The organism is Vibrio ostreae (assembly GCF_019226825.1).
GTDB lineage: Bacteria > Pseudomonadota > Gammaproteobacteria > Enterobacterales > Vibrionaceae > Vibrio > Vibrio ostreae.
Genome location: NZ_CP076643.1, coordinates 1,441,523 through 1,499,193 on the forward strand (window position 1 = coordinate 1,441,523; position 57,671 = coordinate 1,499,193).

Genomic DNA, 57,671 nt, shown 5'->3' on the forward strand with positions numbered 1-57,671 from the left:
GCTCCTCAGCATTCGTAACCACTCTGAATGAAACTCGCCTTGAACGTTTTTCATCTTCTGTACCATCTTCCTTTAAAACGGTCTTTGAAGATGAGTAACCAACGGCTGCAACATTACTTTTTACCCAGCTGTAATGTTCATCACGAACCTCGTTTAAGCTCATCAAATAACTTAATACCGTCCTGGTTCGCGCCTGAGACAAACTCATATTGTTAAAATACGCCTCATAGTTAGATGAATCATGGTTCCACCGACTGGACGTATGCCCCTCTATTTTTATTTCTTGAAGAGATGGTTTGAATTGATCGAGAACACCGAGATATCTGGGGAAAAAATCATTCAATATTGATTTGAACTGCTCCGTTAAACTTGCTTTGCCATTAGCAAAAAGAACATCGGGTGCAGTGAAGTTTAAACTTAGAGTACTTCTATCGATTTCAGCCCCCCACTTTTCTAAATCAGCAGAGAACTCATCCAACAAAGCGATATATATAGCTTGCTGTGTTTTCTCATAAGTCACAGCAACTTCTTTAATCTTATCTCGTTCATTCATCGCATCTCTCATCAATGCTACTGATATAAACAGAAACACCATCATGAGACCAGCCATGAGATCAGAGACAGACATCCAATGCTCACCACCTTCGCCTGTACGGTGGCTTCTACCAAATATCTTTTCCATGATTAAACCGCCATGCGAGCTGAAACAACGTTATTCATCTCACGTACAAGTTTCTGGTAGTCTTTTGTGAATTGTTGAGTAACCGTCGCAAGGGCTTCACCCATCTCGCTGACTACACGGTTAATTTCTTGCTGCATCTGATAGTCAAGTACTTCAACTTGCTTTTCGACCCCGTTACCTGTTTTGCGTACGGCTTCAGTAATCTGGTCTTCCAAACTATCAAACGTTCTTTGAACCGCTTTAGCTTGCACTTGGAATACTTCTTCTAGAGTAGTCTCTAATCGGTCATGCAAACGAGTAATCGCAGTGATTGTTTCAGTTTGAATATCTTTAGTACTGCTTAACAATTCACTATTCGCTGCTTTCAGAACATTGCCGGTTTCTTTTGCATCATCCTTAATATCTGCAACCAAAACTCGCAACTGTGCATTAAGCTCAGAAATAGAATCTTCTAGATGCTGTCGAATACTTTCGGTTGTTGATGTCAGGTGATTTGTGACATTGCTCAAACCACCGGTAGCAGTACCGACTTGATCCTGAATCTCTGAAGAGGCTTCAGCGAGCTTTCCACTTAAAGAATGTGAGCTTTCAATAAGCTGATTTGATACTCTTTCTGCTCCACCTTCGATATTAGTTCTTAATTTTTCTACGCTTTGATTCGCTGTATCGCTAAAGTGTTCAATGACTTTCTGTGATTCTGCCAACATTGAATCATAATGATTTGAAGCAGCCTTTACTGATTCGCTTATAACGCTTATCGTATTATCAACATGCTCACGAATTTGAGGCATAGCCTCCACAGCTTTATCTCTCAGATCCTTGAACGCTTCCAGTCGGTGTTCGAGTTCCGTAACTTGACCATGCCCTAACTCCATAACTTGATGAAGTTTTTCCATAGTGACAGGAATAGATTCAGCTCTTTCATTTATACTGGCTAAAGACTTTTCTGTAGAGGAAATAGCGTCAACACCGAGCTGGTATTTTATAGCCATATCTTCCAACTGATAACGGTAATTTTCTTGCCAATCAACAAGCTTTTTCACCGACTCATCAAGACGTTTAAAGTTCTCGCCAAATTGCTCAGTCAACTTGTCATTGAACTCTACAATTACTTCTTTCAGTGCATTTATAACCTGCTCAGTAGCAGATTTAGACAAAAGATTACCAAATTCATCCATCTTTTCCCACAAGTGACTTTGGAATTTTTCTCGCTGATTGGATGCCGCATCCCAATGATTATTAAAAGATTTATTGCCATCATTAATATCAATTCTTAAATTCTTAATTTGTGATGTCAAAGAGGAATCTTCATCACCTTTTATCGCCGCTAGCAATTCATTAGATGATTTCAATTGAGCAGACATCACAGAGTAAATTTCATCTGGCCCGACACCTTGAGCTATCTGCTCGTCCGGTTTCGGCAATAAACCCAGAATAGCCTTATAACAAATAGACCCAGCCATCCCGACTAAACTCGTGAGGAAAGCTGTTTTCAATCCAGCAAGAAGAGACTCAATACTTCCATCAATATCGGAAGGATTAAAGTTCATCAATCCAACCACAATGCCAGCAAACGTCCCCAAAATCCCCAGTGATGTAAGTAAGTTAGTAGTACTCGCTGTGAATCCTTTTGCTTTGCCTTGATAAGCAAAAAAAACAGAAGCGATTAGAAGAAAAAGTATTAGGTATATAAATGCATTGGAAATACTTTCTGCAGTGAAAGTTGCAATTAATGATGCTAGAAAACTTGTCATATAGCCAACCGAGATAGGTTTATATTCTTATATGTCAAGTATTATAACGAGATATTGGAAGCAGGCCAAAGATTTATAAACCTATAAAACCTGAAAATACATGAACTCTTAGAAAGAACAAAAGAATCATTACTCAAAATCACGCTCATTAAATATGATAAAATTCCAAAATTAATACCATAACACAAATAACTTACTTAAATTATCGAAAAATGCAGAATAAAAAAACACTAAACAATGACACTAAACTTTGAACAAACTTCTCGCCTATACACCCTACGTAACCAGCTTATCCATGGCGGAGCTACTTACTTGAGTTCGGCAAATAGGCAGCAGCTCAAAGACTGCTGCTGTATTCTAGAAAAACTGGTTCCGAGTATTATTGAAATCATGATGGATTCAGCAGACCAGGTTTGGGGAGAAGCTGTTTATCCGCTTATCAACCAGAAATAGCTCTGAAGGCCGTTAAAGGCCTTATTAATCACTACAGTTACATAGTGATGAAAGAGACTAACTCGTAACGGACTCATCAACCTGTGGGATAAACCCTGCGTTGATGATTTCAACCATACATTTGGGAGTTAGAACCGTAACATTCAAATCACCGCATATCTCTGTTCGAGCTCTATAACCATCTGGGCGCCATTCGTGCAGCTCATTTTCCCAAACGAGCCAAGGCTTTCCTTCTAGCTCTATAAACACTCCATCAGGTAAATTCGCAAGCTTATCGGTATACGTAACTTTTTTACCTCCTCTTACAGCTCTATCTTGATGAAGGATTTTATCTATTTCATCCACTTTCAACTCACTTAGCTGAGCTGCATTCCACGCTTGTTTAAACTCATCAAATCTTTGCCTTCTGCACGTGGTGCAAGGTCTATGCCCTGCCGACAACCCGGTGGCCTCATCAAGAAAAAACAGTTCGGAGTAGCTATTTGGGCTAAAAACCTCACGCCTACACTCTTTATAACTCAGTTCACAAAGCACCCAATTCTTATGCTTCCAAGGGCGTATAATTTCTTTCTTTTCATTATGAAGAATCCCTCTATTCCCAAGCCACGAACCTCGAGCATTATCAGTCAGTAGTTCACCACTTGGACTTACTCTATTTTGCAATGGCATCATCGGCTCCTTAACTAAATTTGTTTAATTCGCTAGGTATTATCGATGCTACTTATCGTCTTCCGGTATAAATAGCTCATTGATAATAGAAATATAACGCTCAGCCACAGTGCCAACCTCACGGTATGCCATCTCAAGAATCATAGACACTTGCTCATTGTTCTCTAGAGGTACGTAGTTTTTCTCGTCCATATAAGCTTCAATTGCCGCAATCTTGTCATCACTCCCCTCTAGGAATTCACGAAAGTCTTTGCTTGCCTTTGCGCTGTTGCATTCTTTGCAGCTCGGGACCAAGTTACCAAGCCGATGCTCTCCTAGATAAACCTTATTGATGGGAATTGCATGTTCTATAACCAGTTCCTTCACCTCACCACAATACGCACACTGATGATTAAAGTAAGCTTTGGTTGCAAACCAGTCTTCTTCAGAAAACTGCTCTGTTCCAAGGTTACTAAGGATATTTCGCACTAATAGGTTTTGAGCATTGCCTATCGCATTACCGCGGTAACGGCTATTGGCTCTTGGGGTAGCTGATAAGGGTCTACGAGAGGGTATTGTTCTAAATTCAAGTAACTCATTCTCCAACTGAGGTTGATCATAGTCGATACCGATTCGCTGTAAATACTTAGCAAAGTAAACAGCGTCTTTTTCAAACCACTGGCTACATGCGCGAACAGTTTGACCACGCACCAAATAGACTTTTGTCCAGTATCGTTTAGATAAGTCCGAAGGAAGATTGCTGACTGGAACCAAAAGAGGAAAGTTGAGGTTAAAGGTACGCTTTGTGTAATCAGCATCACAAAGACACTCGAACTCGTTGTGACTTTTTTGCTCGCAATACTCCAGTATCTTGGGTAGAAGTGTCTGTACTAACTTTCCAATTTTCATAGTTGGTCCACTTATTCTCAAACTGACGATATCAATAAGTATATGCACGGGCTACTTAGTAAAGAGCAGCCTGTGTTGAGAAAATTGAATCTCATAACCACTTAGTGGAAGGGTATCAGAGAGACCAAATTCGTGAATACTACCGTCAGTGTCACGGGTGAGCTTGAGGACGTCCCTATAGGCCCCTGTAGCGTCTAAATCGGCCTTAACGTGCTCATACCATCGCTCAGCGATAATCGCACATTCGATAGCATTCAGCTCGATATCAGACGAGCCTAACACCTTCAGCTTAGCTAACTCAATCTGCTTTTGAGCTTCTTCAAGATAAGCGGGAAACAGACGCTTGGCATCTTTGAGGTTTTTGGTGCGTAGTGATGTTTTGAACTCGGTCTTACCTATGGTGTCCCGTAACTCTTTCGGAACGCCCCTTCTGAAGAAGTGGACCCCAGTTCTAGGATGTTTGTGAGGTGATGATGCCCATTTGTACCTACCCTTTGTACCACTAGGTAGCCACGCCAGAAACGAGAAAACCCCAGCATTTCTGCTGGGGTTTTGAATGTGGCGGTGAGTGAGAGATTCGAACTCTCGATACGTTGCCGTATACACACTTTCCAGGCGTGCTCCTTCAGCCACTCGGACAACTCACCGGTGCGTTAACCTCATCGGCTAACGAGGCGCTAATTTAATGATTATGCTGGGAATGGTCAAGTGCAAAACCAAAAAAAATCGCCCCTAGTGGTTTGTTTGTCTACTAATTGTCTGATTCGTGCAATTAAACGACGATTACACACTCTGATAGTAGCCAGGCACGCGAAACCAGCGGCGGCACAGATCGAGGAAGTGTCCGTACAACACACCCATACCGCATGAAATGGCCGCGTTACTCGCCACCGCCGTGATGATTTGGTCAGTCGATGCGCCCACTGTATAAAGAATCGCGGCATATACCGGGGACTGAAACAGCACGTAAGCCACCAGGTCCGCGATATTCTTCATAACGCTACCCTCAGACAGCCTTCTCCCCTGACGCAGGAAAAAGTCGCGAAACACACCATAGGGCCATGCAATCGCGATATTGACCGGAATGGATAAGGTGCGTGAAGCCAGGGATTGCTCAAAACTCATCCCGGAAACAAAAATTTCGATGATCATGCCGGCTACAAAGCAAAACACCACCATAGCGAAAGTGTCCGCCGCCGCGTGCCTGATACAAAAAGGACCACGTGCTTTCATTTACATCCTCAAATAAAACATAAAACTATAAAATTGCGACTTTTGTAAAACATATTACTGGATATTGTTTTCATCCCAGTTTATGGCGCTATTAAATCACAACAATAATAGTTTTAGGTTCCGTTTTTAAATTCGAATGGTAAATAAACTACCAAAAAGAAAGCACGAAGTAGCATCTAACGCTGATTTTACAAGCGTTTAACAAGCAATCGTTTATCTAAATGCCGGTTATGTAATTTAATTACAAAAATCCGTCAGCAGTACGGTCAGAACGTCCAGTTCTTTGGCTGGAGGCAGGCGTTTCCGACACAGGTGAGAAAGCAAAGACTGTATACTCTGCGACAGAGAATGATTGTCAGGCAGTCCCAGTGACTGCTGCAAGTTGTGCAGTATGCTGACGGCTTCTTCGGTCGAACGGTTATCCAGCGCGATATAGAGCTGAACCAGCAGCTCTTCAGTGTTCCCAGAGAAGGTCGGTAAACTGGCACCAGAGCGGAACTGATACAGTTTGTTGGTGAATCGGTACAGCGCATCATCCAGCTCGTTCTCATCGATAGGCTTAGCGATAATGGCATCCGCACCGGCATTAAGCATCTGCTCACGGGTTTCACGAAACACATCAGCGGTGCAACCAAAGATGAGCACACCAGACTGCCGGACATTAAGACGCCGGATACCATCAATGGCGGAAATGCCATCTTTGACCGGCATATGGTTATCCATTAACACCAAATCGAAGCAGCGCTCCTGCACCGCTTTGATCGCCAGAGCGCCATTATCCACACAGGTGCAGTCGAAACCTTTGTTCTTCATAAAGGCTTCGAGAATGATGCTGTTGGTGCGGTTGTCTTCAACGATCAGCACGCTCAACCCGGTGCAGTGAATATGGCGTGAGGGCTTATCTGCCGAGACTTGAGGCTCTGCCTTATCCACGGCGACCCGGACGATAAAATTACTGCCGATACCGACTTCGCTGATAACGCTGACGCTGCCTCCCAATACCTCGGCGATTTGTTTAACGATGGCCAGACCAAGTCCGGTGCCGCCAAAGCGCCGGGTGGTGGAAGACTCTTCCTGTTCAAACGGCTTGAAGATTTTGTCCTGCGCCTCTTTGGCAATCCCGATCCCGGTGTCACGAATTTGCATACTCAGATAGAGCTGTTCATGCTGCTGCTCTTCAGTAAACGTCACTTCGACCAGGCCGCGATGGGTAAATTTCACGGCATTGTTGAGGAGGTTAAACAGAATCTGGCGCAGGCGGGCTTTATCCGAGTAATACCAGCGATTGTCTTCTATATGGTTATAGACTTTGAACTGTAGCCCTTTTTCGTTACACAGGGTCGAATAAACACTGGTGATACTGCCTATGATCGATTCCAGTGAAAAGGCGCTGTAATCGAGCTCGAGGCGCCCCTGCTCGATTTTTTGAGAAATCCAGAATTTCGTTCAGCAGCGTCATCATGTGCTCGCCTGATTCATACAAGCTTTTCATTTGCTGGCGCTGGCGAGGTTGCAGATCGCCTTTTAGCAGGATCTGTGCGGTGCCCAGTACTCCGTTCATTGGCGTACGGATTTCATGAGAGAGCGTGGCGAGAAAGGCACTTTTCGCCTGCGTTGAAGCCTGGGCCTTGATTCGCTCTGCCTCGAGATACACGGTTTTCTGGTTAAATGTATCGATCAGATAGCGAATCTCGTCCTGACTGTTGTAGTTCACCTCTATGATTCCCCCCTCGCGGGATTCATCGACCTGGCGCGCAATCACCACCACCGGGTTAATCAGGTAGCGATTGATCAGGTAATAGCCCAGCATGACGCACAACAACAACAACGGGATCAGCCCCTGCTCTACCCGGGTGACCAGTTCAAACACTTGATCCTTAATTAATCTATCGGCATTGACCACATCGAGATGCCAATCATATTCACTGAATGGGTAGTGGGTGATATAAGCATCTTCACGTAAGCGAAAATTATGCTCGGTGATAATCGAGCCCATCGCATCGCGCAGCCTGACTCCCAGACCATACTCTTCTGTCTGCGCTTTGATGAAATCCGTAAAGCCTTCCAGGGAAATATCAACCGTTGCGACTCCGGCAGATTCGCCCTGTACGTAATAAGGCATGGAAGCGGTGATCATCGGCACCTGGGTGTAAGCGTCGACATAGACTGGTGACCAAACAACCTTGCCGGGACGTTTATCGACTGCGGACAAATACCAGTCTTCCCCGCTATAACCGCCAGCGGCGGGGTTATTCCAGGAAATGAGCTGATCGACCTGGCCGTCCACCGCTTTGTTAAAAAACAGGCTGGCAAATTCCTTATTGGTAGAAACAGTGCCCGCTTTTGGCCAGATTCCACCGCTAATCACAACCCCGTCCAGCACTTCAAACAGAGAGCGCAGCATACGTCCCTGCTCACTTTGATCCCGCCCGCTCTGGCCAATACTGACAATACTCTGCAGTACACCGAGCGAGCTCTCGAGTGGCTGGCGAATCTCCGTCGCCAGCATCTGGGTTCGTAAATCAAAATTTTGTTGCGCCTGTTGGCGCAGCGGCGCTTCCACAACCCAATACGTTACCGAGCCGGCGGTGACCAGAAAGAGAAACAGGTACACCGCCAGCGCTATCATACTTTTGCGTTTGAGTGAGGAGTGAATTTGCATAACTGTTTGAATTATTTCCGTTTGAGGCTGGCATCCTGCAACCAGTATAGTGAAAAACTGCCTCAGTTATACCAGGCTGGATCTGAATTCGTGACTAAAGCAGTGCTTACTTGTCCTGCCGTTCGTCGCCGCAAGGCCAAACTCACTCGCGTTAAGCGGTGGTTTAAGGTTAATATGGGCGCTTTATTTCCACCAGATAAGCATGGAACTCTATTTTGACCCTAAACGACATTCTTTCCTTACCTGAACTTGAAGGCCGCCTGCTGGGCGAAGCGAAAACCCGTGGTTTTGTCACCGCAATGGCCTCCGCGCCGAATATTCTGCCACCGGAAGAGTGGTTGCCATTTTTGTGGGGCGGCGAAGAGGTCGCACCGTTCAAAGATGCTGAACTGATGGAAAGCTATTTTCAAACTATCATCGATATGTGGAATCTGTATCGCGCGGCACTGCTGGAAGGCAGCTGGGCCTGGCCGGAAGGCTGTGAGCTGGACGAAGCTGAGATTGTAAATCAGGCTGCACGTGATTTGTGTGAAGGCGTTCTGCAAGGCTGGCAATTAACCCGTGACGACTGGGAAGTGCTGATGCCACAAGAGAGCCAGGACAACGCGCTGCTGGGTGGTGTCCTGCTGTCACTGAGCATGCTGTTCGATCCGGAAACCTCGCTGGCGACCTTGTCTGAGCAAGGTCTGGAAGGTCTCGACCAATTCGAAGAAATTTACCACGCCATTCCGGTCATGCTGTGCGGCCTGACCCAGCGTGGCGTGGCGCTGGCAGAACAAATGTAAGCTCCGGCCTAGCAGGCTATTTTGCGTTTTTGCTTTAAGACTGCGCATCATAGAAAAAGCCCGCTTCAACAAAAGCGGGCTTTATAATGTTTGCTGTCTAGATAATGTTTGCTGTCTGGCAGTCAGATGCCGCGCCAGATTGTGTCACGGCGATAACAAATCAAATCAGGCGTTGCCTTTGACTTGCATGTTGAGCTGCTCAGCAAAATCGAGCATGCGGTTCAGCGGGATCAGCGATTTCACTCGCAGCGCTTCATCAACAAAGATTTCGTGCTCTTCGCCGCCATCACGCAGTGCTTTCTCAATCGCTTTCAGGCCGTTCATCGCCATCCAGGGGCAATGAGCACAGCTGCGGCACGTCGCGCCGGCACCGGCGGTTGGGGCTTCAATCAGCTCTTTTTCCGGCACCATTTGCTGCATCTTGAAGAAGATGCCTTTATCGGTAGCAACGATCATTTTTTGCTGTGGCAGTGATTTGGCCGCCTTGATCAACTGGCTGGTTGAACCAACCGCGTCCGCCAGTTCGACCACACTGGATGGTGATTCAGGGTGAACCAGAATTGCCGCATCCGGATAGAGCGCTTTCATTTTTTTCAGCGCGTCAGCGGAGAACTCATCGTGCACCACGCACTCACCCTGCCACAACAGCATGTCAGCACCGGTTTTATCAGCGATGTAAGAACCCAGGTGACGATCCGGGCCCCAGATAATTTTTTTATCTTCGCCATCAAGATGCTCAACGATTTCCAGGGCGATGCTCGAGGTAACAACCCAGTCCGCACGCGCTTTCACTGCGGCTGAGGTGTTGGCATAAACCACAACGGTATGGTCAGGGTGCGCATCACAGAACTCGGTAAACTTGTCCGCCGGGCAACCCAGATCCAGTGAACACTCGGCATCAAGCGTCGGCATCAGGATCCGTTTTTCCGGAGTCAGGATTTTTGCCGACTCACCCATAAAACGCACACCGGCAATAATCAGTGTGCTGGCCGGGTGGCGGTTACCGAACTTAGCCATTTCCAGAGAATCACCGACGAAGCCGCCAGTCTCTTCCGCCAGAGCCTGAATTTCAGGGTCCGTGTAATAGTGGGCAATCAGCACAGCGTCTTTTTCTTGCAGCAGCTGTTTGATGCTCGCGATATAGGTCTGTTTTTCTTGATCTGTTAACGGGATCGGTTTTGGTGGGAACGGGTAAACCGTATCAATCTTATCCAGTATATGACTCATTGCTCTGCTCTACGCAACTTCCTTTAATCCGCGCATTGTACACTGTAACCTCAGCGATAGGCAAAAGTGATTCCGGCCTGGGTTGGCAATTCAGGCAATCAATAATTCACAAAATTCAGATAACAAAAAGGCCGCATACGCGGCCTTCGCAGAATCAACAAATCAGCATCACTTAAGATTTTCTTTGGCCAGGCTGGCCGAAGCGCTGTCGGGATATTCATCCACAACTTGCTGGTAATATTTGTTTGCCTGCTCTGCATTATTATTACGTTTGGCGATATCGCCCAGCTTCACCATCGCATCCGCACGTTTGTTTGAGTCTTTATAGGCTAGCACAGCGCCAAAGCTCTTCGCGGCGTCGGTGTCTTGCTTCTTGGCAAAGTAAAGTTGTCCCAACCAATAGTGCGTATTAGGCGCAAATGAGGAGTCAGGGTAGTCGCTCTGAAATTTTTTAAACGCGGCAATTGCGCCAGCATAATCACGCTTTTTCAAAATCAAATCGACGGCGTTCTGATAAGCGGCCTGTTCATCCGCATCGCTGCTGAACGTACCATCCACAAGTTCCTGTTGCGCGCTGTTAGCGGCGGCAGCAGGCGCTGGTCGGGATTTGATTTCACTACGAACTTTGTCGAGCTCAACAAACAGTTCACGCTGGCGCTGTTGCATCTGCTGCATATCGTAGTTATTACGTTCGATTTGACCGCGTAAATTGTTCATTTCCAGGGACATATCGTCCAATTGCTTTTGCATTTGCAACTGAACACGATTGCGGTTATCCAGCAGGCGCTCTAACCGTTGCACATCGCTTTCGGACGAAGCCGAACGAGTGGAGGAAAGTTGGCTACTGTTACTAAGGTCCGATACTGGAGCTGGTGCAGCGAACGAAGCGCTCGCTGCACTTGCCAGTAACGTAAGCGTGAATACGCGCTTTAAGTTACTGAACATGAGGTTCATCCTCGATTATTAGTACACTAGAACTGCACGGCGGTTCTTAGAGTATACTTCTTCGCTCTGGCCAAGAAGTAGTGGCTTCTCTTCACCGTAGCTTACGATAGAGATTTGCTCAGCCTGAACACCCAGCGCCTGCAGGTATTTAGATACAGCTTGTGCACGACGCTCGCCCAGTGCGATGTTGTACTCTGGCGTACCACGTTCATCAGCGTGACCTTCGATAGTCACCTTCATGCCTGGGTTTTTGCTCAGGTATGCTGCGTGTGCAGCCAGCATGTCTTCGTAGTCGCTCGCGATAGTTGCGTTGTCGAATGCGAAGTAAATAGTTTGAGTTTCACGCAGAGCCTGTTCTTTCAGCTCTTGCTCAGAAAGTTGTGCATTCTCATCCATTGGCGAAACAACCGTGGTGTCCATGTTGTTTGCTGAACCTGATGTAGTTTGGTTGGTTTCAGAACCAGCGGCGCCTGTTGCTTCGTCGCTTGAACTACATGCAGTCACTGCTAGAACAGGTAGCGCAATCAGTAGCCCTTTAAGAACTTTGTTAAGTTGCATCTTATTTTCCTTACTATGTAATAGTTAGTTGCTATAAAAACGGAGACCAAGCAGGAGCTCTTACGCGCCCGTTTGTTGCCGGTAATCTAGCTTTAAATCGTCCATCTATTGAAACCATCGACAATACGTTTGTTTTGTTATAGATAGAACTGTAAACGACCATGCCACCATTCGGTGCAATGCTTGGCGATTCATCCAACAGCGTCTTGGTCAGAATTTGTACCGAACCGGTCTCAAGATCTTGTTTTGCCAAATTGAAACCGGAATTGCTGCGATTCACCATAACCAGGAATCGACCATCCGGTGTAATTTGACCACCCAAGTTTTGACTACCTTGCCAAGTCAGACGTTTTGTCGAACCATCAGCCAAATTTACTTGATAAATCTGTGGTTTACCACCCCGATCCGAAGTAAATATCAATGACTGACCATTCGGATTCCAAAATGGTTCGGTATTGTTCGAACGACCATGCGTGACCTGAGTCAGCTTACGGGTCGCCAGATCCAGAGTATACACTTGCAGAGTTCCGGTTTTCGACAACACCAATGCCATGGTTTTACCATCCGGTGAGAATTTTGGTGCACCATTGTGACGTGGGTATGAAGTCAGTTTCTCACGCTTACCGGTATAGATGTTCATCATGAAGATTTCGGCCTGGCCGTTCTGGAAACTCACGTACGCCAGCGTCTTGCCGTCCGGTGACCAGGAAGGTGACATCAGCGGCTGTTTAGAACGCAGTACCAGGCGTTCGTTGTAGCCGTCGTAGTCTGCCACACGCAGCTGGTACGGGTAGTCATCCTTATCGTTGACAACCACGTAAGCAATACGGGTCAGAAACGCTCCACGCTCTCCGGTTAGCTCTTCGTAGACCAGATCAGAGATGCGGTGTGCGTATTCACGCATGCGCTGCGCCGGAACGGTCGCGACCTTGTTCAGCAGAACATGATCTTTAGACTCCACCAGGTTACCGTCTGCGCTTAAAGCGCGGCTCTGACCTTGGGTCAACTGGCCACGCACCACATCGACCAGCTGGTAGCGAATCACATAGTTACCTTCCGCATTTTGGCTGATGCTGCCGGTCAGCAGTGCGTCCACACCCAGACCACTCCAGGCATCAAATTTTACATCGCTCTCGGTGTATGGGGTTTGCGGCATTTTGTTGGTCGGAATCGGACTGAACTTACCACTGCGCTGTAAGTCAGAGGCAATCACACCCGAGACATCCTGAGGTAATCGATTGGCGCCTTCCCATTTGAACGGGACAATCGCGATTGGACGTGCTGAGTTGATACCATCGGTGATCACCAGCTCCAGTGCCGCATTGGCAAATTGTACGCTGCTCGTGACCACGAGCAGGCATCCTAATATTAGTCGCTTAAACACAAGCTTTTCCTTTTACTCTGGTACTACAGTTAAGTTAATGTTTTTCAGCTTTTCGATGATGTCAGCTTCATCTTTCTTCGGTAGCGGGAAAGTCCCTACCTGAGCGACAGCACGCTTGGTTGCAGAGCACAACCGACTATCGCCATCCAGAATTTTGAGTTCACCCACAATCGCGCCGGTCCCGGTCGGAATCAGACGCAGATTCACCTTACACTGCTTGCCCTTAAAGCTATCTTCCAACAACAAGTTCTGCTGGATAAGTTGAGTGTAGATGGCTCCCCAACGCTGTGCTTCACTGGTCACGTATTGTGAGCGAGCTGCAGAGTTACTTTGTGCTTCAGATTCCAGGCCGGAGAAAATATCATTCAAAGCCGCTTCCTGCTCTTTACGCTCACGTTCGGCACGCGCCGCCCGCTCTTTCTCCAGACGAGCCTTTTCAGCCGCTTCTTTCGCAGCCTTCTCTTTCGCGGCTTTCTCTTTCGCTAATCGTTCCTGCTCAGCTTTGGCGGCAGCAGCTTCACGCTCACGACGCGCTTTTTCTTCCGCTTCTTTTGCGGCTTTCTCACGCGCGATGCGCTCTTGTTCTGCTTTCGCTTCGGCGGCGGCTTTTGCTTCAGCAGCGGCTTTCGCTTTAGCGGCACGCTCTGCTTCGGCTTTGGCCGCAGCTTGTTCTTTGGCTTTGCGCTCAGCTTCTGCTTTTGCAGCACGTTCCTGCTCAGCTCGGGCTTTTTCGGCCGCTACTTTGCGTTCCTGTTCTTTCTGCTGGCGCTCTTTTTCAGCCTCACGGGCCGCTTTCGCTTCGTTGGCTTGCTGCTCTTTCAGTTGGCGAATTCGTTCTTCTTCCGCTTTGCGGCTTTTTTCCAGTTGTTCGCTTTCACGGCGCAATTTGTCCAGGCGCTCCTGCTCCTGTTTTGCTGCCGCTTCACGCTGGTTGCGGATCTGCTGCGCCTGCTGTTTGACCAGATTTGGGTCAATCACCACAGCTTCAACCATGTTGCCACTCGGCTCAGGTTTGGACATATTGAAATCAGTGCCCCACAGCAGCGCCGCGACTAATGCCGCATGTAATGCAACCGAAACAACCAGCGGTTTCTTGAAATCGTTGTTTTTCGATTTGTTCTCTTTCATGGGCAGTCTGTGGCCTATTCCTTGATATCCGTCAGCAAGCCCACTTTCGGGATACCTGCCTGACTCAATTCATCCAGCACCAGGACCACATCCGCGTACGGCGTCGCCCGATCACCACCGACCGCAACCGGTGAATTCGGATTGATGGAGCGTTCCGCCTTGATGCGCACAATGACATCCTGCAGCGACAAACCACGTTGCACATCTTCATCGTTCACGCTCAGGCCAAGATTGCCGTCTTTATCAATTTCAACAATGATAAAGCTGGCATCGCTGTCACCAGCGAGTTCCGAGGCCGGCTTGGCGGTGGAAGTTTTTGGCAGTTCAACGTCGACACCCTGGGTAATAAAAGGCGATGTGACCATAAAAATGATTAACAGTACCAACATCACATCGATATAGGGCACGACGTTAATCTCAGCCGTCATCTTCCGTTTTTTCGGTTGATAACCTGCCATCGCTTATTCCTTACCTGCCATCGCCTGACGGTGCAAGATGCTGTGAAACTCTTCCGAGAACGTGGCGTAACCGTGTTCCAGTTTGCCGACTTTGTTACTCAGGCGGTTGTAGGCCATCACCGCGGGAATCGCAGCAAACAGTCCCATTGCCGTCGCGATCAACGCCTCAGCAATACCCGGTGCAACCATCGCCAGCGTCGCCTGCTTCACTTCGCCCAGTGCGATAAACGCATGCATGATGCCCCATACAGTACCGAACAGGCCGATATACGGGCTGATCGAGCCAACCGTCGCCAGAAACGGCAAGCTGGTTTCCAGTTCGTCCACTTCACGCGCAACGGCAACACGCATCGCGCGGCCGGTGCCTTCCATAACATAATCAGGGTGAGCTGCGTTGGTTTTACGCAGGCGGGCAAATTCGGTGAAACCTGAATAGAAAATCTCTTCGGTTCCGAACAGTTCATCACGACGCTTTTTGACATCCTGGTACAGTACCGACAAATCACTGCCAGACCAGAATTTATCTTCAAATGCTTCCGCGCTGCGGGTAGCCTGTGCAAGCACCTTACTGCGTTTGATGATCATGGCCCATGACACAATCGACATTCCCAAAAGGATAAGCATCACCACTTTCACCAGGAAACTGGCCTGCAAAAATAGGTCGAGGATTGAAATATCAGCAGTCACTATGGGTTAACTCCAAAATAATTGATTGAGGCATCGCCTTGGGTTTCATCTTCTCATTGTCGATACATGCTACCTTAACTATTGCTTTACACAATAGTTGCCCTTCAGGATTGACCAGCTCTTGACAGAAGGTCAGAGAGGCCTTTTTTAAGTCAGCAATTGAGGTTACGACGGTCAGTTGATCGTCAAGACGTGCGCCTTGCTTAAAGTCGATCTCAGCATGTCGGACAACAAAACCTACCCTTTGTTCCAGCAAAACCTGCTGTGACACGCCGATGGCGCGCAGCATTTCGGTTCGGGCACGTTCAAAAAATTTGAGGTAATTGGAATGGTACACCACGCCGCCGGCGTCGGTATCTTCATAATAAATGGTAATGGGCCAGTGAAATACTTGCATAATGGGCGTATACCGAGTCACTCGATGTTTGATCAATAGGTTACTATAACGCATCTGATCGCGGTTAGTACAAGGGCCTGAACCAGATTTAGCGGCTCAGGACTAAAATTTCACGGACAATTGCTAAAAAAATAAGCGCTGACTCAGAGAGAAAGCGCTTATTCAGATAAATCATCAACAATATGCCTGTATCAGCTGAGACGTAAACCCAGCAGATACAGCAAAATCGGCAGTGAAATGTAAGGGCTGAACACTAACTGCCAAATCCAGCTGCGCGGTTTAAAGCCAACACCGAACACCATGCTGGAGCACACGGCCCATATCAGCAACGGGGCGACAAAAGCGTTAAAACCACCAATACTGCTGCTGTACGCCGCCGGATCCCACATCACCATAGCAACGTGATAGAAACCCAGTACCAGGGACAAAACCTTAATTAACGTCTTGTCCACCGGGGCGTGCAGATTGGCCAGTTGTGTCGACCAGTTACTCACTGTCTTTGTCCATCATCTCTGAATGCTCTAACCAAAGAGCGTTGATGATGCCGAACGCGCAGGCAAGCAATACACCCAGAATCCACGCAAAATACCACATAAGTCAGGCTCCTTAGTACAGTGAGTTTTTGTTTTCTTCGATGAATTTGTCATCCAGGCGACCGAACATCTTGTAGTAACACCAAGTGGTGTAACCCAAAATGATAGGTACCATGACAAACGCAACACCAGTCATCAGGTTCAGCGTCATCTCACTTGAAGTCGCATCCCACATGGTCAGGCTATGGCTTGGCTCCAGGCTGGAAGGCATCACAAACGGGAACATCGCCAGGCCGGCCGTGAAGATCACGCCAGCGTTACCCAGGCTGGACGCCAGGAATGCAAGGCCGCCTTTCTCAACTCGGGAAGCAATCACGGCCAGCAGCGGCATCACTACGCCCAGCACCGGAGCCGCCCACAGCAGTGGGTACTGCTCAAAGTTATGCATCCAGGCACCAGCTTCCCGCACCACTTCTTTGCTGAGTGGATTCGACGGGCCAGCCGTATCGATCACGCTGGTGATCACATAGCCTTCAATGCCCTGCACCCAGAAACCGGCCGCAACAAACAGAATCACCGTCAGCAGACCCATCGCCTGTGCCACATTGCGGGCACGGACATGCACGGCGTCAGTGGTTTTCATCTGTAGCCAGGTCGCGCCCTGCATCAGGATCATCGCCAGGCTGACCAGACCACACAACAGTGCAAACGGATTCAGCAAGCCAAAGAATGAACCATGGTACGACGGCATAGAGAACTCATTGAGCTGGAACGGTACGCCTTGCAGCAAGTTACCAAAGGCCACACCAAAAATGATTGGCGGTACAAAGCCACTGATCGAGATACAAATATCCCACACCTGACGCCATTTAGCGTCTTCCAGTTTAGAACGGTAGTCCAGACCAATCGGGCGCAGCCAAAGCGCAGCCAGAGTCACGATCATCGCCAGGTAAAAACCTGAGAATGACGTCGCATATACCAGCGGCCATGCAGCAAACAGCGCACCACCGGCGGTGATAAGCCATACCTGGTTGCCGTCCCAGTGCGGTGCGATTGAGTTGATCATCACACGGCGTTCATTGTCGTTTTTACCGATCACAGGGAGCAGTGCGCCGACACCCATGTCAAAACCATCGGTAATGGCGAAGCCAACCAGTAACACACCAATCAGCACCCACCAGATAAATCGTAGGATTTCGTAATCAAACATAATCTTATCTCCCTGCCTTACGCTTCGACTTGACGGCTAACTTTGTCTTCGACACTGTTACCAGCCTGCTCGAAGTGGTAGCGACCTGTTTTCAGGCTGCTTGGACCTTTACGCGCAAATTTCACCATCAGGTACACTTCTGCAATCAGGAACACAGTGTACAGTGCCACAATCGCAATCAGTGATGTCCACAGCTCTGCCGCACTTAATGCAGAAGCAGCAACATGAACCGGCAAAATTTCACCCACCGCCCAAGGCTGGCGACCAAACTCAGCCACAAACCAACCCGTCTCGATTGCGATCCATGGTAGTGGAATACTGAATAGCGCCGCTTTGAGGACCCAGCTCTTCTGTGTGATCTTCTGACGACAGGTCTGTACGAACGCAGCGCCAAACACCAACAGCATAATAAAGCCACAGGCAACCATGATACGGAATGACCAGAATAGCGGCCATACTGTAGGAATCGAGTCGTCAGCAGCAGCCTGAATTTGCTCTTCTGAAGCATCGGTCACCTTGTCGGTGTAACGTTTCAGCAGCAGACCGTAGCCCAGATCTTCTTTCACTTCATCGAATGCCGCGACGTTTTCTGGTGTTTTATTACCAGCGCGCAGTTGCTCAAGTAGTTCGTAAGCGTACATACCGTTACGAATACGATCGACGTGCTCTTCACGCAGGTCACGCAGTCCCGTCACCGGTGTATCAATAGAGCGTGTGGCAATAATCCCCATCAGGTAAGGAATTTTGATTGCATAATCAGTGTGCATATCTTCCTGATTCGGCAAACCAAACAGGGTAAATGCCGCCGGAGCTGGCTCGGTGTGCCATTCGGCTTCAATCGCAGCCAGTTTCACTTTCTGAACTTCACCGACTTCGTATCCGGATTCATCACCCAGTACGATAACCGACAGCACTGAAGCCATACCGAATGACGCGGCAATAGCAAATGAACGACGGGCGAAGGCAATGTCACGGCCTTTCAACAGGTAGTATGCGCTGATGCCTAAAATGAACATAGCACCTGTTGTGTAGCCGGCTGCAACGGTGTGAACGAATTTAACCTGGGCAACCGGGTTAAACACCACTTCCGCAAAGCTGACCATTTCCATACGCATGGTTTCAAAGTTGAAGTTCGCACCCACCGGGTTTTGCATCCAGCCGTTGGCGATAAGGATCCATAGCGCAGAGAAGTTAGAGCCGAGAGCCACCAGCCAGGTCACGGCTAAGTGCTGGCGTTTTGACAGGCGATCCCAACCAAAGAAGAACAAACCAACAAATGTCGATTCAAGGAAGAATGCAACCAAAGCTTCGATCGCCAGAGGAGCACCGAAGATGTCGCCTACATAGTGAGAATAGTATGACCAGTTGGTACCAAACTGAAACTCCATGGTCAGGCCGGTAGCCACACCCAGAGCAAAGTTAATACCGAACAGCTTACCCCAGAACTTGGTCATGTCCTTATAGATTTGCTTATCGGTCATTACATACAAAGACTCCATGATGGCCAGCAGGAACGCCATGCCAAGAGTCAGTGGAACGAACAAGAAGTGATACATCGCGGTCATTGCGAACTGCAATCGCGACAGATCAACTACGTCAATCATGGTAACTCCTTTGTGTCGGCTGAGTGACACTTTCGACATAATACAAACGTAAGTTCGCCTGATTAACCCACACGATGATTGGTTAATACCTCGTCATGTTTGTTGGTTAATCAGCGCAACTTGTTGCAATTATGTACCATTGTGGTTAGTTAATTGTTTAAGCATCAGCTAATATAGCTGCAGTGATACTACTGCCAAAAACGTCTTGTTTCAAAAGGTTTATGGGCGGAAATCGCCTTGATATAAATCAATTTTTACTTCTCAAAACTGTACATAAATCACACAAAATGATGCAGATCAATGAAAGGCAAAATATCTTGTTAGGAATAGGTAAAATACGCCCTTGGTTCCACGAATCTGAAAACAAAGGGTTAACAACTACCCCCAAATAACTAACCCCTACTCATTAAGGGAAAATACCAAAATGTGATCTAGATCCACACATTGACGTTCTTAGTCTTTAGTAAACTTAATTGTAACCTTATTTTTCCAAGCCGAAATGCAGGTAAGCCCGGTCTGTCGCAATCCGTCCGCGCGGCGTACGCTGCAGATAACCCTGCTGGATCAAAAACGGCTCCAACACATCTTCAATGGTATCTTTTTCTTCACCGATGGCCGCTGCCAGGTTATCCAGCCCGACCGGTCCACCGCTGAACTTTTCCATGATCGCCAAAAGCAGTTTACGGTCCATATAGTCAAAGCCCTGATGGTCTACATCCAGCATATTCAACGCTTTATCGGCGATGTCGGCACTAATGTGACCATCACTTTTCACTTCCGCGTAATCTCGCACCCGGCGCAGCAAACGGTTAGCAATTCGCGGCGTACCACGCGCACGGCGTGCTACCTCAAGCGCGCCTTCGGCGTCCATGGATAAACCCAGGCAATCGGCACTGCGCTGCACAATGTGCTGCAAATCTTCGATCTTGTAGTACTCAAGGCGCTGGACAATACCAAAGCGGTCACGCAGCGGTGAGGTCAGCGAACCGGCTCGCGTGGTGGCGCCGATCAAGGTAAACGGCGGCAAATCAATTTTAATCGAACGTGCCGCGGGTCCCTCACCGATCATAATATCCAGTTGATAGTCTTCCATCGCCGGATACAACACTTCTTCCACCATCGGGCTAAGACGATGAATCTCGTCGATGAACAGCACATCGTTCTCTTCCAGGTTGGTCAGCAGCGCTGCCAGATCACCGGCCTTTTCCAGCACCGGACCGGATGTGGTGCGAATATTGACTTCCATCTCGTTGGCGACAATGTTGGCCAGCGTGGTCTTCCCCAGTCCGGGAGGACCAAATATCAGCAAATGGTCGAGCGCTTCACTACGACGCTGCGCAGCCTGGATAAAAATATCCATCTGATCACGCACGTGATCCTGACCTCGGTAGTCAGCCAGTTTCTTAGGGCGAATCGCGCGGTCGATAACTTCTTCATCTTTAAATGAAGGGTTGCTCGGAGCAATTAGGCGATCGGCTTCAATCATTACAGAGTTCCTGTCGGCACACAGATGATGACTTTGACCATCATCTCAGTAAAAGTTAACAGACGTCGAAACAGAAAGCGGCCCTTCCAGCCGCTTTCTGTTTCACTCAGTCTTCTGGCTACACCATAGATTTTAGTGCTTCTCTGATCAGCTGTTCACTGCTCATCTCTGGTTTCGCTACCTGAGAGACCGCCTTCGAGGCTTGTGCCGGTTTGTAACCCAACGCCAGCAGCGCGCTCACCGCTTCTTCCTCGGCGCTCTGGTCTGCAATACCAGACACAGAATCTAACGGTGCGGCATCGGTTGCCGGAGTAAACAGGTCACCCGCGCCCCATCCTTTAAGGCGATCTTTCATTTCGACCACCAAACGTTCGGCGGTCTTTTTACCTACGCCAGGCAGTTTGACCAAGGTTGAAATATCTTCCCGTTCAACACAGGCGACAAACTGACTGGCTGTCATGCCAGACAGGATCGCCAGCCCCATTTTCGGGCCGACGCCATTCGCTTTTATCACTTCACGAAACAGTGCTCGTTCATTGACAGTATTGAATCCATACAGAAGTTGTGCATCTTCCCGAACGACAAAATGGGTATAAATCACGACCTCGGTTCCAACATTGTCGAGCTCGTAAAAGCAGCTCATTGGCATTTGAACTTCATAACCGATGCCACCGACATCAATCAATACTTGAGGAGGTTGTTTTTCTATCAGGGTGCCACGAAGACGTCCAATCACAGGGAAAATCCTTGGTTTTTTATCAGTACGAATGGCAAAGATGATAATCAATAACTGGATGGATAGCCAGTGAAAGATAGGTAACCGGCGCTGGGGACGCCGGCTTTATCAAGGCTGGAAACGAGAGTTAACGGTATCGGCCGCGTCGGGCACTGGTCGCATGTCCGGCCAGTGCCACCAGGGTTTTATTGGTGTTGGCATGACAAATTGCCACCCCAAGCGCATCCGCGGCATCGGCCTGCGGCTTAGCCGGCAACTTGAGCATCTGCTGCACCATGTGCTGGACCTGCGCTTTGTCGGCGCCACCAGTTCCCACCACCGCCTGTTTAATCAGACGGGCTGCGTATTCAAACACCGGCAATTCGGCATTCACGGCAGCCACAATCGCACTGCCGCGCGCCTGGCCGAGTTTGAGCGCTGAATCGGCGTTCTTGGCCATAAACACCTGTTCAATGGCAAATACATCCGGCTGAAACTGAGTGATGATCTCGCTTACGCCAGCATAAATCTGCTTGAGACGCAGCGGCAGCTCTTTTTCCGACATTCGAATACAACCACTGCCGAGATAGTGCAGATGCCGTCCTTGCTGACGAATCACACCGTAACCCGTGATGCGTGAACCCGGGTCAATGCCCAGAATAATCGACATATTGTCTTCCTGTCCTAAAGCGATAGCGTTGCGGCAATCTCATCAGAGATATCACCGTTATGATAGACTTCCTGCACGTCATCGAGATCTTCCAGCGCATCAATAAGGCGCAGCAATTTAGGGGCTGTGTTCTCATCGAGTTCAGATTTGGTTGCAGGAACCAGGGCCACTTCAGCATTGTCGGCGGCAAAACCGGCCTCATCCAGTGCGTCTTTCACCGCGCCAAACTCGTCCGGTGTGGTATACACATCAATCGCACCGTCTGCTGCGGTGTCGATGTCTTCTGCACCGCTCTCCAGCGCCACTTCCATCACCTCATCTTCTTCCAGACCCGGTTGATAAGAGATGACGCCTTTCTTGTTGAACAGGTAATTGACGCTCCCGTCAGTCCCCAGGTTTCCGCCCGCTTTAGAAAAAGCATGCCGAACACCAGACACGGTGCGGTTGCGGTTGTCGGTCAGACATTCGACCATTACCGCCGTGCCGCCCGGACCATAACCTTCATAAATGACGGTTTCCATTCCTTCATCACCTTCACCGCCAGCGCCACGCGCGACCGCTCGGTTGATAGTGTCACGGGTCATGTTGTTGGAGAGCGCTTTGTCTATCGCTGCACGCAAGCGCGGGTTATTTTCGACCTCTGCACCGCCCTCTTTGGCTGATACCACAATTTCGCGGATCAGCTTAGTGAAAATTTTACCGCGTTTGGCGTCTTGCGCCGCTTTGCGATGTCGGATGTTTGCCCACTTACTGTGACCTGCCATAGGATTTCCTTACTGCTTGGTGTCATGACTGGTGACGTTTGTGCGTGCTCGCAATCGTTGTCACAATGTTGTTGGTTGAGAGTTGTACGGATGAGTGCCATTGCACTGCCCCGCACAAGCTTGAAGACTTTACCGGCTGCAACCAGAGAGCCCGGTAAATACGATGATTGATGACTGAATCGTTATGATAATCACTGTATCGTTTTAGTGATAGCGGAAGCGTTCTAATGATAACCAATCGGCTGACTGTAATTCACCCGGCACTATTCACCTGGAACTATTCGCCCGGAACTAAAAGCAAAAGTGGGCGATAACGCCCACTTTATACAGCTGTTACTTACGACGCCAGGTCGTACCGTCCGGACCATCTTCAAGGACGATGCCCAGCTCGTTGAGTTTATCTCGTGCCATATCCGCGTTCGCCCAATCTTTGGCAGCGCGCGAATCGTTACGCAACTTGATCAGAGCTTCAATTTCAGCCACTTCATCATCACTGCCTGCATCACCCTGCAGGAAGGCTTCAGGATCCTGATACAGAATGCCGATAACATCAGCCAGTTCACGCATCAGTGCACCCAGAGCGCTGGCTTTATCCATATCTTCGGTTTTAAGGCGGTTAACTTCACGCGCCATATCAAACAGCACTGAGTACGCTTCCGGAGTATTGAAATCATCGTTCATAGCGCTGGTAAAGCGGCTGAGGTATTCCTCACCACCGGCCGCCGCAACCGTCATGTCCAGACCACGCAGCGCTGTGTACAGGCGTTCCAGTGAAGCACGAGACTGATTGAGGTTCTCTTCACTGTAGTTAAGCTGACTGCGGTAGTGACCGGACATCAGGAAGTAACGTACCGTTTCAGCATCGTAATGTTTCAGAACATCACGGATGGTGAAGAAGTTGCCCAGTGATTTAGACATCTTCTCACGGTCCACCATTACCATGCCGCTGTGCATCCAGGTATTAACATACTGAGTGCCGTGCGCGCAGCAAGACTGGGCGATTTCGTTCTCATGGTGCGGGAACTGCAGATCAGAACCGCCGCCGTGGATATCAAAGTGATTACCCAGAATCGACGAGTTCATCGCTGAACATTCGATATGCCATCCCGGACGACCCGGGCCCCAAGGCGATTCCCAGGTTGGCTCACCCGGTTTGGACATTTTCCACAGTACGAAATCCAGCGGGCTGCGCTTCGCGGTTTCGATGTCAACACGGGCACCGGCTTGCAGCTGATCCAGATCCTGTTTTGACAGTTTACCGTACTGATCAAACTTGTTGACTTCAAACATCACGTCGCCGTTGTCGGCAACATAAGCGAAACCACGTTCAATCAAACGTTCAACCAGAGCAATGATCTCTTCGATGTAAGCCGTTGCGCGCGGCTCAACATCCGGGCGTTTGATGTTCAGTGCATCAAAGTCTGCGTACATTTCCTCGATCAGGCGCTCTGTGAGCGAATCACAGGATTCCTGATTTTCCGCCGCACGCTTGATGATTTTGTCGTCGATGTCGGTAATGTTACGCACGAAGGTCAGGTCGTAACCCAGGTAACGCAGGTAACGGGACACCACGTCGAATGAGACGAAGGTACGGCCGTGCCCGATATGACAGAGATCGTATATTGTGACTCCACACACGTACATGCCAACTTTACCGGCAGTGATGGGTTTGAATTCCTCTTTCTGTCTCGTGAGTGTGTTATAAATCTTCAACATGATCGCTATCTAATTACCGTTAAAACCAAAATAGTGCCACAGTATAACAACTCTGTTATCGTCTGGTCATCCATTTGATGTTTTGAATGGACAAAAAGTTAGGCTAAAATCGCCTATTCACACAAAACAAGCAAAGGTAATGCACATGATCACCCTTCACACAAACTTTGGTGACATTAAAATTCAACTGAACGAGGAAAAAGCGCCGGAAACCAGCGCAAACTTTCTGCAATACTGCCGTGACGGTTTCTACGACAACACTCTGTTCCACCGTGTTATCGATGGCTTTATGGTTCAGGGCGGCGGCATGACGTCTGGTCTGCGTGAAAAGCCAACTCGTGCACCGATTCGCAACGAAGCGAATAACGGCCTGAGCAACAAAGTTGGTACGCTGGCAATGGCGCGTACCATGGAACCGCACTCTGCAAGTTCTCAGTTCTTCATCAACGTAAACAACAACACTTTCCTGGATTTCCGCTCAGAAAGCCTGGATGGCTGGGGTTACTGTGTATTTGGTGAAGTGGTTGAAGGCATGGACGTGGTTAACCAAATCAAAGGTGTAAGCACCGGTTCTTACGGCATGCACCAGGACGTACCACTGGATGAAGTGGTCATTACTGGCACCACCATCGAAGAATAATCGACACAGGAGCGCCGCCAGCGGCGCTCCGAATCAAACTCTATGCATACTTTATTTATTTCAGATCTCCACCTGACCCCCCATCGCCCGGACATTACCGGTTGTTTCTTTCAGTTTATGCGTAACGAAGCCGTCAATGCCGATGCGCTTTACGTGCTGGGAGACCTGTTTGATTTTTGGATTGGTGATGATGACCCGACCGACTTTGCCAACCAAATCAGGCAGGAATTCAAACGTCTGACTCAACATGGCGTACCCTGTTATTTTATCCACGGTAATCGTGATTTTCTGGTCGGCCGTCGCTTCGCCAGACAAACAGGCGTCACCTTACTTGACGAAGAAGCCACCATCGATCTTTATGGTACCAAAGCCGTTATTCTGCATGGCGACACGTTATGTACTCACGATGTGCGCTATTTGGCATTTCGGGAAAAAGTCCATCAGCCCTGGCTACAGTGGCTGTTTAACCGCTTACCTTATTGGGTTAAAAAGCGTATTGTGGCGAAAATTCAGACAGACATCCGCAGTGATAAAAGTCAGAAAGCGATGGAGATTATGGATGTGACTCCAGACGAGGTTATCCGCGTGATGGAGCGCCATCAGGTAAACCTGATGATTCATGGTCATACTCACCGTCCGGCCATTCATCAGTTAAGTGATGACCCGCAAAAAACCAGGATCGTTTTAGGCGACTGGTACACACAGGGCTCAGTATTGGTCTATTCTGACAGTGGTTATTCACTGGGAAATCGGTTATTCACTCAGCAATCGTCGCTCTAATCGCCAGCGCCTCAACATCGTTTCTGGCCTCAATCGTTTCTGGCCTCAATCGTTTCTGAAGTTTGTCGCCGCTGGCACGATTTTATTGCATGATATTATTGCAGTAGTAGCACGTTATTATATTCTGCCTGGATTAAGTTCAACCTAGTTTCGACAACGTCAATTTTTGGGGTAAATGCTGCCTTGGCCAATTCATATATCGCACGTCAGCCTATTCTGGATAGCAACAGAAAAACCATTGGTTACGAACTGCTGTTTCGTGATGGGCCTAAGAATACGTTTCCGGAGATCGATCCGGATTTAGCCACCAGCCGACTGCTGTCAGATCACTTTCTTTCCACCCATTACAGTACCCTGGGTAAGCATCTCGGCTTTGTTAATTTTCCTTATCAAAGCCTGATCAACTTAGTGCCGACGCTGTTCCCAACCAATAGCCTGGTGGTCGAAGTGCTGGAAGATTGCCTTCCGACTCCAGAGCTTTTAGAAGCGGTGCGCAAGATGGCACGCATGGGCTACAAAATTGCCTTGGATGATTTTGTCCCCAGCGTGGAATGGAAAGCCTTTTTGCCCTACGTTTCTATCATCAAGTTCGATATCCGGATTGTTCCGATCGAAAAGGCCAGACAATTCATCTATAAACTGCGTGAGTCCAAGATTGTGTTTCTGGCAGAGAAAGTTGAAACTTATCAGGAATTTGAGCAAGCAAAAGCGGCAGGGTTCAGCTACTTCCAAGGCTATTTTTTCAGTAAACCCGAAGTGTTACAGCGCAAAGCATTAGAACCTGCGTTCTGGACCATGGTTCAGTTGTGTAAAGAAGTCGCCAGTGAGGAGATTGACTACAAGAAGCTTGAGTCGTTGATCGTTCAGGACGTCACCCTGTCTTATAAACTGCTTGCTCTGGTGAACTCCTCATCCGTGGTCAGCTCTAAAATTCAGTCTTTTAAACAGGCACTGGTTTATCTGGGTGAAGAGCGACTACGCAAGTTTGTCTCACTGGTGGCTATCGCATCCACTCAATCAGACAAACCGGATTATCTGTATGGCTTGTCCATTCAGCGCGCTCGTTACTGCGAGCAGCTCTACGCCACGCTTAACAAGAATGGCGAAACCGGTAACGCTTTTCTGACCGGAATGTTCTCCCTACTCGACAGCCTGCTGGATCAAACCCTCGAGTCAATCGTCAGCGAGATCCCGCTCGAAGCTCAAGTCAAAGAGGCGCTATTGGAAGAGAAAGGCGTGTTAGGCACGATACTGGCACTGACCAAAGCGTATGAACAGGCACAATGGCAGAAGGTGTCGGAACTTGCCAGCCAACTCGGCATCGCCGATGCAGAACTGAGTGCCTGTTACGACGATGCCGTAAAATGGACTGCGGACTTGCTCAATATCAGTCCAGAATAACCCCTACGACTGATGACCAAACACCAATTCTCGACATGCGCACAGGTAGCTCATACACTGTGCGTCATTATTTTGTTACGTCAGAGAGTAGAACATGACTCAATGTTACTGCGGCAGTCACAGCAGTTACGCTGATTGTTGCCAGCCGATCCATCAGGATCACAGTCAGGCAAACACGCCGGAGCAGTTAATGCGATCCCGTTATAGCGCCCATGTCCTCGGCCTGGTCGATTTTGTTGTCGCCACTTACCACCCAAGTTGTGAAGCCGAGTCAGAACGTGAGGCTATCGCCCGGTCGATTGATAGTGACTGGCAGAAACTGGAAGTGATCAGTGCCGATCCGGGTAGCCATACCGATGAGGGGTTTGTTCACTTCAAAGCCTATTTTAGCGATGACAGCCAAAGCTATTGCCTGGAGGAGCGTTCGCGCTTTATCCGTGAAAACGGCCTGTGGTTTTATATCGACGGCGAATTTCCGCAACAAAAGCCAAACATAAAAGCAGGCCGTAATGATCCTTGCCCGTGTGGCAGCGGTAAAAAATTTAAAAAGTGCTGCGGCTAACCTCAGACGATAATAAAGACTGCACCAGAACAACAAAGGGCCGGATAATCCGGCCCTTTGTCTATCAATCTTATCAGTCTTATTCCTGATCGATCATCCACTTGCGGAATGCTTTACGCTCTTCTTTAGATGCCTGCAGGTAAAGTCGCTGCAGACCGCCCAGCACACTACCTTGTGGTGCAGGCTGCGTATCTACGATCTGGGTGCTTATTGCCGCTGCAGGACGCGCAGAAGCCGCTTGCGGAGCTGCCGCCATGTTGGCTGCAGGATTCGCGATGGTGACGTAAGTCAGGCCTACGGCCGCTTTACCACCTTTTTTGTTGTAGCTCTCGACTTCATCGCTGAAGTTCTGGCCTAACACAAACCCTTTAGGCGAGATTTTATCACTAACAGTCTTGATCGCTTGATTTGTTTCGATATCAACAAGCGCCCAGTTGAAGTCATTGATGCCTTCTTCAGCCTCTCGCGCGTTACGATAGTCTGGTACCCGAAATGTAAGTTTCTTATCTGACGCCTCAAACTTGAAAATGATTAACTCGCTGTAAACTTTCTTCGCTTTATCTCGTTTAACAAAGTTCTGCGAATAACGAAACGCGATCTGATTGAGGCCATCCGGTAATTCAACACTACGGTTCGCATCGAAAATGCTACCCTGAATTTCCGGTTTTTCCATGTTAACCACGTGCAAGTCTATTTCTTCCGGAATATTGACCGTAACCGCAGCATGCGCTACACCCGACAACATCAAACTTACTACGAATGCACTACCTATATTTTTCAAAGAAGAAATAGCCACGTTTTTGTCTCCTACTAAAAAGCCCAGCTTTGCTGGGCTTTATATTAACAGTAACCGATTGAATTACCAGTATACGCGAGCACCTAGTGCTAGCTTGTTCGCATCATCTTTGCCTTCTTGAGACTTGAAGTTGTACTCAGCGTAAACACGAGCCCATTTAGCAAAAATGTGGTCAACACCTAAAATAATGTTTTGGGTTTCATCAGTATCACCATCGAAATCCCAGTACTGGTAGTTACCGTATACAGACGTTTTCTCTACAACTTCAAATTTTGCACCCAGGTGGAAGCTGTTAGATTCAACTTTAAAATCCTGATCGTTTGCGTCTGCTTTGTTGTATGCGTAAGTCAGACCGATAACACCTGAACCAATGTAGTACTCAGCGGTTGCTTCAACATACGTTGCGTCGTAATCATTAGAAACATTCTTGATACCTGAAAGGTCAGGATCTGTCTCTGCGCCAGTTTTATCAGACATGAATGCACCACCAACGTGCACTGCCAAGTCGCCAAACGCAGTACCTACGTATGCTTCACCCATTTCTGGATTGCTGTCGTTTTCTGGCAGATTGTATTGCGCTTTTAACCACGCAGCGTCAGAGCTGATCTGATAATTGATTGAACTACTTTGATAGAAGTTATCACCAAAACCTTCACTTGCGTATGGACCCATGTCGTAGTTGTAGGCATAGATCGCACCATAAATATCATCATATAGAGGATTATGCTGACCAAAAGTCACTGTGCCGTATGAATCGTTTGAGAAACCGATGTAGTGAGTACGCAGGTCGCCACCTTCAACGGCCATCTCGACGTTGCCTAAAACAGCTAGATCTTGAGCCGCTTGATAAGACAGGTTTACCCCCCAACGAGAACTGCTTTTGTCAATTTTAGCATCGTCGTCACCGTCTACGTCAGAGAACTCAACGTATTCACGTAGCTGACCGTAGAAGTCAACAGTTGCGTCGTCAGTTTTGTATACTTCAGCTGCATTCGCTGAACCGGCTGCTGCCATAACAGCAAGCGCTAGTAGCGTCTTTTTCATATTAATCCACTGCCTTTTCTTAGATGGGAAGTCCGTTTCGATTCCCTATTGTTTTTATTGATGATGGTTGCATGACTCTGCGTTCACTTACCATCGCCACTAAGTTCGAGGTTTAGATTGCAAAAGATAATGCTGGCTGTCAAATGGCTTATAAAAATTTTATAAAAATCAAAAAAATAAATACAAATCAATAATTTAAAGATAAAGCACATCTAAAAAAGGCCAATTTATAAGCAAAAAACTAAGAAAGTCTAAATGTTAAATGCTTTAACATTGCAGAATTTAAAACCAAGAGGTGCGGATTATAGAGCCTTACACAGAATAATATACATGCAACTATCCTTTTTTGGGGTTTTATATTTTTCATATTTCAAATTAAATTTAAGTGTATGAAGGTTCAGTTTTTTTTTGTGAACGGGATCTAGATTTAATGTAAAAGCATTCAATTTCGTGAACTACTTATCGCTTAGCAAAGTGTGCTAACATCCCGCTCCCGATATGCAGGTCCCGTTATGCTCACAACAAAAATTCAAAAATCGATCAAAACCAGCTACCAAAACCTCCAAAGTCAGCTGGACAATTTCGTCCCGCGACGCGCTCAAAATTTTCTGGTGGCGGAAATTGCCAAAACATTATGTGGCAATTATCACAAATCGACCCGAATGCTGGTTGCTGAAGCCGGGACCGGGATTGGCAAATCGCTCTCGTATCTGATGGGCGTGATTCCTGTCGCGGTGAACAACAACCGCAAAGTGGTGATTTCCACCGCGACAGTGGCACTGCAAGAACAGCTGATAAACAAAGATTTGCCTCTGTTTCGCCGCATCACAGACCAAAATTTCTGTTTTATTCTGGCCAAAGGTCGTCAACGTTACTGCTGTGCGGAAAAACTGGCCGTGGCGAGCGGAGCCGATGGCGGTCAGATGGCGATGTTTGAATCCAAGCCATCGCAAAACGACATCGAAACGCTGCAGGAGCTCTACAGCCAGCTTTCACAAGGCAAATGGGACGGTGACCGGGATTCATGGCCAGATACCCTGTCTGACGCGATTTGGAGCACTATTGTCAGTGACAAGCACAGCTGCAACGGCAGCTTTAGTGCCCACCGTCAGTGTCCGTTCCAGAAAGCGCGCTCAGAACTGGATAAAACCGATGTCATTATTGCCAACCATAGCCTGGTAATGGCTGATGCCGATCTCGGCGGCGGAGTGATCTTGCCTGAGCCGGAAAACACGATTTACGTGTTTGACGAAGCCCACCACCTTCCTCACGTAGCACGCGAGCACGCTTCTGCAGCCGCAACCATGAAAGGTGCCGCTTCCTGGCTGGAAAAACTCAATCAAACGCTGACCAAATTTGCCGGTCTGGCAGACGAGAAACGCGTGGCCCGCTTTCGTAATGAAACCCAGGTCGCCTTACAGCACCTGATTCCGACCCTGACCCAGATGCCCAAACAATTTGACCCGATGGCCTTTGAAGAGAAACGCTATCGGTTTGAGCACGGCGATTTACCAGCCTGGCTGGAAGAGGAATCAAAAGAGCTCAAGCGTCAGAGCCAGAAAGCCAATCAGGCGGTGGCTAAAATTGCCGATTTGATTGCCGAACGGGTCAAAGAAGGTGAACTGGCTTCACGCCTGGCAGAACCTGCCCTGGCCGAACTTGGGTTTTATATTCAGCGCCTGGAAAATCTGGCTCAGGTATGGCATTTAATGGCGGAACCAAAACGTGAAAAAGGCGCTCCCCTCGCCCGTTGGCTGGAATTAAGCCCGGAACGCGAGGGGGACTACGTGGTCAACGTATCCCCGTTAGAGATTGGCTGGCAACTGGATCAACAGATCTGGAGCCGCTGTGTTGGCGCAGTCCTGGTATCGGCCACCATGCGCGCACTCAATTCATTCAGTTTTTTCTGCCGTCAGGCCGGCATCAGTGATAGAGCAGAAGATGGCGTGCAATTTCTCGCTTTAGCCTCGCCGTTTGATTATCAGAATCAGGCAGAGCTGCTGATACCAGCGATGAAATATGAACCGCAGGCTCCGGAGTACACCCGTTATCTGGCCGATAAAATCGACACTTACATCGAAGATGGCAAAGCCAATCTGGTGCTTTTCGCCTCTTACTGGCAGATGAAAGAAGTCGCGGAGATTGTTTCCAAGTTATTCATCAAAAAAGGCTGGGCTCTGCAAGTTCAGGGTGAAAAATCGAGGAAAGAAATTCTCAATAAACATAAAAACCTGGTCGAAAAAGGTAAAACCAGCGTGCTTTTTGGCACCGGAAGTTTCTCAGAAGGCCTTGATCTCCCGGGGGAATTACTGGAAAACCTGATTATCACCAAGATTCCGTTTGCGGTACCAACCTCGCCGGTAGAACAAGCGCACGCAGAATACATCCAGAACCGCGGCGGTAACCCGTTTTTACAGATTACGGTGCCGGAAGCGAGTAAAAAGCTGATTCAGTCCGTGGGGCGTTTGCTGCGTAAGGAGCGCGATTGCGGTAGAGTGGTGCTACTCGACCGCCGCATCGTTTCCAAGCGATACGGTAAGTCTCTGCTCGACTCTTTGCCGCCGTTTAAACGTAAAATAGAATATTGATCGGTTCGGATTCATACAGACACAGTACAATGGTGGGTTACCCTTGTCGGACGCCAGATGTGAACGCATTACGTACTTTTAACGCATAACGCACCTTGAACGCAAAACCTACCTGAACGGACAATAAGCTAAATTATGAGTGATTTTTCCCGTTTAAATAACCTGTTAGAGCAGCTTAAACAGAACGCTGCGCAATTAGATCGCCGCCGTGGTGAGCATCACCAACCGCTGTTTGATGAGGTGCTATTTCACTGCCACGGTAAACTGCTGACGCCATGTGTTCAGGAAGCACAAAGTACCCTGACCACTATTTTGCGTGAACAGGAGGCGGGTAAACTGACTCAGCCGCGTGCTGAATATCTGACGGAGCGCCTCCTGGCCCAGATCAGTGCCATTCAGCGCGAGTTATCCACCCAGGCAATCCGCAAAAGTGAACCAAAACACAGCAGCTATTATCGCAAACCCATCAGCGACCTGTATCAGGAGCTTGCCCAGCACCAGGAGTGGGAACGCCGTCTGATGGAGATGGTCAGAGACAAACAATACGCCCTCGATAGCGCCCCGGCCTTCCAAAAACAAGTGGCCCAGACAGCATTGCTGACTGTTGAGCAGAGACTAAAACGCTGTCAGGATGCCAAAGCTAAAATTGAAAAACAGATTACTTACAGAGAGAAGAACCAGTAATGAACGAGCCTAATGTTCCCCTCAGTGATGCACCGGATGAAATTAAACTGGCCGTTGATTTGATTTACCTGCTGGAAAGCAATGAGGTTGACCCTGAAGTTGCGCTCAAAGCCCTCGAATTCGTCAAGGCTGATCTGGAACACAAGATTGCTCAGTCATCCTGATAAACGAGTTTATAGCCAGAGAGTTCTTAGGCACGAGCACAACCCGCCTTCCTGCGGTCAAAAAGAAAAAGCGAGAGTAGCCTCTACGCCACCCTCGCTTTTCGCACTGTCAGTAATTCAGCTCACTATGGGCAGAACGTCCGTCAACAGACTTACCATTCCACACACACCTTTCCAAAGTGTTGCCCGCTGGCCTGATAAGCAAAAGCTTCGGCCAGTTGCTCAAACCGGAACGTTTTGTCGATAACCGGGCGCAAACCATTTTGCTCAAGCGCAGTGATAAACTCCTGCTGATCCTGGCGACTGGCAACGATCAACCCCTGCAAACGGCCCTGTTTAGCCATCAGGGTCGCGGTCGGTAAATCACCCTGCACGCCGGTCAGCACACCAATCAGGGCGATATGACCGCCGACTCTGATTGCATTGATTGACTGAGCAAGGGTGCCGGGACCACCCACTTCCACCACATGATCCACCCCCAGCCCGTCAGTCATTCGCAGCACTTCCTGTGCCCACTCAGGTTGGGTGCGATAGTTGATCACGTCATCGGCGCCCAAAGCCTTCACCTTGGCCAGTTTTTCATCAGAAGACGACGTTGCAATTACCCGGGCGCCCATGGCTTTAGCAATCTGAATTGCTGCGATCGAAACTCCGCCGGTACCCAGGGTTAACACAGTGGCCCCCGCTTTCAGCTGGCCATCAACCACCAACGCACGCCATGCCGTCAGTGCAGCCGTCGTAATCGTGGCCGATTCAGCATGACTCCAGCCTTGCGGAGCTTTGGTGAATGCGTTAACCGGTCGCACAACAAACTCAGCTGCCATACCTTGTACGCCATCGCCCGGCGTATGCCCAAAGTGACCAACACCCGCAAATGCTTTACCCGCCACCCAGTTGGGAAAGAAGGTCGACACCACACTGTCACCCACAGCAAATTCCATCACACCATCACCGATAGCTTCAACAATACCTGCGCCATCCGACATCAGGATACGATCCGCTTCTGTCGGTACTGTGCCATTTGCAACCAGCAGATCATGGAAATTCAGTGAACTTGCTTTGATCGCGACCCGGATCTCGCCCGGACCAGGCTGACCAGGATCGGCAACTTCACTGACAACTATCTGTTCAAGACCACCGGGTTGAGTCAACGTTAACGCTTTCATGAAACCTTCCTTCAATTGTAATTACGCCTATTCAGGACCAAGAATGCAATGGGCATCACTGTAGCAATGGATAGCACTGTAGCAATAAATACCGCAGTTTTCGAATGCCAGCGGATTCAGTGATGCATGCAAAAGCCGTTCATTTCTCTTCATCCGCAATGCGGCGATTGTCTGTAAACAACAGCGAAAAGTGTTACTATTCCGGCTAATAGAAAACCACCACAGCATTCAAGGGGTTCCAGTTTATATGAAAGTGATAAGCTTTAACATCAACGGCTTGCGAGCACGCTTGCATCAACTGCAGGCGGTGATCGACAAACACCAGCCGGACGTGATCGGCCTGCAGGAAATTAAAGTACACGATGAGGCATTCCCGTTAGCGGATGTCGAAGCGATGGGCTACAAAGTTTACTTCCACGGCCAGAAAGCACATTACGGAGTGGCCATGCTATGTAAGCAAGAGCCGATTGAAGTGCGCAAAGGTTTCCCGACCGACAGTGAAGAACACCAGAAGCGCATGATTATGGCCACCTTCCTCAATGAGCAAGGTGAAAAAGTGACCGTGCTCAACGGTTACTTCCCGCAAGGCGACAGCATTCATCACGAAACTAAGTTTCCGTACAAGCGTCAGTTCTACCGCGACCTCATGACCTACCTGCATGATTACCATACCCCTGATGACCAGTTAATCGTGATGGGTGATATCAACATCAGCCCTATCGATCTTGATATCGGTATTGGCGAACCGAACCGTAAGCGCTGGCTGAAAACCGGTAAGTGCTCGTTCCAGCCGGAAGAGCGCGAGTGGTTGCATACATTGCTGAACTGGGGCTTTGAGGACACATTCCGTAAGTTGCACCCTTCAGTCGACGACCAGTTTTCGTGGTTTGATTACCGCTCTCGCGGCTTCGATGATAACCGCGGACTGCGGATTGACGTGATTCTGGCGACACCGGCCTTGGCGGCGAAATGTAGCGAATCCGGAATTGATTATGAGCTGCGTGGTATCGATAAGCCATCCGATCACGCGCCGATCTGGTCGACCTTCAGCGCTTAATCTGGGTTCAACCCTCACGTGAGCACAAATACAAATAGCCCTGCAGATGCAGGGCTATTTGTATTTGTCTCTTTCTGTTCACTAACCGATAGGCATTAACTCAGTGGGCGCAAATAAGCCAGAAAACGTTTTTCGGCTTGTTTGAAACACCAGATGATGATAAAGGTCAGGCACATGTAGAACAGACCTGCCGTCAGGAAAGACTCAAAAGGTGCATAGTAGCGCGAGTTAACCAGACGAGCGGCGCCGGTTAAATCCATAATGGTTACGATACCCGCGACCGCACTACCGTGAACCATAAAGATCACTTCATTGCTGTAGGCCGGCAGTGCGCGGCGCAATGCACTTGGCAAGATAATGCGGCGATAAATCTTCCAGGTCCCCATACCGTAAGCTTTAGCGGCTTCCACTTCACCTTTTGGCAGGCCATTGATGGCGCCGCGGATGATTTCTGCTGTATAAGCAGAGGTGTTAAACACAAATGACACCAGCGCGCAGAACCAGGCGTTTTCCCACAGAGTATCTTTAACCGGGAAAAACTGGTCCATACCGTAGTAAATCAGGTACAGCTGCACCAGCAGCGGGGTACCGCGGAAAAAGTAGATATAAGCCCATGCCGGAGCGTTAAACAGATAATTGCGGCTGTTGCGTGCAATCGCTAACGGAATAGCGATGCTCAGACCGATAATTAACGACAGACCAACCAGCCATACCGTGGTCCACAGGCCGCTGAAGTAGATAGGTAAACTATCAATGATTAATGAAAAGTCCATATCTACCTCATATGAATACTGAATTTGCGTTCAACCAGTTTCAGTAAACCGGTAGAAATGCTGGTAAAGACCAAAAAGATGATCGACACCGCCATGTAAAAAGTGAACGGCATTTTCGTTGAACCGGCAGCGAGCGAGCTGACCCGCACCATGTCTTCCAGACCGATGATTGAAACCAGAGCGGTGGTTTTCAGCAGTACCAGCCAGTTGTTACCGAAACCCGGTAAGGCGTGACGTACCATCTGCGGCAGCAGAATACGGCGGAACGCCAGCACTGAGCTCATGCCATACGCTTTAGCGGCTTCCATTTCGCCTTTGTCGACCGCCATGATCGCACCACGAAATGTCTCAGCCATGTAGGCACCGAAGATAAATCCGATCGTCAGTACACCGGCGATAAACGGACTGACATCAATGTAATCCGGCAGATAAGAAACCCACTCGTGATTCGGATCACTGGAAGTGAACCAGTTATTCAGCCACTCATTGATGGCATACAAGCTGTTGTTAAGCAGGATCTGTCCGCCAAAGAAAATCAACATCATCAGCACCAGATCCGGGATGCCGCGAATAATAGTGGTGTAAACGGTCGCGACTGCGCGCGCCGAACGATAAGGTGACATTTTGGCAAGTGCACCCAACATACCAAGTACCATCGCAAGCAGCAGTGATAACAACGCCACTTCGATGGTCAGAACCGCCCCATTTAGAATAGAGGCTTCATATCCCTGTAAATCCAGCATAAAAAATGTTTCCTAGTCCTAGGGTCAATCCGGTTAACTCAATGGATTCGCTGTTCTCTCGAAAGAGTCATGTTAGTCACACAGGATCACCTGACCCTAAACACCTGGTTGCCGGGTACTGCTACGAACTAGGAGCCAGCAACCAGGAATGCCTTCTGTCTTTCAGCGCGGCCTTATGGCCGGCAGCCCAGCATTACCACTGGAGACAAGCGGGCTAATTATTCACCGTAAACGTCGTACTTAAAGTACTTCGCCGCGATCTTCTGGTATTCACCTTTGCTACGCAGCGCGTCGATTGCTGCGTTCAGTTTGTCCGTCAGATCTTTATCTTGTTTGCGAGTCGCGATACCGAAACCTTCACCAAACCATTTTGGATCAGTCAGAGAAGGGCCAACGAATTCGTAGTTTTCGCCACCTTCTTTGTTCAGCACGCCATCTTCCAGCGCTGAAGCATCGCCCAGTACAGCGGCAATACGACCGTTTGCCAAGTCAAGGTAAGCTTCATCAAATGAACCGTAACGAACAATTTCTACCGAGTCACCATAGTTATCTGTCAGGTATTTGTCGTGAGTAGTCGCACGCTGCACACCAATTTTCACACCTTTCAGACCATCAGCAGAAAAATCCAGGTTAGCGCCTTTCTTAGCGATAAATTTATTTGGAATCAACGCGTACTTATGAGTAAAGTCGACCTTCTTACGACGTTCGTCAGTGATAGACATCGCCGCAATAATCGCATCGTACTTACGCGCCAGCAGTGACGGAATAATACCGTCCCAGTCCTGAGGGACGATCTTACATTGCACCTGCATTTCTGCGCACAATGCATTGGCCATATCCACATCAAAACCCTGCAGTGAACCATCTGCTTCAGTCCAGCTGAACGGCGGGTACGCGCCTTCAATACCGAAGCGTACGGTTGTCCATTCTTTAGCCTGTGCAACACCTGTTGCAGCTGTCGCGGCTAATGCTGCCACTAGTAACCACTTTTTCATTTCCATACTCCTGTGATCGTATTGTTTTGTTTATAAAATTTTTAATTAAAAAAATTAGTATAGGTGAACTGTCCGTCGCTGCCGTCTTACATCCTGTGCAGACCACATGACTCCTCTGCTTTATCGTCGGTACGAAGGCAATAAACTCAGTAAATCGAGGAAATAAACTGCTTCAGACGCTGTGAATCCGGATTCTTAAATAATTTAGCCGGATCACCCTGCTCTTCAACCCGTCCCTGATGCAAGAACATCACGTGGTTAGACACATCGCGGGCAAACGCCATTTCATGCGTCACCACCAGCATGGTGCGGCCTTCTTCGGCCAAGTCCCGCATTACGCCTAAAACCTCACCAACCAACTCGGGATCGAGAGCTGATGTCGGTTCATCAAACAGCATCACTTCCGGATCGACAGCTAAAGCCCGCGCAATCGCGGCACGTTGCTGCTGACCACCGGACAGGTGACCCGGATAATAATCACGCCGTTCGTATAAACCTACTTTTTTCAGCAATAGTTCGGCATTTTCAATAGCTTGTGCTTTAGGTACACCAAGAACGTGCACCGGAGCTTCAATCACGTTCTCCAGTACCGTCATGTGTGACCACAGATTGAAGCCCTGAAAAACCATCGCCAGGCGTGAACGGATACGCTGCACCTGTTTTTCATTGGCTGGTGAAGAGTGACCCTGACGGTCTTTCTTCATCTGAATTTGTTCGCCCTTAACCCAAATATCCCCTGCTGTCGGGGTTTCGAGCAAGTTAATGCATCTTAGAAAGGTACTTTTACCCGAGCCGGATGATCCGATAATCGAAATTACGTCACCCTTGTGAGCCTGAAGAGAAATGCCCTTCAGTACTTCATTCTGGCCAAAAGTTTTGTGCAGGTCTTTTATATCCAGCGCTGGTACATCTGTCATGCGCTCTAACTCCCTGAATTTTATATCTGTCGAGCTTTCGCTCTTAATTTTCGATACAAACTAGCATTGTCACCCTTAACATGCAACAAATTATTAACCTGCAAAACAATGATATTTAGTTGTTTTATCTGAGTATAAATTCATATTTTAGCCAATTCATCTTCAAAATACGCATATAAACACATTGTACAAGCACAATATTCCACTCAGATTCATTAACATTTTCGTAAAAACACGAACTGGTACTAAATTTATCATTAACACATTTCACGTTTTGCTAAATGTCTGTGTTCCACTTTGGAAATGGTAGTAAACATTACACACTGAAATATATTTTCCTGATGACTGAACGTTATGTGGCTGATTTCTCTCCCAATATGTAGCTTTCTTTCATTTCGCTTCTTTACCTGATCAAGATCAATCAGCCTCCGATTTAAGCACGTTAAACTCGCCACTAATAAAAGTATTAATAATACCATCCACTTTATGGGGTTAACTGTCTCCGCACCGGCTCTCAGCCCGTGCGGTCAAGGTTTCACCCTGTGTACAACGACGTGTTTTTCAAAATTAAATCAAAAATTACTTACTTTTAAATATGAGGAATCTATGTCAGACGTAGCCAACCTAGAGCGCTCAGACATCGACACACAGAGCTACAGTGAGCTCCATCGTCCTGCATCTGAGTTTGCAAGCCGTTCCGATTATCTTGATCACGAACTGCAGATCATGAAACCGCGCCGTTTCGGTCTCAATTTGCCCGGACGTGATTTTCGTTTTGAACTGGAAGACCTGGTCCCCGCTCTGGCTGGTACTATCGGTATTATCGCGATGTATTCTGCGGTGATGATGTCCTGGGCCGATGGCCTGACTCAAGCCTGGGACCATATTAACCTCGGTAAAGAGTTCGCGATCGAAGTCTCCCGGGTAGAAATGCTGCTGCCAGCACTGTTTTTCTGTGTGCTGGCCTCTGGCTTTATTAACCCCAAAGCCAACCTGGCAGGCAACCACGGACCAATGATCCCTCTTATCGGCTCTATTGCACTGGCCGGTGCCCACCCTCTTGCATTGGCTATCCTGCTTGGCGTATTCGGTTTACTGCTGAGCTACTTTAAGGGTGGCTCCAAGCTGGTCAACCTGACCTCTGAAGGCACTGCCGGTGGTCTGCTCATCTTCCTTGGTTTTACCGGTACCATGAGTCAGATTACTTCGATTCAAACCTGGGCCACCAACCTGCAGTCTGCGGATGTCGTGGCGGGAAGCATGGGCTATGTCGGCTTAGTCGTACTGGGCATCAACATCGTTATCTACGCGATTCTGGCCAAGTTAAGTCTGCGCTGGCTGGCTATCCCGGTCTGTGCAATGAGCGGGCTGCTGATCGCCATGGTATTTGGCGCGGGTTTTGATTTGCGTTTTGAAACCCAGATGGGTCTGCCAAACCTGAACCCGGTCTACTGGTGGGGATCAACGACAGAAGGCTGGATGCTGGGTCTGCCAAATCTGCAACACTTCATCGCTTCGCTGCCGTTTGCCATCCTCGCCGTTGCAATGTGGTCACCGGACTTTCTGGGTCACCGAATCTTCCAGGAGCTCAACTATCCGCGTAAGACTGAAAAAGTGCTGATGGACGTCGATGACACCATGACCATGTGTTCCGTTCGTCAAATGGTGGGCACGGCACTGGGTGGCGGTAACATCACTTCGTCATGGGGCACCTATATGATTCCTGCGGCTATCGCTAAACGTCCGATTCCCGGTGGCGCTATTATTCTCGGTCTGCTGGTCATGACCATCGCTATTCTTGGCTTCCCGATGGACGTTGCCGTCTGGCCACCGGTCATGCGCTGTGCCCTGCTGGTTGGCGTGTTCCTGCCCCTGCTGGAAGCAGGCATGCAAATGATTAAAGACACCAAATCGTCACAAGCAGCTGGTATCTGTATTTTCGGCTCAGCCGTGGTTAACCCGGTTCTTGCCTGGGCACTGACGATGCTGCTGGATAACAACGGTTTGATTGGTGACAAAGAGCGCGCCGCTAAGCTTTCCTTTGTTGATAAAGTGATCATTCCGGGTGGTGTGTTAATTATCTGTTTAGTGGCTATGCTTGCTGTGGGCATGCTAGAGAGCCAGTACGGCTTGCAAGCATGGCTGCACTGATAGGCGACATGAATCAACCGCATTGATAGCGCTTCGGCCTGTGACTTTAAAGTGGCTGACCGCAGTGAATTCAGCAACATTCTTGGGTAGTGCCAGTCACTACCCAAACTTTATTTTAATTTTTTAACTTTTATTGATTTAGTTTAAGGTTTGCGGATTTTTTTTAGCTTAAATTGTCAATCAAGGGAAACAAATACCAATATCTATATTCAAACAGGTGAGTATCTTTTTCGTGAAGTGAACTAGGATACCAAATTAAATTTGAATACAGATATTGTTATTAAGAGTGTACTGCTTCTCTCCTGTCAGAGAGATAGCTGGCTCAACGGCGAAACAGTACGTATATTTTTTTGCTACTAAAAAGGTAGGTATGTCATGGCAGAGCAATTTGCTAAAGCTTGGGAAGGTTTTGCAGCAGGTGACTGGCAAAACGAAGTAAACGTTCGTGATTTCATTCAGAAGAACTACACACCGTACGAAGGCGACGAATCTTTCCTTGTTTCTGAAGGTACTGAAGCAACCAACAAGCTTTGGGCACAGGTAATGGAAGGCATCAAACAGGAAAACTCCACCCACGCTCCTGTTGATTTTGATACTTCAGTTATCTCTACCATCACTGCTCACGATGCAGGCTACATCAATAAAGATCTGGAAACGATTGTTGGTCTTCAGACTGAAAAACCACTGAAACGTGCCATCATCCCTAACGGCGGTATCCGCATGGTTGAGGGTTCTTGTAAAGTGTACGGCCGTGAGCTGGATCCTCAAGTCTCAAAAATCTACTCCGAGTACCGTAAAACTCACAACCAGGGTGTATTTGATATCTACACACCTGACATCATCAAATGTCGTAAGTCCGGCGTTCTGACCGGTCTGCCAGATGCCTACGGACGTGGCCGTATCATCGGTGACTACCGTCGTATCGCTCTGTACGGTATCGACTTCCTGATGAAAGACAAATTTGCTCAGTTCAGCTCTCTGCAAGCGAAATTCGAAAATGGCGAAGATCTGCAACTGACCATGCAACTGCGTGAAGAAGTGGCTGAACAGCACCGTGCGCTTGGCCAAATCAAAGAGATGGCAGCAAAATACGGCTACGATATTTCTCGTCCGGCTGAAACCGCACAAGAAGCGATTCAGTGGACTTACTTCGGCTACCTGGCTGCAGTGAAATCGCAAAACGGCGCGGCCATGTCTCTGGGTCGTACTTCAACCTTCCTGGATGTGTACATTCAGCGTGATATCGAAGCGGGTAAACTGACTGAGGACCAAGCTCAGGAAATGATCGACCACTTCGTGATGAAACTGCGTATGGTACGTTTCCTGCGCACTCCTGAGTACGATGAACTGTTCTCTGGCGACCCAATCTGGGCAACGGAATCTATGGGCGGTATGGGCCTTGACGGCCGTACACTGGTCACTCGGACTAACTTCCGCTTCCTGAACAGCCTGTACACCATGGGTCCTTCTCCAGAGCCAAACATCACTGTGCTTTGGTCTGAAAGCCTGCCTGAAGGCTTCAAGAAGTTCTGTGCGAAAGTGTCTATCGACACCTCATCTATCCAGTATGAGAACGATGACCTGATGCGTCCGGACATGGAATCTGACGACTACGCCATTGCATGTTGTGTATCACCAATGGTGGTCGGCAAACAGATGCAGTTCTTCGGTGCTCGTGCCAACCTGGCAAAAACCATGCTGTACACCATCAACGGTGGTGTGGATGAGAAACTGAAAATCCAGGTCGGCCCTAAGATGGAAAAAATCAGCGCCGAAGTTCTGGACTACGATGACCTGATGCAACGCATGGACCACTTCATGGACTGGCTGGCAAAACAGTACGTTACTGCACTGAACGCGATTCACTTCATGCATGACAAATACAGCTATGAAGCGTCTCTGATGGCTCTGCATGATCTGGACGTGAAACGTACTATGGCATGCGGTATTGCTGGTCTGTCTGTTGCGGCTGACTCTCTGTCTGCTATCAAGTACGCGAAAGTGAAACCAGTACGTGACGAAGACGGCGTAGCGATCGACTTCCAAATCGAAGGCGATTACCCTAAATTTGGTAACAACGACCCTCGTGTTGATGATATCGCTTGCCAGCTGGTCACCATGTTCATGAACAAGATTCGTGCACTGAAAACTTACCGCAATGCGATTCCGACTCAGTCTATCCTGACTATCACTTCAAACGTGGTATACGGTAAGAAAACAGGTACGACACCTGACGGTCGTAAAGCAGGCGCGCCATTTGCACCGGGTGCTAACCCAATGCACGGCCGTGATGAGAAAGGCGCCGTCGCCTCTCTGACTTCAGTCGGTAAACTGCCGTTTGCAGATGCGAAAGATGGTATCTCGTACACCTTCTCTATCGTACCAAATGCACTGGGTAAAGATACTGAAGCGCAAAAAGCGAACCTGGCAGGTCTGATGGATGGTTACTTCCACCACGAAGCGGGTATCGAAGGTGGTCAGCACCTGAACGTGAACGTACTGAACCGTGAAACGCTGCTTGATGCAGTGAAACATCCAGAGAAATATCCGCAGTTGACTATCCGTGTATCCGGTTACGCAGTGCGCTTTAACTCTCTGACTACTGAGCAGCAACAAGACGTTATCGCTCGTACTTTCACTGACTCACTGTAATCGCTGAGCTGATTAACACACTCTGTTAATGCGCAATCCCCGCTCCTGGAGCGGGGATTTTTCTTATCAACAGGCATCACCGCCTGCGCTCTGTATTCGATACCAACAACAGCAGCGCCCGGAGATTTGTTTAACGCAGTGATAGTAACAACCTACTGATTCATAAAAAGTTCAATACTGAGAATGCACCCTCAGTGGCGAGATGTCGCACGCAAATTTAACCTCACTTAAGGTAAGGTAAAGCTATTTTCACCCCCCCTTTTTGTAATAAAATAACGAAAACAGTCAGCAAACGAGAGCAGCTTATGTCTACTACTGGTCGTATCCATTCTTTTGAGTCTTGCGGTACCGTTGATGGTCCGGGAATCCGATTCATTATTTTTCTGCAGGGTTGCTTATTCCGTTGCAAATATTGTCATAACCGCGATACCTGGGATACCCATGTCGGCAAGGAAGTGACGGTCGATGAAATCATCACAGAAGCCAAATCCTACCGCCACTTTATGCGCGCATCCGGCGGTGGCGTCACCTGTTCCGGTGGCGAATCTATGCTACAACCTGAATTTGTGCGTGACTTTTTCCGCGCAGCTCAGGCTGAGGGCATGCACACTTGCCTCGATACCAACGGTTATATTCGTAAATACACGCCTGTTATTGATGAAGTGCTTGAAGCAACCGATCTGGTGATGCTGGACATCAAACAGATGCAGGATGAAATTCATCAGGATCTGGTGGGAGTCTCCAACAAACGTACCCTGGATTTTGCCCGTTATCTGCATAAACTGGGTAAAACCACGTGGCTGCGTTATGTCGTGGTACCGGGGTATACCGATGACGAAGAGTCAGCCCACCTGCTTGGCCAGTTTATCCAGGATATGGACAATATAGAGAAAATTGAACTGCTGCCTTATCACAAACTGGGGGCACACAAATGGGAAGCGATGGGCGAAGAGTATCCGCTTGAAGGCGTTAATCCGCCGAGTAAAGAAACCATGGATAACATCGTAGCAGTTCTTGAGCAGTATCACTCAAACGTAAAATACTGATTTAATCTGCGCCGCGAATCGTAAACAATACCAGCCTGATGCTGGTATTGTTTTGGAGTTTACGTGGCGCCTGAAACTGTCTTCTCTCTGATCGTCGCCCTGACCTTTGTTGTCATTGCCTTGCGCGATGTGCGGACCAATTTCTGGCCCAAGTTTAGCGCTGATAAATCATTTCAGCATCTGACCTTTTTTGTCATCTTCGCCCTGTTTCTGCTCTGGTCAGCGCGCGCCAGTGTCAAGCAAGACCTGCACATTCATTTTCTCGCCCTGACAACATTAACCATGATGTACGGCTGGCGCTGTGCTTATTTCCTAACCATCCCTGTTATTGGCGCCCTGATGACAGTCGGCAGCCTCAGTGCTGCTGGCGCCCTGCATACGCTGATGATTTCTGCGCTGCTGCCAATTTTAATCAGCTACGCAGTTTTTGCTCTCAGTTATCATTATCTGCCACGTAATATTTTTGTATTTATTTTCGTGGCCGGCTTCTTCAATGGCGGTCTTACCGCGCTGCTGCATCTGCTGTTCAACTCGCTGTATCAATACACATTCAGTCGCTACGACTGGGCGACCATCGTCGATAATTACCTGATGCTGGCCCCATTGATCGCTTTTCCGGAGGGGCTACTTAACGGCATGGCCCTGGCCATCCTGTCGGTATTCAAGCCTGAATGGCTGAGAGTCTTTTCAGATCGGGATTACATTTACAATCACTATCACAACAAGTAATCCGCAACTCTGTTTTCGTTACCTTTTGTGCCTGTAATAAGAGCATGCGTGACTGGGTAGCCTGTATCGGACCAGAGCAGAATTTGATCAAAGACGGGAAAGATAATTTTGATTTTCTGACGCAGATAGGTGGTCAGATCAAGATTGACCAATCATGAAAACTGGTAATCTTAATTTAGCAAAATTACACAATTTAACTTTAGTGAGGCCAGCGATGGAAATGACTAACGCACAACGTCTTATCCTGTCTAACCAGTACCAGTTAATGTCTCAGCTCGATCCGGCCAATGCCGCTCAGTACAAACGTCTGCGCACCATTGTAGAGCGTGGTTACGAGCTGCAGATGCGTGAACTCAATAAAGAGTTCGGATGTCTGTCTGAAGCACAATGCCGTGAAGTCATCGATATTATGGAGATGTATCACGCGATGCAGGAATCCCATAACCTGCTCAAAGATGCCGAGCGAGCTGACGTGGATAGCCGTCGCCTGAACTTCCTCGGTTTTGATCTCGCAGCCGAAGCATCGTTGGTCAATTATGTGCGCTTTCTGGTGAATTCAGAAGGACTGTACCCACAATTTGAACAAGGCGACCACCACTTTAACAGCCAGGTACCGATGTTGGATAAATATCGCCGTATGCTGGTGACATGGCATACTTGCCCTCGTCAGTACCATTTATCCGCGGCTGAGCTGCGTCAGATCGTCAGTGCCTGAACACCCTTGTCTTAAGAGCTGTACAGAATAAAGAAAAAGGCCGGATAAATTCCGGCCTTGTCACTTTCAGCATTGGTACATAATACCACTATCAGCACTGGTAAATAATACCAATATCAGAACTGGTACATAATACCAATCGTACCCATGGTCGCAGCACTGGAACCGACCACCGGGCTGTCAGATACTGTACTGTCCAGGTTCGAATAACGGATACCACCGTTAACCTGAATATTCTGCGTCACCTGCCAATAGGCAGAAGCACCGATAAAGTATTGTCCGTCCCATCCGGCGTCAAATTCTCTCAGCCCGGTGCGATCCGATTCCGCTTTCGACACTCCGTACAAATGGTTATTGAGCTGACTCGAGTTGTACGAGTAACCGATACTCGGGGTCAGGCCCCAGTTGCCGAAATTGAACGGCATGCGCCACGCAAGTTCACCGTACAAACCATTGTGCCGCCCGGCCACGTCACCACCAAAGGTCGCTTCCCATACACCAGCCAGGGTGCGCAATTGATAACTGACCCCACCAATAGCGGTGGACTTACGTTTGTCCAGCTGGCGGATCTGCGCATCATCCGAATCTTCCGGCTGTAATGTACGAGGATCATAAGCAAGGCGGAAAATGATATTTTGCTGTGAGCCGCGAGGGAACAGACGGTACCCTGCATTGAAGCCGCGCAAAAACAGGTGTTCGCCTTCATAGCCAATCACAGGGATCACCGTGCGATCCGAGTCTGTGTCCTTATAAACCGCTGGCGAGTACGCCGCCGCCACCCCTACAGACCACGGAGAAGTGTCGGCTTGAGCTGCTGTAGCCATCAGCAGCGCAGCCGCAGCCACGCTTAACGAAGTAGAGTTTAATCGCATACTTTGTGAACTCGTTGCATATGTTTAAGAGCTAACGATGATATATCCTGCCCTGTGCAGACACAATCTTTGCCCCGTTTTTTCTCGGTTTTCCGCCCCAGTCCGGTGATTTCTCATCCTGACCGCCCCTTCATGGCACTGCTTTTGCTGAGGATATATCCAGCATAACCATTGAACATTTAGTTCCTATTCATCGTAAAAACATTGTGAGCGTAAGACGTAATTTCAATCACGAAATTGAAATAAATACATAATCTCTAAGCAAAATCGACAATACCGAACTAGGCTTAAGTTGTTAGGGAATTGTGTTTTTAAGCGGTTGTATGTCACTACGACATTTTTAGAGGGGAATTACTATGAGTATTTTTGACCACTTTCAGGCACGCTATGAAGCAGCCAAGGACGAAGAGCTTTCCATTCAGGAATTTCTTGCTCTGTGTAAAGAAGACAAAAGTGCTTACGCCAATGCTGCCGAGCGCTTACTGATGGCCATTGGCGAACCCAAGCTTGTGGATACGTCCAAAGACTCTCGCCTGAGCCGACTTTTCTCCAACCGGGTCATTTCGCGCTATAAAACGTTCGAAGACTTCTACGGTATGGAGGAAGCCATTGAACAAATCGTTTCTTATCTGAAACATGCGGCTCAAGGCCTTGAAGAACGCAAACAAATTCTGTACTTACTCGGCCCGGTGGGCGGCGGTAAGTCATCGCTGGCTGAAAAACTGAAAGCATTAATGCAACAGATGCCGATTTACGTCTTGTCAGTCAACGGTAAACGCAGTCCGGTCAACGACCATCCATTTTGTCTGTTCGATGTCAACGAAGACGGCGACCTGCTGCAAAAAGAGTATGGTATCGAAAAACGTTACCTGCGCTCAATTATGTCTCCTTGGGCGGCTAAGCGCCTGCATGAATTTGGCGGCGACATCACCAAATTTAAAGTGGTCAAAGTACGTCCTTCCATTCTCGACCAGATTGCCGTGGCGAAAACTGAACCAGGCGATGAAAATAACCAAGACATCTCATCTCTGGTCGGTAAGGTCGACATTCGTCAACTTGAGCACTTCTCACAAGACGATCCTGATGCCTACAGCTACTCAGGGGCGCTGTGTCGTGCCAACCAGGGGTTGATGGAATTCGTCGAGATGTTCAAAGCGCCAATTAAGGTGCTGCACCCGTTACTGACTGCCACACAGGAAGGTAACTATAACGGTACCGAAGGCCTGTCTGCGCTGCCGTTTGACGGCATGATTCTGGCCCACTCTAATGAATCGGAATGGCAGACTTTCCGCAACAACAAGAACAACGAAGCATTTCTCGACCGGGTTTACATTGTGAAAGTGCCATACTGTCTGCGTGTGTCTGAAGAGGTGAAAATTTATCAGAAACTGCTCGACCACAGTGAACTGTCCAACGCGCCGTGCGCGCCAAGCACTCTGGATCTGCTCGCCCAATTCAGTGTGCTGTCACGCTTGAAAGCCCCGGAAAATTCGTCAATCTTCTCGAAGATGAGGGTTTATGACGGTGAAACACTGAAAGACACTGACCCGAAAGCGAAAAGCTATCAGGAATATCGCGATTACGCTGGTGTTGACGAAGGGATGTCCGGCCTGTCGACTCGTTTCGCCTTTAAGATCCTGTCGCGCGTGTTCAACTTCGACCAAATCGAAGTGGCCGCAAACCCGGTCCACCTGTTCTACGTGATTGAACAACAGGTTGAACGCGAACAATTCCCGCAGGAAACCGCCGATCGCTACCTGGAATTTGTGAAAGGTTATCTGGTACCGCGTTATGTCGAGTTCATTGGTAAAGAGATTCAGACCGCTTATCTTGAGTCTTACTCCGAATACGGTCAGAACATCTTCGACCGCTACGTGACGTATGCTGATTTCTGGATTCAGGATCAGGAATACCGTGATCCTGAAACCGGCCAGCTGTTCGACCGCTCAGCCCTGAACAGTGAACTGGAAAAAATTGAAAAAACCGCCGGTATCAGTAATCCGAAGGATTTCCGTAATGAGATCGTTAACTTCGTATTGCGTGCCCGCGCCAACAACAATGGCCAAAATCCGGTTTGGACCAGTTACGAAAAACTGCGTACGGTCATCGAGAAGAAAATGTTCTCCAATACAGAAGAGTTACTTCCTGTTATCTCTTTCAATGCGAAAACCTCTTCTGAAGATCAGAAGAAACACGACAACTTTGTCGCTCGTATGATGGAGAAAGGCTATACAGAGAAGCAAGTACGCTTGCTGTCTGAGTGGTATTTACGCGTGCGTAAATCCTCTTAACAGCTAGCCACCCCTGAGCAAAAAGGTGACGGCGCCCCAAGCGCCTCACCTGACTCCGGTCAGATGAGGGTGACGGCACAACCGTCCCTCATCCATGAGTTCAGGGAATGCCCCAGGCGGTAGGAGCAAGTGATTGCTCACTGAGGGATGTTTACAGGGAGAATCTCATGGCGCAGTTTATCGATAGAAGGTTGAACGGTAAGAACAAGAGCGCAGTCAACAGACAGCGCTTCTTACGCCGTTACAAGGAGCAGATTAAGGAATCGGTTGCCGATGCCGTTAATCGTCGCTCAATCACCAATACCGAAACCGGTGAAGATGTCTCGATTCCGAACCGTGACATCAAAGAGCCCTCTTTCCATCAAGGCAAAGGCGGGCACAGAGAACGCGTTCACCCCGGCAATGACCAGTTCACCCGCGGTGACAAAATTGAACGGCCAAAAAGTGGCCAGGGAGGCGGTTCGGGTGAAGGTGAAGCCAGCCCGGACGGCGAAGGTCAGGACGATTTTGTATTTCAGATTTCCAAAGATGAGTATCTCGATATTCTGTTTGAAGATCTGGAACTGCCTAACCTGGAAAAAAAACCAACTCAACAAGATTACCGAGTGGAAAAATCATCGCTCAGGTTTCCAGACAGCAGGTGTGCCTGCCAATATCGCTATCGTGCGGTCACTGCAGCAATCGCTGGCCCGTCGTACTGCGATGACGGCGGGCAAACGCCGTTTGATGCGTGAACTTGAACTTGAGCTGGATCGCATTCAAAACAGTGAACCGGCACAGTTACTCGAAGAGCGTCGCATCAGGCAGGAGATCGAGGATCTGCGCAAAAAAATCGACAGTGTCCCGTTCATTGACACCTTCGACTTGCGCTTTAAGAACTATGAGAAACGCCCGGTACCCTCTAGCCAGGCAGTGATGTTCTGTCTAATGGACGTTTCCGGCTCAATGGATCAGGCGACCAAAGATATCGCCAAACGTTTTTATGTTTTGCTCTATCTGTTCCTGACCAGAACCTATGAAAACGTGGAAGTGGTGTTTATTCGCCACCACACCCAAGCAAAAGAAGTCGATGAACACGAGTTTTTCTACTCGCAGGAAACCGGCGGTACCATAGTCTCCAGCGCACTGAAACTGATGGATGAAATCATCCGGGAACGCTATCCGCTTGGTGAATGGAACATCTATGGCGCACAGGCCTCGGACGGCGATAACTGGGCCGATGACTCGCCGCGCTGTAAAGAGCTGCTGACCAATAAGCTGTTACCGTGTTGTCAGTATTACGCTTACATCGAGATCACGCGTCGTTCACATCAGACACTTTGGCACGAGTACGAAAAACTCCAGCCTTCATTTGGTAATTTTGCCATGAAAAATATCCGCAGTGTGGAAGACATTTTCCCTGTGTTCAGAGAATTGTTCCACAAGGAAACGGCATAAGGGGGAGCGCATATGACGACGAAAACCAAAGCCGCGCCGAAGCGTAAGCCAAAAAGTAAGCTGCTGCCGGATGGTCCGGACTGGACCTTCGACCTGCTGGAGCGTTACCACACCGAAATTAAACGGGTGGCAGAACATTACCGGTTAGACACCTATCAGAACCAGATTGAGGTGATCACCTCTGAGCAAATGATGGATGCCTACTCGAGCATTGGTATGCCGATTAACTATAACCACTGGTCATTCGGTAAAAAGTTCATCCAGACCGAGCAAAACTACAAACATGGCCAGATGGGTCTGGCTTATGAGATCGTAATTAACTCCGATCCGTGTATTGCCTATTTAATGGAGGAAAATACGGTCACCATGCAGGCACTGGTTATGGCCCACGCCTGTTATGGTCATAATTCGTTTTTCAAAGGGAACTACCTATTCCAGACCTGGACCGATGCCAGTTCGATCATCGACTATCTACTGTTCGCGAAAAATTACATCGCCGAATGTGAAGAGAAGTACGGTGTCGCGGACGTAGAAAAACTGCTCGACTCCTGTCATGCGCTGATGAATTACGGTGTCGACCGTTACAAACGTCCGGAAAAGATCTCGATAGCGGAAGAAAAAGCGCGTCAGGAAGAGCGTGAGGCCTATCTGCAATCCCAGGTTAACGCCTTGTGGCGCACCGTGCCGAAAAAGGCCCAGGAAGAAGAAGTCCAGCGCCACTTCCCGAGTGAACCGCAGGAAAACATTCTCTATTTTGTCGAGAAGCATGCACCGCTACTCGAGCCCTGGCAGCGCGAAATCGTGCGCATCGTGCGTAAAGTCAGCCAGTATTTCTATCCTCAGAAACAGACTCAGGTAATGAACGAAGGTTGGGCGACCTTCTGGCATTATACCATCCTCAACCATATGTACGACGAAGGCTTGGTTTCAGATAAGTTTATTCTGGAGTTTCTGCACAGCCACACCAGTGTGGTGGCGCAGCCGCCTTATAACAGCCCTTACTACAGCGGTATCAACCCTTATGCACTGGGTTTTGCTATGTTCCGCGACATCCGCCGCATCTGTGAAGAGCCCACTGATGAAGACCGGGAATGGTTTCCTGATCTGGCCGGCAGTGACTGGCTGGACGCCGTGCACTTTGCGATGCATAACTTCAAAGATGAAAGCTTTATCAGTCAGTACTTATCACCCAAACTGATCCGCGATTTTAAACTGTTTGCGATCAGCGATGATGACCATAAAAACTTTATCGAGGTGAGTGCCATCCACGATGACCTGGGCTATCGCCAGATCCGAGAAAAACTGGCGTCCCAATACAATCTCAGTAACTTAGAACCAAACATTCAAGTCTACAACGTGGATGTCAGAGGTGACCGTTCGCTCACGCTGCAATACATTCCACAAGATAGAATTCCTTTAGATCCAAGCTACGAGGAGGTGCTGAAACATATGCACCGTCTATGGGGTTTTGAAGTCAAACTAGAGGAGGTCAAAGAAACAGGAAGACGAGAGATCCTCTCAACCTGCCCAAAGAAGAATGATCACGACAGTAACGTCTGATCTGGGCAAAAAACACAACATCTAACACTCACTTTAATAACAAAGCCCCAGGATTCTGGGGCTTTGCATTTATTAGGTCGAGTTGTCAGGTAACCATGCCGTCAAAGACCGTTCAACCAGCAACTATCTTGCGTACTGCGGCCAAATCTTCCGGAGTATCGACCCCCGCCGGAGGGGCTTCCAGGGCCACGGCTACGTGAATCTTTTCGCCGTACCAGAGAACCCGCAACTGCTCGAGGCTTTCGATTTTTTCCAGCTGACTCGGCTGCCAGTTTATATAGGTATTAATGAAGCCTGCACGGTAAGCATAGATACCAATATGGCGCATCAGCGGTTGCACAATGTTCTTGTCCTGAGCGAAATTATCGCGATCCCAGGGAATCGTGGCACGGCTGAAGTACAGCGCATAGCCATCCTTGTCAGTGACAACTTTAACCGCGTTTGGATTAAACACTTCTTCCGCATCGCTGATTTCCACGGCCAGCGTGGCCATTGGCGCGCTGCTGGCAGCCAGATTATCCGCGACCTGGCGCACAATGCTCGGCGGGATCAGTGGCTCGTCACCCTGCACATTAACAATGATGTGATCATCTTCGATGCCCATCAGTTGCACCACTTCTGCCAGGCGCTCAGTGCCTGACTGATGGTCAGCCGAGGTCATGCACACCGTACCACCAAACGCTTCAACGGCACTTTTCACCCGCTCATCATCTGTTGCGACGATGACACGTTCCGCACCAGCTTGCATTGCCTGTTCGTAAACCCACTGCACCATCGGCTTACCACCAATGTCCGCCAGTGGTTTACCCGGCAAACGGGTTGACTGGTAACGAGACGGAATAACGACCGTAAAAGACATTAGCGTCCCTCATCCATCGACATGGTACGCGCTTCAGTTTCAAGCAGGACCGGGATGCCCTCTTTGATTGGATAAGCCAGGCGGTCTAATTTGCAAATCAGTTCCTGATTATCTTTGTCGTAAGTCAGTTTGCCTTTACATACCGGGCAAGCGACAATCTCAAGCAGACGGTGATCCATACTGTTCCATTACCTCTTTAATAGTTTCCACAATGCACTGTTCATCTTCGGCGGCAATCTGCGCAGATACCGGTAGATACCACCAGTTATCCTGGGCAAAGCCGGTGCATTTCACGGCATCTTTTTCTGTCATTATGACGTTGTCTCCGCGCATGGCGAGCGCCTTCAGCTCGGAGACATCAAAATTCTTATGGTCGGCAAAACTGTGCGTGACTACAGGCGTCGCGCCCAGTTGCTGCAGGGTGTTAAAAAATCGTGGTGGATGACCGATACCGGCCCAGGCCACTACGTTACCCAACTCACTCACCGGCAACTGCTGTTTGGTCACCAGATTGACGGCTAAATCTGCCTGCAGTGTCATGGCAATTTCGCCATCCTGCGCTTCACCGCCATTGGTGATGATAAAATCCACTTCTTTCAGGCGTCGCAAGGATTCGCGCAGTGGTCCCAGAGGGATCATCTGTTCATTGCCAAACCGGCGTACGCCATCCACAACCACAAATTCGATATCACGTTCCAGGGCATAATGTTGCAGCCCGTCATCGGTCACCACTATATCCACACCCTGGGCCAACAAGGTTTTCACCGCGTTGGCCCGCACCGGATCGACGGCAACCGGCACTCCGGTACGCTGCTGAATCAGTTTCGGTTCATCACCGCAGTGCGCAGTCGGCGTCGTGTTCTGTACCAGCAATGGATAACGCGGTGCTTTGGCACCATAACCGCGTGATACCACACCCGGCTTATAGCCTAACTTTTGCAACGTCTCCACCAGCCAGATCACAACCGGTGTTTTACCGTTACCACCCGCGGTGATATTACCCACCACAATCACAGGAATCGGCGCGTGATAACGCTTTTTCTTTCCCGATTCAAAGTCGCGACGGCGTGAGCGGCTTATCATGCCGAACACCCGACTCAGTGGCCACAACAGGGGCCACAATACATATCGCATCGGATGTTGGTGAAACCAAATTTTCTCGATCATGCTCTGTTCACCAGCCAGCGCTTAGCCTTCACCAAACTGGATACGGTGCAGTTGTGCATAAGCGCCGTCTTGTTGCAATAACTCGGCGTGTTTACCACGTTCAATAATTTCACCTTCATCCACAACCAGAATTTCATCTGCTTGTTCGATAGTAGACAAACGGTGCGCAATAACCAGCACAGTTTTGTTCTTCTGCAGTTCATCCAGCGCCGCCTGAATCGCACGTTCTGATTCAGTATCCAGCGCAGACGTCGCCTCATCCAGAATCAGTACCGGCGCATCACGCAGTAAGGCACGGGCAATTGCAATACGCTGACGCTGGCCACCGGACAAGCTGGCCCCGTTCTCACCAATCATAGTGTCCAGACCATCGGCCATGTTATCGATAAAGTCCATCGCATGCGCCAGACGCGCCGCCGCTTCAATCTGCTCGCGACTGTATTCACCTTCCGCTGCATAAGCAATGTTATTGGCAATGGTGTCATTGAACAGATGGACATTTTGCGAAACCAGCGCGAAGTGCTGACGCAGATTAGTCAGTTTATAATCGCGTACATCGTGCCCATCGAGCTCAATGGAGCCAGAATCGACATCATAAAAACGGGTAAACAGGTTCGCTATGGTTGATTTACCCGATCCCGAACGCCCCACCAGAGCCACGGTTTTGCCTTGCGGAATATGGAAACTCACGTGCGATAAAGCCGGCTTTTCTTTACCCTGGTAGGTAAACGTCACATCGTTCACCGCAATGTCACCACGCGCTTTTTCAGTGTGGAAAGAGCCGTTGTCACGTTCTGTCTCCAGCGCCATCAGGTCAAACAGCGTCGAGCTTGCCGCCATACCGCGCTGGAAATCTGAAGTAACGTTGGTCAGTGCTTTTAGTGGACGCATCAAGCCAAACATCGCCGAGAAAATCACGGTAAAGGTGCCCGGAGTCAGTTGGTCACGAATCGAGTCGAAACTTGCCAGATAAAGCACCGCAACCAGCGCCATCGACGCGATCATCTGAATCACAGGGTTGGCGATGGCCTGGGCAGAAACCAGCTTCATCGTTTGCTGACGCATCTTATTGCTGACCGCTTCAAACCGTTTGCGCTCAACATCCTGACCACCATAGCTCAGCACCACTTTATGGCCTTTGAGCATCTGCTCAGCCGATGCCGTGACGTGGCCCATGGTGGTCTGCATGTTTTTCGAGATCTTACGAAAACGTTTCGAGACCACACGGATGCCGACCGCAACCAGAGGAGCCACCACCAGCAGGACCAGCGATAACTCCCAGCTGTTCCAGAACATCAGTACTAACAAGCCGACAATACTGGCACCTTCACGCACAATACTGACCAGCGCTTTACTGGTTGCTCCTGCAACCTGTTCAGTGTCGTAAGTAATGCGCGACAGCAGACCGCCCGTCGATTCACGGTCAAAAAAGCTGACCGGCATGTGCATAAACTGATTAAAAATCCGGCGACGCATCAGCATCACCACGTTGCCTGACACCCAGCTCAGACAGTAGGACGAGACAAAACCACTCATACCGCGCACAAACATCAGGCCGAGAATAATAAATGGCAGAGTCTTAAGAAAGTTGGACTCACTGTTGCCAAAACCTTCGTCCAGCAGAGGCTTCAGCAGGGAAATCATATAAGTATCAGAGACCGCATTAACAACCAGTGCGATAACAGCAACCACGAGCCCTGACTTGTACAGGCGAATGTAGGTCCACAAACGTTTAAAGGTTTGCCAGGTTGTTTCGTCAGAATTCAGTGACATAGATAGGCTTTATTTTGATGACAATATTGGCGCTCATTCTACCTCTTTACGCAGCATCTGCCTATACCAAGTCGAAGCTGTACTTTGGCGCATAGTCGATAAGTGGCGAGTTTGTGCGCGATATATCAATGAAACCTGGCCGCTCGCGCCGGTATCAATCCATTGTGCACCGGCCGCCTGATAGCGGGCAACCACCCGTGGATGAGGCAGATTCCATTGGTTGCCTTTAGCCAGTGACGCAATCGCAATCTTCGGTTGTACCCGTTCAATGAAGCCGGAGCTGGAAGAAGTCTGGCTGCCGTGATGTGGTACGATCATCACATCACTCTTTACCACCGAAGGCTCGCGACTAAGTAACCACTCACCGACAGCCGTCACATCACCGGACAGCAGCAGCGAGTGACCAAATGTTTTATCTTCAATCCGAATCACACAGGAATGCAGATTGTCAGCCCGCGATACTTGCGCAGGAGGCCACAAGGCCGTCAACTCCAGCCCCTGCCAATGCCAGCGCTGCCCTTTCGTACAAGCCAGCCAGTCAGGATGCTGCTGACTGGCAATAATCCAGCCAGGCTGCAGACGCTCAATAACATCGGCCAGGCCTCCGGCGTGATCATTGTCAGTGTGGCTGATGATTACCCCATCGAGTTTCCTGGCCTGCCAGTAAACCAGCAGTGGCTCAATCAGGCTGCGCGCAAAACTGCCGCCGGGCCAGCTGCGTGCGGTGTCATACAGCAGATAATGTCCGTGGCGCTCTATCATTACCGCCAGGCCATGCCCCACATCGAGCACTTCAACCCGCCAGCCGTCCTTATGTGGTATCGACAACCAGTGAGTCGCAAACAGCGCACCGATAGCCAGCAGCAAGCGCCGACTGATCACTTCACGTATGGCCCACAACACTAAGCCGGTCAGCAGCAGTAAGCTGCTGGTTTGGCTGACAGAGACCCAACTCGGCCCAACCCAATCCAAAGCATGATCGAGCGGGATAAAACTGATACCCACCCAATCCCATATCCATACGCTGTCAGGCAGTATCTGACTCAGCAGTAACGCAATAAACAGTCCGGGCACAATCACCAGAGTAAACCAGGGAATAAACACCAGATTGTACAGGGCTGAGCTGAGACTGAATCCGGCGAAGAAAAACGCGGAAACCGGTAACATTAGCAACGTAAGGCTGAACTGACTATAGAGCAGTTTTTTCCACCAGGGACGCTGTGAAGCCGCATCGCACACGTGATAAAGCACAATACCAACCGCGAGAAACGATAACCAGAAGCTGCGACTGAGCGAAGAGAATGGCGCCAGCAGCAAAACCACAGCCAAAGTGAGCAGCAGACGCTGCGGGGCCGTAATAGTAACCCGGCTGAGCGTCAACGCTACGTTGAGCCAACACATGATAAGCGCACGTTGTGTGGGGATGGTAAAACCGGCCAGCCACGCGTACCCCAGAGCCAGACAAGCACCAAGTAGCATCGGGCTCCACAACAGATGGCGA

52 protein-coding genes, 1 tRNA gene and 2 pseudogenes (2 of these 55 running past the window's edge) are annotated in these 57,671 nt (G+C 48.9%); 17 read left to right on the plus strand and 38 right to left on the minus strand.

Going from position 1 to position 57,671, the window contains the following annotated elements:
• The 8 genes and pseudogenes from KNV97_RS12620 to KNV97_RS12650 all read right to left on the minus strand — a co-directional run.
• Positions 1 to 682, minus strand: partial view of an OmpA family protein gene (locus tag KNV97_RS12620; protein ID WP_218563271.1) — the 5' portion only. The gene continues 29 nt to the left of window position 1, outside the view; only the first 682 of its 711 coding nucleotides appear in the window; it begins with the start codon at positions 680 to 682; the stop codon falls past the left edge of the window.
• 2 nt (positions 683 to 684) lie between these two features.
• Complete coding sequence (locus KNV97_RS12625) at positions 685 to 2,436, minus strand: hypothetical protein (RefSeq protein WP_218563272.1); 1,752 nt, start codon at positions 2,434 to 2,436, stop codon at positions 685 to 687.
• Between the two features lie 510 nt (positions 2,437 to 2,946).
• Positions 2,947 to 3,561: a hypothetical protein gene (locus tag KNV97_RS12630; RefSeq protein WP_256612979.1), complete on the minus strand. Its 615-nt coding sequence runs from the start codon at positions 3,559 to 3,561 to the stop codon at positions 2,947 to 2,949.
• 45 nt (positions 3,562 to 3,606) lie between these two features.
• Entirely contained in the window at positions 3,607 to 4,446 is an 840-nt protein-coding gene (locus KNV97_RS12635; RefSeq protein WP_218563273.1) for an HNH endonuclease, read from the minus strand.
• Positions 4,447 to 4,497: 51 nt separating this feature from the next.
• Positions 4,498 to 5,052: a DUF6538 domain-containing protein gene (locus KNV97_RS22155; protein ID WP_322972744.1), complete on the minus strand. Its 555-nt coding sequence runs from the start codon at positions 5,050 to 5,052 to the stop codon at positions 4,498 to 4,500.
• A tRNA-Ser gene (locus KNV97_RS12640) sits at positions 5,006 to 5,093 on the minus strand. The genes KNV97_RS22155 and KNV97_RS12640 overlap by 47 nt, the downstream gene beginning before the upstream one ends.
• Positions 5,094 to 5,229: 136 nt before the next feature.
• A complete protein-coding gene (locus KNV97_RS12645; protein ID WP_218563274.1) occupies positions 5,230 to 5,679 on the minus strand; it encodes an L-alanine exporter AlaE in 450 nt (149 codons plus the stop codon).
• Positions 5,680 to 5,916: 237 nt separating this feature from the next.
• Positions 5,917 to 8,341, minus strand: a pseudogene (locus tag KNV97_RS12650) (ATP-binding protein).
• A 215-nt stretch (positions 8,342 to 8,556) separates the two neighbouring features.
• Here KNV97_RS12650 and KNV97_RS12655 point away from each other — a divergent pair.
• Positions 8,557 to 9,126: a UPF0149 family protein gene (locus tag KNV97_RS12655; protein WP_136484176.1), complete on the plus strand. Its 570-nt coding sequence runs from the start codon at positions 8,557 to 8,559 to the stop codon at positions 9,124 to 9,126.
• A 165-nt stretch (positions 9,127 to 9,291) separates the two neighbouring features.
• Here the strand turns inward: KNV97_RS12655 and nadA are convergent, their stop codons facing one another.
• The 17 genes from nadA to cysS form a co-directional block, all read right to left on the minus strand.
• On the minus strand, positions 9,292 to 10,353 hold the full coding sequence (nadA, locus tag KNV97_RS12660; RefSeq protein WP_136484177.1) for a quinolinate synthase NadA: 1,062 nt from the start codon (positions 10,351 to 10,353) through the stop codon (positions 9,292 to 9,294).
• Positions 10,354 to 10,521: 168 nt separating this feature from the next.
• Positions 10,522 to 11,298 carry a tol-pal system protein YbgF gene (gene ybgF, locus KNV97_RS12665; protein WP_136484397.1) on the minus strand — a complete coding sequence of 259 codons (777 nt, stop codon included), beginning with the start codon at positions 11,296 to 11,298 and terminating at the stop codon, positions 10,522 to 10,524.
• 18 nt (positions 11,299 to 11,316) lie between these two features.
• Positions 11,317 to 11,856, minus strand: a complete 540-nt coding sequence (gene pal / locus KNV97_RS12670; protein ID WP_136484178.1) for a peptidoglycan-associated lipoprotein Pal — start codon at positions 11,854 to 11,856, stop codon at positions 11,317 to 11,319.
• 31 nt (positions 11,857 to 11,887) lie between these two features.
• The gene (gene tolB, locus KNV97_RS12675) at positions 11,888 to 13,240 is read right to left on the minus strand and encodes a Tol-Pal system beta propeller repeat protein TolB (protein WP_136484179.1); all 1,353 of its coding nucleotides are present in this window, start codon (positions 13,238 to 13,240) and stop codon (positions 11,888 to 11,890) included.
• A 12-nt stretch (positions 13,241 to 13,252) separates the two neighbouring features.
• Positions 13,253 to 14,368, minus strand: a complete 1,116-nt coding sequence (gene tolA, locus KNV97_RS12680; RefSeq protein ID WP_218563275.1) for a cell envelope integrity protein TolA — start codon at positions 14,366 to 14,368, stop codon at positions 13,253 to 13,255.
• Between the two features lie 14 nt (positions 14,369 to 14,382).
• On the minus strand, positions 14,383 to 14,826 hold the full coding sequence (tolR, locus tag KNV97_RS12685) for a protein TolR (protein ID WP_136484181.1): 444 nt from the start codon (positions 14,824 to 14,826) through the stop codon (positions 14,383 to 14,385).
• A gap of 3 nt (positions 14,827 to 14,829) precedes the next feature.
• Positions 14,830 to 15,513 (minus strand): protein TolQ, encoded by a 684-nt coding sequence (tolQ, locus tag KNV97_RS12690; RefSeq protein ID WP_136484182.1) that lies wholly within the window; start codon positions 15,511 to 15,513, stop codon positions 14,830 to 14,832.
• Positions 15,503 to 15,910 carry a tol-pal system-associated acyl-CoA thioesterase gene (gene ybgC, locus KNV97_RS12695; protein WP_136484183.1) on the minus strand — a complete coding sequence of 136 codons (408 nt, stop codon included), beginning with the start codon at positions 15,908 to 15,910 and terminating at the stop codon, positions 15,503 to 15,505. The genes tolQ and ybgC overlap by 11 nt, the downstream gene beginning before the upstream one ends.
• Positions 15,911 to 16,101: 191 nt before the next feature.
• Positions 16,102 to 16,404: a cyd operon protein YbgE gene (ybgE, locus tag KNV97_RS12700; RefSeq protein ID WP_136484184.1), complete on the minus strand. Its 303-nt coding sequence runs from the start codon at positions 16,402 to 16,404 to the stop codon at positions 16,102 to 16,104.
• Entirely contained in the window at positions 16,397 to 16,504 is a 108-nt protein-coding gene (cydX, locus tag KNV97_RS12705) for a cytochrome bd-I oxidase subunit CydX (protein ID WP_000270284.1), read from the minus strand. Before cydX ends, ybgE begins: the two co-directional genes overlap by 8 nt.
• A 12-nt stretch (positions 16,505 to 16,516) precedes the next feature.
• Complete coding sequence (cydB, locus tag KNV97_RS12710; RefSeq protein WP_136484185.1) at positions 16,517 to 17,653, minus strand: cytochrome d ubiquinol oxidase subunit II; 1,137 nt, start codon at positions 17,651 to 17,653, stop codon at positions 16,517 to 16,519.
• Positions 17,654 to 17,670: 17 nt separating this feature from the next.
• Entirely contained in the window at positions 17,671 to 19,257 is a 1,587-nt protein-coding gene (gene cydA / locus KNV97_RS12715) for a cytochrome ubiquinol oxidase subunit I (protein WP_168796985.1), read from the minus strand.
• Between the two features lie 481 nt (positions 19,258 to 19,738).
• Positions 19,739 to 20,743, minus strand: a complete 1,005-nt coding sequence (gene ruvB / locus KNV97_RS12720) for a Holliday junction branch migration DNA helicase RuvB (protein WP_136484187.1) — start codon at positions 20,741 to 20,743, stop codon at positions 19,739 to 19,741.
• A 118-nt stretch (positions 20,744 to 20,861) separates the two neighbouring features.
• On the minus strand, positions 20,862 to 21,479 hold the full coding sequence (gene ruvA / locus KNV97_RS12725) for a Holliday junction branch migration protein RuvA (protein ID WP_136484188.1): 618 nt from the start codon (positions 21,477 to 21,479) through the stop codon (positions 20,862 to 20,864).
• 127 nt (positions 21,480 to 21,606) lie between these two features.
• The gene (gene ruvC, locus KNV97_RS12730) at positions 21,607 to 22,128 is read right to left on the minus strand and encodes a crossover junction endodeoxyribonuclease RuvC (RefSeq protein ID WP_136484189.1); all 522 of its coding nucleotides are present in this window, start codon (positions 22,126 to 22,128) and stop codon (positions 21,607 to 21,609) included.
• A gap of 14 nt (positions 22,129 to 22,142) precedes the next feature.
• Entirely contained in the window at positions 22,143 to 22,892 is a 750-nt protein-coding gene (locus KNV97_RS12735) for a YebC/PmpR family DNA-binding transcriptional regulator (protein WP_218563276.1), read from the minus strand.
• Positions 22,893 to 23,225: 333 nt separating this feature from the next.
• The gene (gene cysS / locus KNV97_RS12740) at positions 23,226 to 24,608 is read right to left on the minus strand and encodes a cysteine--tRNA ligase (protein WP_136484191.1); all 1,383 of its coding nucleotides are present in this window, start codon (positions 24,606 to 24,608) and stop codon (positions 23,226 to 23,228) included.
• A gap of 145 nt (positions 24,609 to 24,753) precedes the next feature.
• Here cysS and KNV97_RS12745 point away from each other — a divergent pair, with 145 nt between their 5' ends.
• The 4 genes from KNV97_RS12745 (at position 24,754) to KNV97_RS12760 (ending at position 27,991) form a co-directional block, all read left to right on the plus strand.
• Entirely contained in the window at positions 24,754 to 25,248 is a 495-nt protein-coding gene (locus tag KNV97_RS12745; protein ID WP_136484192.1) for a peptidylprolyl isomerase, read from the plus strand.
• Positions 25,249 to 25,290: 42 nt separating this feature from the next.
• Positions 25,291 to 26,028 (plus strand): UDP-2,3-diacylglucosamine diphosphatase, encoded by a 738-nt coding sequence (lpxH, locus tag KNV97_RS12750; RefSeq protein ID WP_218563277.1) that lies wholly within the window; start codon positions 25,291 to 25,293, stop codon positions 26,026 to 26,028.
• A 183-nt stretch (positions 26,029 to 26,211) separates the two neighbouring features.
• Positions 26,212 to 27,429: an EAL and HDOD domain-containing protein gene (locus tag KNV97_RS12755; RefSeq protein WP_218563278.1), complete on the plus strand. Its 1,218-nt coding sequence runs from the start codon at positions 26,212 to 26,214 to the stop codon at positions 27,427 to 27,429.
• 94 nt (positions 27,430 to 27,523) lie between these two features.
• Positions 27,524 to 27,991: a YchJ family protein gene (locus KNV97_RS12760; RefSeq protein WP_218563279.1), complete on the plus strand. Its 468-nt coding sequence runs from the start codon at positions 27,524 to 27,526 to the stop codon at positions 27,989 to 27,991.
• Between the two features lie 79 nt (positions 27,992 to 28,070).
• Here the strand turns inward: KNV97_RS12760 and KNV97_RS12765 are convergent, their stop codons facing one another.
• The gene (locus KNV97_RS12765; protein WP_218563280.1) at positions 28,071 to 28,787 is read right to left on the minus strand and encodes a DUF2057 family protein; all 717 of its coding nucleotides are present in this window, start codon (positions 28,785 to 28,787) and stop codon (positions 28,071 to 28,073) included.
• Between the two features lie 63 nt (positions 28,788 to 28,850).
• Positions 28,851 to 29,831 carry a porin gene (locus tag KNV97_RS12770; protein WP_218563281.1) on the minus strand — a complete coding sequence of 327 codons (981 nt, stop codon included), beginning with the start codon at positions 29,829 to 29,831 and terminating at the stop codon, positions 28,851 to 28,853.
• A gap of 512 nt (positions 29,832 to 30,343) precedes the next feature.
• On the opposite strand from KNV97_RS12770, the gene dinG reads away from it, so the two are divergent.
• From dinG to rsmS, 3 genes are all read left to right on the plus strand, one after another.
• Positions 30,344 to 32,419, plus strand: a complete 2,076-nt coding sequence (gene dinG / locus KNV97_RS12775) for an ATP-dependent DNA helicase DinG (protein WP_218563282.1) — start codon at positions 30,344 to 30,346, stop codon at positions 32,417 to 32,419.
• A gap of 135 nt (positions 32,420 to 32,554) precedes the next feature.
• Positions 32,555 to 33,103, plus strand: a complete 549-nt coding sequence (locus KNV97_RS12780) for a primosomal replication protein (protein WP_136484199.1) — start codon at positions 32,555 to 32,557, stop codon at positions 33,101 to 33,103.
• Positions 33,103 to 33,267 carry a pleiotropic regulatory protein RsmS gene (gene rsmS, locus KNV97_RS12785; protein WP_136484200.1) on the plus strand — a complete coding sequence of 55 codons (165 nt, stop codon included), beginning with the start codon at positions 33,103 to 33,105 and terminating at the stop codon, positions 33,265 to 33,267. Before KNV97_RS12780 ends, rsmS begins: the two co-directional genes overlap by 1 nt.
• A 152-nt stretch (positions 33,268 to 33,419) precedes the next feature.
• Here the strand turns inward: rsmS and KNV97_RS12790 are convergent, their stop codons facing one another.
• On the minus strand, positions 33,420 to 34,433 hold the full coding sequence (locus KNV97_RS12790; RefSeq protein WP_218563283.1) for a zinc-dependent alcohol dehydrogenase family protein: 1,014 nt from the start codon (positions 34,431 to 34,433) through the stop codon (positions 33,420 to 33,422).
• Positions 34,434 to 34,680: 247 nt separating this feature from the next.
• On the opposite strand from KNV97_RS12790, the gene xthA reads away from it, so the two are divergent.
• Positions 34,681 to 35,490: an exodeoxyribonuclease III gene (xthA, locus tag KNV97_RS12795; protein WP_136484202.1), complete on the plus strand. Its 810-nt coding sequence runs from the start codon at positions 34,681 to 34,683 to the stop codon at positions 35,488 to 35,490.
• Between the two features lie 95 nt (positions 35,491 to 35,585).
• On the opposite strand, the gene KNV97_RS12800 is transcribed toward xthA, so the two are convergent.
• The 4 genes from KNV97_RS12800 to KNV97_RS12815 all read right to left on the minus strand — a co-directional run bounded on the left by KNV97_RS12800 (position 35,586) and on the right by KNV97_RS12815 (position 38,918).
• Positions 35,586 to 36,263, minus strand: a complete 678-nt coding sequence (locus KNV97_RS12800) for an ABC transporter permease (RefSeq protein ID WP_136484203.1) — start codon at positions 36,261 to 36,263, stop codon at positions 35,586 to 35,588.
• Positions 36,264 to 36,265: 2 nt separating this feature from the next.
• On the minus strand, positions 36,266 to 37,006 hold the full coding sequence (locus KNV97_RS12805) for an ABC transporter permease (RefSeq protein ID WP_218563284.1): 741 nt from the start codon (positions 37,004 to 37,006) through the stop codon (positions 36,266 to 36,268).
• Between the two features lie 218 nt (positions 37,007 to 37,224).
• Positions 37,225 to 38,001: an ABC transporter substrate-binding protein gene (locus KNV97_RS12810; RefSeq protein ID WP_168796987.1), complete on the minus strand. Its 777-nt coding sequence runs from the start codon at positions 37,999 to 38,001 to the stop codon at positions 37,225 to 37,227.
• A gap of 146 nt (positions 38,002 to 38,147) precedes the next feature.
• A complete protein-coding gene (locus KNV97_RS12815; protein WP_136484206.1) occupies positions 38,148 to 38,918 on the minus strand; it encodes an ABC transporter ATP-binding protein in 771 nt (256 codons plus the stop codon).
• Positions 38,919 to 39,524: 606 nt separating this feature from the next.
• Between KNV97_RS12815 and KNV97_RS12820 the strand changes: the two genes are divergently transcribed.
• The 5 genes from KNV97_RS12820 (at position 39,525) to KNV97_RS12840 (ending at position 46,211) form a co-directional block, all read left to right on the plus strand.
• A complete protein-coding gene (locus KNV97_RS12820; RefSeq protein ID WP_218563285.1) occupies positions 39,525 to 41,069 on the plus strand; it encodes a DUF3360 family protein in 1,545 nt (514 codons plus the stop codon).
• Positions 41,070 to 41,444: 375 nt separating this feature from the next.
• Positions 41,445 to 43,721: a formate C-acetyltransferase gene (pflB, locus tag KNV97_RS12825; RefSeq protein ID WP_218563286.1), complete on the plus strand. Its 2,277-nt coding sequence runs from the start codon at positions 41,445 to 41,447 to the stop codon at positions 43,719 to 43,721.
• A 305-nt stretch (positions 43,722 to 44,026) separates the two neighbouring features.
• Positions 44,027 to 44,767, plus strand: a complete 741-nt coding sequence (gene pflA / locus KNV97_RS12830; RefSeq protein ID WP_218563287.1) for a pyruvate formate lyase 1-activating protein — start codon at positions 44,027 to 44,029, stop codon at positions 44,765 to 44,767.
• A 63-nt stretch (positions 44,768 to 44,830) separates the two neighbouring features.
• A complete protein-coding gene (locus KNV97_RS12835) occupies positions 44,831 to 45,496 on the plus strand; it encodes an energy-coupling factor ABC transporter permease (RefSeq protein WP_218563288.1) in 666 nt (221 codons plus the stop codon).
• Between the two features lie 214 nt (positions 45,497 to 45,710).
• On the plus strand, positions 45,711 to 46,211 hold the full coding sequence (locus KNV97_RS12840) for a YfbU family protein (protein WP_136484211.1): 501 nt from the start codon (positions 45,711 to 45,713) through the stop codon (positions 46,209 to 46,211).
• Between the two features lie 116 nt (positions 46,212 to 46,327).
• Here the strand turns inward: KNV97_RS12840 and KNV97_RS12845 are convergent, their stop codons facing one another.
• Complete coding sequence (locus KNV97_RS12845) at positions 46,328 to 47,083, minus strand: MipA/OmpV family protein (RefSeq protein WP_218563289.1); 756 nt, start codon at positions 47,081 to 47,083, stop codon at positions 46,328 to 46,330.
• A 356-nt stretch (positions 47,084 to 47,439) separates the two neighbouring features.
• Here KNV97_RS12845 and KNV97_RS12850 point away from each other — a divergent pair, with 356 nt between their 5' ends.
• The 3 genes and pseudogenes from KNV97_RS12850 (at position 47,440) to KNV97_RS12860 (ending at position 52,371) form a co-directional block, all read left to right on the plus strand.
• Entirely contained in the window at positions 47,440 to 49,374 is a 1,935-nt protein-coding gene (locus tag KNV97_RS12850; protein ID WP_136484213.1) for a PrkA family serine protein kinase, read from the plus strand.
• 167 nt (positions 49,375 to 49,541) lie between these two features.
• Positions 49,542 to 50,811: pseudogene (locus tag KNV97_RS12855) on the plus strand (YeaH/YhbH family protein).
• Positions 50,812 to 50,823: 12 nt separating this feature from the next.
• Positions 50,824 to 52,371, plus strand: coding sequence for a SpoVR family protein (locus KNV97_RS12860; RefSeq protein WP_136484215.1), 1,548 nt, complete (start codon positions 50,824 to 50,826; stop codon positions 52,369 to 52,371).
• A gap of 112 nt (positions 52,372 to 52,483) precedes the next feature.
• Here the strand turns inward: KNV97_RS12860 and kdsB are convergent, their stop codons facing one another.
• The 5 genes in view from kdsB to KNV97_RS12885 are tightly spaced (at most 33 nt apart) and all read right to left on the minus strand, a layout consistent with a single transcriptional unit that may run on beyond the window.
• Positions 52,484 to 53,230 carry a 3-deoxy-manno-octulosonate cytidylyltransferase gene (gene kdsB, locus KNV97_RS12865; RefSeq protein ID WP_136484216.1) on the minus strand — a complete coding sequence of 249 codons (747 nt, stop codon included), beginning with the start codon at positions 53,228 to 53,230 and terminating at the stop codon, positions 52,484 to 52,486.
• Positions 53,230 to 53,409 carry a Trm112 family protein gene (locus KNV97_RS12870; RefSeq protein ID WP_136484217.1) on the minus strand — a complete coding sequence of 60 codons (180 nt, stop codon included), beginning with the start codon at positions 53,407 to 53,409 and terminating at the stop codon, positions 53,230 to 53,232. Before KNV97_RS12870 ends, kdsB begins: the two co-directional genes overlap by 1 nt.
• Positions 53,390 to 54,397: a tetraacyldisaccharide 4'-kinase gene (gene lpxK, locus KNV97_RS12875; RefSeq protein ID WP_136484218.1), complete on the minus strand. Its 1,008-nt coding sequence runs from the start codon at positions 54,395 to 54,397 to the stop codon at positions 53,390 to 53,392. Before lpxK ends, KNV97_RS12870 begins: the two co-directional genes overlap by 20 nt.
• A 21-nt stretch (positions 54,398 to 54,418) precedes the next feature.
• The gene (gene msbA, locus KNV97_RS12880) at positions 54,419 to 56,170 is read right to left on the minus strand and encodes a lipid A ABC transporter ATP-binding protein/permease MsbA (RefSeq protein WP_136484219.1); all 1,752 of its coding nucleotides are present in this window, start codon (positions 56,168 to 56,170) and stop codon (positions 54,419 to 54,421) included.
• A 33-nt stretch (positions 56,171 to 56,203) separates the two neighbouring features.
• Positions 56,204 to 57,671 carry the 3' portion of a DNA internalization-related competence protein ComEC/Rec2 gene (locus KNV97_RS12885; RefSeq protein ID WP_218563290.1) on the minus strand. 785 nt of this gene lie beyond the right edge of the window, so only the last 1,468 of its 2,253 coding nucleotides appear in the window; the start codon falls outside the window, past its right edge — the gene reads right to left on this strand; its stop codon occupies positions 56,204 to 56,206.

Excerpts from the sequence above, each read along its gene's own strand:
- KNV97_RS12625 (WP_218563272.1), bottom strand. The coding sequence starts at position 2,436 with ATGACAAGTTTTCTAGCATCATTAATTGCAACTTTCACTGCAGAAAGT.
- KNV97_RS12630 (WP_256612979.1), bottom strand. The coding sequence starts at position 3,561 with ATGATGCCATTGCAAAATAGAGTAAGTCCAAGTGGTGAACTACTGACT.
- KNV97_RS12635 (WP_218563273.1), bottom strand. The coding sequence starts at position 4,446 with ATGAAAATTGGAAAGTTAGTACAGACACTTCTACCCAAGATACTGGAG.
- KNV97_RS12645 (WP_218563274.1), bottom strand. The coding sequence starts at position 5,679 with ATGAAAGCACGTGGTCCTTTTTGTATCAGGCACGCGGCGGCGGACACT.
- nadA (WP_136484177.1), bottom strand. The coding sequence starts at position 10,353 with ATGAGTCATATACTGGATAAGATTGATACGGTTTACCCGTTCCCACCA.
- ybgF (WP_136484397.1), bottom strand. The coding sequence starts at position 11,298 with ATGTTCAGTAACTTAAAGCGCGTATTCACGCTTACGTTACTGGCAAGT.
- pal (WP_136484178.1), bottom strand. The coding sequence starts at position 11,856 with ATGCAACTTAACAAAGTTCTTAAAGGGCTACTGATTGCGCTACCTGTT.
- tolA (WP_218563275.1), bottom strand. The coding sequence starts at position 14,368 with ATGAAAGAGAACAAATCGAAAAACAACGATTTCAAGAAACCGCTGGTT.
- tolR (WP_136484181.1), bottom strand. The coding sequence starts at position 14,826 with ATGGCAGGTTATCAACCGAAAAAACGGAAGATGACGGCTGAGATTAAC.
- ybgC (WP_136484183.1), bottom strand. The coding sequence starts at position 15,910 with ATGCAAGTATTTCACTGGCCCATTACCATTTATTATGAAGATACCGAC.
- cydX (WP_000270284.1), bottom strand. The coding sequence starts at position 16,504 with ATGTGGTATTTTGCGTGGATTCTGGGTGTATTGCTTGCCTGCGCGTTC.
- cydB (WP_136484185.1), bottom strand. The coding sequence starts at position 17,653 with ATGTTTGATTACGAAATCCTACGATTTATCTGGTGGGTGCTGATTGGT.
- cydA (WP_168796985.1), bottom strand. The coding sequence starts at position 19,257 with ATGATTGACGTAGTTGATCTGTCGCGATTGCAGTTCGCAATGACCGCG.
- ruvB (WP_136484187.1), bottom strand. The coding sequence starts at position 20,743 with ATGATTGAAGCCGATCGCCTAATTGCTCCGAGCAACCCTTCATTTAAA.
- ruvC (WP_136484189.1), bottom strand. The coding sequence starts at position 22,128 with ATGTCGATTATTCTGGGCATTGACCCGGGTTCACGCATCACGGGTTAC.
- KNV97_RS12735 (WP_218563276.1), bottom strand. The coding sequence starts at position 22,892 with ATGGCAGGTCACAGTAAGTGGGCAAACATCCGACATCGCAAAGCGGCG.
- cysS (WP_136484191.1), bottom strand. The coding sequence starts at position 24,608 with ATGTTGAAGATTTATAACACACTCACGAGACAGAAAGAGGAATTCAAA.
- KNV97_RS12745 (WP_136484192.1), top strand. The coding sequence starts at position 24,754 with ATGATCACCCTTCACACAAACTTTGGTGACATTAAAATTCAACTGAAC.
- lpxH (WP_218563277.1), top strand. The coding sequence starts at position 25,291 with ATGCATACTTTATTTATTTCAGATCTCCACCTGACCCCCCATCGCCCG.
- KNV97_RS12760 (WP_218563279.1), top strand. The coding sequence starts at position 27,524 with ATGACTCAATGTTACTGCGGCAGTCACAGCAGTTACGCTGATTGTTGC.
- KNV97_RS12770 (WP_218563281.1), bottom strand. The coding sequence starts at position 29,831 with ATGAAAAAGACGCTACTAGCGCTTGCTGTTATGGCAGCAGCCGGTTCA.
- dinG (WP_218563282.1), top strand. The coding sequence starts at position 30,344 with ATGCTCACAACAAAAATTCAAAAATCGATCAAAACCAGCTACCAAAAC.
- KNV97_RS12780 (WP_136484199.1), top strand. The coding sequence starts at position 32,555 with ATGAGTGATTTTTCCCGTTTAAATAACCTGTTAGAGCAGCTTAAACAG.
- rsmS (WP_136484200.1), top strand. The coding sequence starts at position 33,103 with ATGAACGAGCCTAATGTTCCCCTCAGTGATGCACCGGATGAAATTAAA.
- KNV97_RS12790 (WP_218563283.1), bottom strand. The coding sequence starts at position 34,433 with ATGAAAGCGTTAACGTTGACTCAACCCGGTGGTCTTGAACAGATAGTT.
- xthA (WP_136484202.1), top strand. The coding sequence starts at position 34,681 with ATGAAAGTGATAAGCTTTAACATCAACGGCTTGCGAGCACGCTTGCAT.
- KNV97_RS12800 (WP_136484203.1), bottom strand. The coding sequence starts at position 36,263 with ATGGACTTTTCATTAATCATTGATAGTTTACCTATCTACTTCAGCGGC.
- KNV97_RS12805 (WP_218563284.1), bottom strand. The coding sequence starts at position 37,006 with ATGCTGGATTTACAGGGATATGAAGCCTCTATTCTAAATGGGGCGGTT.
- KNV97_RS12810 (WP_168796987.1), bottom strand. The coding sequence starts at position 38,001 with ATGAAAAAGTGGTTACTAGTGGCAGCATTAGCCGCGACAGCTGCAACA.
- KNV97_RS12815 (WP_136484206.1), bottom strand. The coding sequence starts at position 38,918 with ATGACAGATGTACCAGCGCTGGATATAAAAGACCTGCACAAAACTTTT.
- KNV97_RS12820 (WP_218563285.1), top strand. The coding sequence starts at position 39,525 with ATGTCAGACGTAGCCAACCTAGAGCGCTCAGACATCGACACACAGAGC.
- pflB (WP_218563286.1), top strand. The coding sequence starts at position 41,445 with ATGGCAGAGCAATTTGCTAAAGCTTGGGAAGGTTTTGCAGCAGGTGAC.
- pflA (WP_218563287.1), top strand. The coding sequence starts at position 44,027 with ATGTCTACTACTGGTCGTATCCATTCTTTTGAGTCTTGCGGTACCGTT.
- KNV97_RS12840 (WP_136484211.1), top strand. The coding sequence starts at position 45,711 with ATGGAAATGACTAACGCACAACGTCTTATCCTGTCTAACCAGTACCAG.
- KNV97_RS12845 (WP_218563289.1), bottom strand. The coding sequence starts at position 47,083 with ATGCGATTAAACTCTACTTCGTTAAGCGTGGCTGCGGCTGCGCTGCTG.
- KNV97_RS12850 (WP_136484213.1), top strand. The coding sequence starts at position 47,440 with ATGAGTATTTTTGACCACTTTCAGGCACGCTATGAAGCAGCCAAGGAC.
- KNV97_RS12860 (WP_136484215.1), top strand. The coding sequence starts at position 50,824 with ATGACGACGAAAACCAAAGCCGCGCCGAAGCGTAAGCCAAAAAGTAAG.
- kdsB (WP_136484216.1), bottom strand. The coding sequence starts at position 53,230 with ATGTCTTTTACGGTCGTTATTCCGTCTCGTTACCAGTCAACCCGTTTG.
- KNV97_RS12870 (WP_136484217.1), bottom strand. The coding sequence starts at position 53,409 with ATGGATCACCGTCTGCTTGAGATTGTCGCTTGCCCGGTATGTAAAGGC.
- lpxK (WP_136484218.1), bottom strand. The coding sequence starts at position 54,397 with ATGATCGAGAAAATTTGGTTTCACCAACATCCGATGCGATATGTATTG.
- msbA (WP_136484219.1), bottom strand. The coding sequence starts at position 56,170 with ATGTCACTGAATTCTGACGAAACAACCTGGCAAACCTTTAAACGTTTG.